Genomic DNA, 42,483 nt, shown 5'->3' on the forward strand with positions numbered 1-42,483 from the left:
CTTTACATCTTACGAATTCTTTACCTTCTTCTGATATGTATTTGTCTTGATGTTCATCATAGTTTAAGCTTTCCTTAAATGCTTGTTCTTTTTTATATTTCCGTGTTTTGGATTTTTCATAGTTTGATGGTTTTATGTAGGATGTTAGATTGTTCTCTGCTAGATATACATAGTTTTCTTCACTTTCATATCCTGCATCTGCTACTATTTTGTCTAGTTTGTTTGGATAGTTTTCTTGTAGTTTTTTTAAGAATGGTTTTAGGGTGTACATATCGGATGGATGGTGTGATACATTTTCTCCTATGATGAAGCCTGATGCACTTGCTAGTCCTCCACGAGCCGGACGGGCTAATTTTTGTAGGCTGGTTTTAGTTGACCATTTCTCATGTGGTCTTCTTTCATTCTCATGAAGGTTGCATCATAGTCTGTTTTTGAGTAGGAGTTTCTGTAATCGCCCATTATTTCTAAATGTTTATTGTAAGTTTCTAGTTTGTTTTTCCAATCTTTTAATTGTTCATAGTCTCGTTGAAGTTGGTGTTTTCTTTTGCCTTGCCCATGTACAAAGTTTATCTTTTTTCTTTACATTCTTTACTTACTTGATTAAATACTATTTTTACTATTTCTAATACTTGGGATGGGGTTAATTCATTACTTAAATCGAAGTGCTTTATTATTCTTACTCTTAGTTTTTCTTGCCATTTTTCTATGCTTCCTCGCCATACAAAACTGTATCTGTTGGCGTAGGCTTCTATTTTTGTTCCGTCTATGTATATGCTTGATAGGTCTATTTGTTTTTCTTCTATTAGTATTTGGACCATTTGATTTAATAGATTGGGTGTTAGTTCTACTATTTTTTGTCTGAATCTGTTTATTGTACTATGATCTGGTGGATTTTCTCCATCTAGAAGATATTTTATTCTTAGATCATATTTGCATGATTTTTCTATTTCCCTTGATGAGAATATTCCTTCTGAATAGCAGAATATTATTATTTCCAGCATAGTTACTGGATTTACAGTAGGTTTTCTTCCAAATGATGAGTAGACTTTTTTTAATTCTGCTAGATCTATCCTTTCAATTATATTTTTTACAAGCCTTAGTTTAACATCATTTTGAATGTATATTTCTGTATTAAAGTTTAATTTTAATTGAATTGTATCATTAACTAGTGTAAAATTAGTTAGTGATGATGTATTTGTAACGGTTTTCATAAATACATTGTATCAGAAAAAGACGAGGATGTTTAGCTTCCTCGTCTTTTTTCTATGTTAGGACTTTTGCAACAGCCCCTTTTTTTTACGTTAAAGATTAATTTGCAAAAAATTTATGCATAATAGAGTATTTTATAAGTTTTTATCTACAATAATTATCGATAATGTGTTAAAATAAATAAGAGTATAAATTTAGCGAGGATATTATGGATAAACAATACAATGATAATCCTGTAGTATCTATGAGAAATATTACCAAACGTTTTGGAGACAATGAAGTTTTAACTGATATTAACTTTGATCTTCACAAATCTGAGGTTCACGCTCTTTTGGGAGAAAATGGGGCTGGTAAGACAACCCTGATGAATATTTTGTATGGAATGTTCCCTCCAACTAGTGGGACAATCTCTATAAATGGAGTAAGTATTCCAAATATGACTCCTAAAAAAGCCATAGATGCAGGAATTGGTATGGTTCACCAGCACTTTATGCTAATAGAACCCCTAAGTGTTACGGAAAATATTATTTTAGGTCATGAAGACGACGATGGTCTATTTCTGGATAGAAAAAAAGCCAAGGAAAGGATTCAAAAACTTTCTGATGATTATGGTCTAAAAATAAACCCAGATGCAAAAATTGAAGATATATCTGTTGGCCAACAACAAAGAGTAGAAATATTGAAGGCCCTATATAGGGGAGCTGATATATTGATATTTGACGAGCCTACAGCTGTATTAACTCCACAAGAAATTAACGAATTTATAGAAATTATTAACAAACTAACTAAGCTTGGGAAATCAATTATTATTATCACTCATAAGCTAGCAGAGATAAAGGCTATGGCTGACTATTGTACAATTATAAGACGTGGTAAGTATATAGATAAGCTAAAGGTTGCTGATATTGATGAAAATATTTTGGCTGAAAAAATGGTCGGCAGAAATGTAAGCTTCAAAGTAGATAAGGCAATTCAAGAACCAGGTGGAGTAGTTCTTAAGGTAGAAGACTTATGGGCCAAGGATAAGAGAGGCATAGATATACTAAAGGGTCTTGATCTAGAGATTAGAGCAGGAGAAATCTTAGGTATAGCTGGTGTTGATGGCAACGGCCAAAGTGAGCTTATTGACTGCTTAACCGGTATGGCAAAATCAAATCGTGGCACAATAACCCTAAATGGCGTTGATGTCACAAATAAAGATCCTAGGACTATTATAGATTCTGGCATGAACTCAATCCCAGAAGATAGGCAAAAAAGAGGCCTTATTTTGGAATATCCTATAAAGGATAATATGATTTTGGAAAATGTTAGCAAGGAACCTTTCTCAACAAAGGGCAAGCTTAATTTCAAAAATATAGACAATAATGCCAAAGACTTGGTAGAGAAATTTGATGTTAGACCGAATAACATCAACGAAAAAGTTATGAGTTTGTCTGGTGGTAACCAACAAAAGGTAATAATTGCCAGAGAGATTGCAAATAACCCTGATGTACTAATAGCATCTCAACCAACTCGTGGACTAGACGTTGGAGCTATAGAATTTATTCACAAGTATCTTGTGGATTTGAGAAATAATAACAAGGCAGTATTACTCATTAGTTTTGAGCTAGATGAAGTAATGGACTTATCAGATAGGATTCTGGTAATCTATGATGGTAAGATCGTAGGAGAAAAAATTCCTAGTGAGACTGATGAGTTTGAAATAGGAAGATTAATGGCAGGTGGAAAATGACAGATACACAAATAAAAGCAAAAAGAAAACTTGCCTTAAATAATTCAAAAATTTTGTTTACTCTAGTTTCCATATTTATGGGACTTTTGATAGGAGCAATAGTAATAGGCGTATCTGGTTATAACCCACTTGAAGCCTATGGCGCCCTTGTTTCTGGTGTTATAAAGACACCTAGAAATATTGGCTGGGCGGTAGTATATTCTACACCAATCATCCTAACAGGTCTTGGTGTATGCTTTGCCTTTAAGACAGGGCTTTTCAATATGGGGGCTGAGGGTCAATATATTGTAGGAACAATTGTAGGATTTATGGTTGCTTACGCTTTGCCACTACCTCCAATCATCCACCCAATAGTAGCTATTATTTTAGCAATGGCTGCAGGTGCTTTATATGGAGCTATAGCTGGCTTTATAAAGGCAAAATTTGGAATCCATGAAGTAATTTCAACAATAATGTTAAACTGGATAGCATTTTATTTCCAAAACTTTATAGCCTATAAATACCAAAAGCCAAATGCTTTTTCTACATTTGATATCTTAGATAGTGCAAAGGTTACATTGTTTAAGGATTCATACAAAAACTTTGGACCATTTTTCAGCAAATTTTTTAAGGCACCAGTGCATCTTGGAACAATACTTGGCATCCTTGCGGTAATTGCTGTGTGGTATATCTTAAACAAAACTGTATTAGGTTATGAACTAAAGGCTGTTGGACTAAACAGGGAAGCAAGTGAATATGGTGGAATAAACTCTGGCAATAAAATTATCCAATCCATGGCTATATCTGGGGCTATATGTGCTCTTGCTGGTGTTTGTCAAGTACTAGGATACACATACTGCCTATCAGTTTTATCTGCTATGGATAACTACGGTTTTGATGGACTTGCTGTAGCGCTTCTAGCAAGCAACAATCCAATTGCTGTAATATTCTCAGGTCTATTTTTTGGATCTTTAAAATATGCAGGTAGCAACTTGCAGAGAGTTCTTGGCGTTCCATCAGAATTAATTAATATTATCATAGGTACAATTATCCTATTTACAGCTGTTCCACTTATCTTTAGAATTATAAAAGCTAGAAGAAAAATGAAAAAAGCAGAAAAAAATGCTAAGCTTGAAAGTGACAAATTTGTTAGTGAGAAATCAAATAAAGAAAGTCAAGAAGAAAAAATTCTAGTTAAAGAAGATGAGACGGATAAAATTGACGTAAAAGATCCTAATGAGGATTTTGATAACAAGGAAAGTAATAATAATCCAAATATTATAAATGAAACTGGCGAAGAGATTAAGGTTAGAAAAGTAGAAAGTGAGGAGGAGTAGATGAATTTAGTAATGTTAGCACTCATATTGGGAAATACATTTTCAAATGCTGCTCCTGTGCTTTTGACAGGCCTTGGTGGCATGATGAGTGAAAAATCTGGTGTTGTAAACATCGGTCTTGAAGGAATGATGACAATAGGAGCCCTTGTCGGGGCAACTGTAGGCTTTAAAGTGGGTAATCCATGGATTGCCTTTATAGCAGGCGGCCTTGCTGGCGCTGTATTTGGTCTAATTCATGCTATTATTTCGGTTAGTTTTGCAGGAGACCAAACTATATCAGGTATAGCTATCAATACCCTAGGACCTGGTTTGGCCCTATTTTTGGCTAGGTTATTTTTTGATGGTGCTACACAAACACCTTCAATCCCACTAGAAAATAAGATTCCTAGATTATTTAGATCTATAAGTAAAAATCAAATTTTCTTAAATATTTTCGGACAGTATGCAACTGTTTATATAGCTATCTTTATGGTTGTGGTTCTATACCTATTTTTGTACAAGACAAAATGGGGGATTAGACTTATAGCTGTTGGTGAACATCCAAAGGCAGCAGAAACTTTAAATATTCCTGTAAAGAAAACTAGATATTTAGCAGTAATATTTTCAGGATTTATGGCTGGCTTGGGTGGTGCAAGTATGTCACTTGCAGTAGTAAGTTCTTTCTCACCAACGCTAATCGCAGGTCAAGGTTATATTGCCCTTGTAACAGTTATATTTGGTAACTGGAAGCCACAAGGTGTCCTAGTTGGTTCACTATTTTTTGGTCTAGCAGAATCAATAGCAACATATCTTGGTGGATCAAACCTAAGCGTTCCAATAGAATTTATTTCTATGATTCCATATATTGCAACATTATTGATACTAATTATCTTCCAAAGGAAGTCAAAAGCTCCAAAAGCTTCTGGTAAACCATATCTAAATCTTGATAATATTTAGAATTTAAAAATATAAACTCTGCAAAGGGTTTATATTTTTTTATTAATGATGTATATTATAATATATATACCTTTATTGAGGAGAATCAATGTTTTGTTCTAATTGTGGGGCAAAGGTTGATGATAATGCTAGATTTTGCCCTGTTTGTGGCAATAAACTTGATAAAAATCCTATAGAAAAAGATATTGAAACAAGTGAAGAAGACAATCTAATAGGCAGATCAACCTACCAATCCCTAAATACTAATGAAAATTTAATAAAAAATCAAGAAGACAGTAATAAAGATAATAGCGAAGTTAAATCTAATAAGTTTAAAGAAATGTTCTCTGTCTTTAAAAGTAAAAACAAGACCGCAGAGGAAGAAACTGTTCAAAATGAAAAAGCTTTTGAAGAAACTTCCATTGATTCTGAATCTGATCAATCAGAATTTAGAAATAATACTCCAGAAGAATCCTTGGAGCAAAGAGTGGAATTTGAAGAAGAAATCCCTCCAGCTTACTATGGATATAATCCTACTGATGATAGAAAAAGCAAGGATAAGAGAAGAAAGAATACAGGAGAAGTAAATAGCTTTGAATCTAGAGAAGTTCTAAGCCAAAGAAGCTTTGAAAGTTCAAAGGAAGCAGTTTCTTCAAATAATCAAAGTTTAGCAAATTCTCATAATATTCATGATAATTCTAGTGTAAAAAATTCACCTACTATTGACGACATACCAAGTGAATATGTTGAAGCTAGGATTGCTAATCTCCTAAAGAAAAGCTCTGAAGATTCTGACAAAAAAGCGGCTAGCTCTGGTAACCTTGCAGCCTTGATTAGAAGTAATCAAAGTCAAAACGATGCTTATCAAAAGACTTACGCTCAAAATAATACTTATCAAGAGACTTATAATCAAAACAACATTCAAAGTATACCAGAAAACAAAGCTTATGAACCGAGCATAAAAGAAAGCCAAGAAGTCAAAAGTGATAAAGAAGAGATAGATAATAAGCAAGGATTTAAATTCAAGCCAATTTATCTATTGCCAATCTTATTATTAGCTCTTGCTATTGTTATTGGTTATTTCTTTATGAATAGAAAACCAAAAGATGTTGAGATAGATTTAAGCAATTATATTGATGTAACTTACACAGGTGACAATGCTAGTGCATCGCCAAATGCATCTCTTGACACTACGAAACTTCTAAATGATTTTGCTAGCCAAATTCAATATATAAACAAGGATAGGAAGAATGATCAATACGGATCAGCTGCCAACCAATTTGTAGAAGAATTAGCTAGTGCAACGACCTTCCAATTCTCAAAAGATTCTAATCTTTCAAACGGTGAAGAGATAACGGTTGTGGCTAATGTGTCAGACCCAAGCCTTGCAGATGATTACAACGTATTATTTGCAAGCACAATGAAATCTGTAATCGTAGATGGACTAAATGTAGAAGAATATATCGATCCATTTAACTATATTGATATAAACTTCCAAGGAGATGATCCAAACATAAGTCTAACAACAAATCTAACAGAAGACGCACCAGAATATATGAGTCAGCTAGAAATTATGCCAAGCAAAACTAGCGAATTAAAAGCTGGTGAAGAAGTAAATATTACAATAAACTTAAATGAAGAAGAAATATTTAATAACTACAAAGTAAGGCTAAGTCCACTTGATAAAACCATCACTGTTCCAGGAGAGTCAAGTGACCAAAAGGATGAAGAAGAGGACAAAGAGTCTAGCGAATCTAGCGACGGTTATATAGCCAGTGTAGACAATCTAAGTGAAGACTTACTAAATATATTAAAAACAAATTCTGGAACCTTGATAAAAGAAACATTCAACGAAAGAACATTCACACAAATTGAATCAATGAACTATCTTGGCGCAATCACAGGAACAGATTCAAATAGTGAAGATTTAAAAAATAGAGTTATGTTAGTATATGAAATCAAGGCAAATGAAGATTATGAAGGACTCTACAAAAATCAATACACCTACTATTCATTTGTAGAATACCAAAATGTTAAAGGTGAGAAAGACCAAGACGGTAAATTCTATAGCCAAGGTCCACTAACAACAGATAATGAAATCTTCCACAAATTCTTTGTGGCTGATGACTATACCTACTATGAAATCCCATACTATGGTTTTGGATTCCTAGAAGAGGTCATAGCTAGAATAAACAACTCATTATCAGGGCTAACAATAGATGATTCCATTGCTGTTGACCAATCAAACTACTTCACAAAGACAGATGGAGTAGCAAATGAATATCAAGGCAATGACACTAGACTAAGCCTAAGAGAAGATGGAACTTTGAAATATCAAAAAGATAACAGAGTCCATCAAGGAAGCTGGCAAGAAAATGGAAACGAAATAAGCCTAACAATACAAGGAGTAAACGTAGACACTCCAATAAATGCGACATTTGAAAATGGAACATTAAACGTAAGTGAACAAGGCGAAATGAGTGGCCAAACATTTAACAAAATGCAAGCATTTTAGAAAAAAACCTGCAATCATAAGTGATTGTAGGTTTTTTTATTACAAAGAAAGTTAAAAACTAGAAAAATACATTATAATAAGACGCAAAATAATCAAAAGTACTATTGCTATGGAGATATTTCAAATTCGCTCAATATGACAGTAGAGTATTGTTGTATTAATAATGGAAACTAAACATTCCTGTCATCCTTGAGCGACCAAAGGGAGCGAAGGACCTCCCAAAGCACCATTACCTAGGAGATATTTCGCTTGTGCTCAACATGACAGTGGTACTTGTATAAAATTATAAATAAAAAAATCAGACAAAAGTCTGATTACTAATAATATGGTCGGGGTGAAAGGATTCGAACATTCGAGCCTCACTTTCTCAAAACCTAGAGTTATCAAAAAGTCTTAGTAAATAAAACTATAAACAAAAAAATCAGACAAAAGTCTGATTACTAATAATATGGTCGGGGTGAAAGGATTCGAACCTTCGACCTCATGTTCCCAAAACACGCGCGCTACCAAGCTGCGCCACACCCCGTTATTAACGATTACTCATTTAGTATACGATAAATAAATTATCTTGTCAAGCTTTTATTATAAATTTCTTGAAAATTTTTAAAACTATGAAATTTAGAGCTTTTTTCCAAAGTCTGTTATAATAATACCATAAGTAAGTAAAAAGTAAAATAGAGGAATATTATGATTAGATTTGATGCCAATGATTTTAAAGATAGAGAAACTTTTTACAAATTATTAAATGAAAAATGTATTTTTGATTATTATGTAGAAAATCTCGATGCCCTTTACGATGAATTAGTTGTCAAGGACAATCAGATTGAGATAATAAATTTTCATATGATATTTGAAAATTTGGGCGAATATGGCCAAAGGGTCGTCCAAGTTTTTGTTGATGCTGTAAAAGATTATGATAGTAAGGTAAGTTTGATTAATTGATATGACATATACTAGCAAAGTAGACCAAATCAGAGATTATATAATTATTGATATATTAAGCGGAAAGATAAAAAGTGGCGAAAGATTGAAGGATAGAAAGTTTTTTACCAGTAAGTTTAAAATAAATCCAAATTATTATTTGGACTTAGTAGAAATTTTAAAGAATGAAAATATTATCGAAGAAAAATCTGATGGATATTATTATATTTTTGACAATCAAAAAATTGGTTTGTTAAAAAATCAATATCTAAACCGATATATAAATGATTTCTCAACTAATCTCAATAAAATCGGCTTAAGTCTCGATGATGTTATAGAGATTTTGAAACTTAGGAGTCTTGCAAATGGATAAGGCTATTGAAGTTAATAATATAAGTAAAAAATATAATAATAACCCAGCCCTTGATGACATATCTTTTGACATTGAAAGAGGAAGGGTGGTTGGCTTGCTTGGCCCAAGTGGATCTGGCAAATCTACACTTATTAAGATTTTGACTGGTCTTGTTAAGGCGGATTCTGGATCTTTTAATATCTTGGGTGAAAAGCTTAGCCCTGATATAAAGAGAAATATTATTTATAAGGCTGATGACTTAATTATTGAGGAAAAGCTTAGGATAATCGATTTAATCAGTTTATATGAACACTTTTATCCTGATTTTTCAGCAGATGAGTCAAAAGAAATCCTAGAATTTCTTGGACTTGATGAAAAAAGAATGGCTATGGGCTTATCAAAGGGCCAAAGACAGAAGTTAAATCTTGCCCTGGCTCTTGCTAGCAATGCAGATATTTTCCTTTTGGATGAAGTTTTTGATGGCTTAGACCCAATATCTACTAGTAAGGCTATGGATCTTTTGATTGATAGAATTGATGGAAATAAAACCTTCTTTATTGCCTCTCAGCAACTAGAATTAGTGGAAAATCTCCTCGATGAAGTGATTTTCCTTGAAAATGGAAAGATTCACTATAGAGATACAGCTATAAATATTGGCAAAAAAGAAGAAGTTGGCATAAGTGAATTTTATGACAATATTTATTTAGGTTAATATTATGAATTTTTTGAAATTTGATTTTATAAGAAATAAAAGATATTTTAGGAATATAAGTATTCTCTTTGCTTTACTTATAGTCCTGGGCCTGGCCTTAGAATTTGCACCAATTAATTTTCTATCCCTTGATAGCATCCTATCCTATAAGATGGTCTTCAATGTGATATTAATAATATTTGCCTTTGCTATAGTAAGTTTTGCAATAGGCCTTATAAGAAAAGACTTGTTTACAAGCTCATCAACTATTGTTTTTTCTTTGCCTATGGGAAGATCTAAGTATTTTACAAGCAAATTATTATTGCTAGTCTTAGTTTATATTTACAATTTGATATTTACTTTGATTTTATTGAAACTATTGAATTATCAAATCACAAGTGATTTACTATACTACTTTTTCCTAGGGCTTATTTGGTTTTTGATATTTTTTGCCATAAGTTTTTATGGCCAGGCAACAAATAGATTTACTAAGAAAGATTATGGCAATGCGCTAATAATACTTATTATAGGCCTTGTCCTTATATTAGGATTTTTCCTTTGCAAGCACTATTCTTTAGTTTTAGTAGGATCTGGTATCCAGCACGCCTTGCCTATGAATTATGCCTTCATATATCCTTTTGCCATAGGGAATTTGGGCATATATAAGAACATAACGACGCTAATATATTATATAATAGTTTTGATAGGAATGTGGACTTTGAATACTGGTAATCTAGAGGAGAACTTAGATTTATAGATTGGAGTTATTATGGAAAATTTTGATAAGGTAAAACAAATAATCAGAGATTCTAATAATATTGTATTTTTTGGCGGGGCAGGAGTTTCAACTGCATCAGGTCTGCCTGATTTTAGGTCTGCTACAGGCCTTTATAACAAAGAAAACAATTCAAATTATTCGCCAGAATATATGCTAAGCCATGAGTTTTTCATAAATCATCCAGATGAATTTATGACCTATTGTAGAGAAAATCTAATGATAGAGGGGATAAAACCAAATGCCTGCCATTATGCTTTAACCAAGCTTGAAAAAATGGGCAAGCTTAAGGGCATTATTACCCAAAATATAGATGGCCTTCACCAGGATGCGGGAAGCAAAAATGTCATAGAACTTCACGGCAACCTAGTTGATTTTTATTGTACCAAGTGTGGCAAGAATTTTGACCTTGCCTATACAAAAAAATTTGATGGCCTAGTGAAATGCGAAGCTTGTGGTGGTATTGTAAGGCCAGACATAGTTTTATATGGCGAAGGTCTTGACCAGAATAATATTTCCTATGCCATAAATCTTATAAGCAATGCTGATGTACTAATAATCGGTGGTACATCTCTTGCCGTATATCCTGCAGCGGGTCTTATAGATTTTTATAGGGGAAATAAACTAGTATTAATAAACATGGACCCTACAGGTAGGGATTCCAGGGCTGATTATCTCATCCAAGGAGATATCAGCAAAATTTTAGAAGAATTAGTTGAGGGGATTGATGAATAATAAAATAAATACAGACGAATTTGGAATATTTTTACTATGGGCCGGGATAATCACATCCCTAATCTCATATTTTGCCAAATCATCTTTTTTGTATACTTTGGGATTTGTGTTTTTTGCCTATGCTATTTTTAGAGCCTTTTCTAAAAATATTGAAAAGAGAAGGCTTGAGAATAATTACTTTAAGGATAAGTTCCTAAATCCGATTAAAAAATCCTTTGGAGGATTTAAAGGAGATATAAAAACAAAAAGAAATGACAAAAATCACAAGTACATTACTTGTCCAATTTGCGGGCAAAAACTTAGAATTCCAAAGAAAAAAGGCAAGATAAAAGTAAAATGTCCAAAATGTGGATCAAAATTTGATGCTAGAAGTTAATTTTAGCATCTTTTATATTGGAAATATGAAAGTATAATTTTTTAGAAAGGGGATTATAATGAAAAGATATATAGGAACAAGAACTTTTGGACTTCGTGCACCAATTATAGAAAAAGGTGATGATTTAGTAGAAATCGTCTCTAAAAGCGTAAAAGATGCAAGCGAGAGCCACAATATAGAAATTAACGACAAGGACGTTGTATGCGTCACAGAATCTTTAGTAGCAAGAGCTCAAGGCAACTACGCTTCTATAGATCAAATAGCTAAGGACATCAACAATAAATTTGATGGTGATGAATTGGTAGTTTTATTTCCGATTCTTTCAAGAAATAGATTTTCAATTCTACTAAAGGCTATAGCAAAATCAGGCAAGAAACTACATATTTGTCTATCTTATCCACAAGATGAGGTAGGAAATTACCTAATGGATGAGATGGACCTATTTAATAGTGACATCAATCCTTACAAAGACGTACTTGACCTAGATGAATTTAGAAAAGTTGCGGGAGAGTACAAACACACATTTACTGGTATTGACTATCCATCACTTTACACTGATATGGCAGAGAATTCTGAGATTCACTTTTTGAACAATCCAGTTGATTCACTTAAGTTTTCAAAGAATGTACTAGTTTGCTCAATCCACACAAGAAATATTGTAAAAAGACAACTAAAAGAAGCTGGCGGAGAAAGCATACTATCCTTAGACGATATTATGACAGAAGCTATAGATGGTTCAGGCTACAACAGCCAATATGGTCTATTGGGTTCAAACCTATCTACAGAAAATATGGTAAAACTCTTCCCAAGGGATGGAGAAGTATTTGTAAGTAAGCTTCAAGAAAAATTAATAAAAGAATTTGGCAAAGAAATCGAAGTTATGATCTATGGTGATGGAGCATTCAAAGATCCAGTAGGCAAAATTTGGGAGCTAGCAGATCCTGTTGTATCTCCTGCCTTTACAAAGGGTCTTATGGGTACTCCAAGCGAGATCAAAATCAAATATATAGCAGATAACGAATTTGCTGATTTGTCCATAGAAGATAGGACAAATGCTATGGTTGATAGGATTTCAAAAAAAGAAAAAGAACTAGTAGGCAAAAACGAAACCCTAGGTACTACACCTAGACAAATCACTGATTTGCTAGGATCTCTAGCTGACCTAACATCAGGTTCTGGAGATAAGGGAACACCAATTGTTTTAGTCCAAGGCTATTTTGATAATTATTCAGACAACTAATTAAGGAGATAATGGTGGCTAAAGAATGTTCCGATGAGAAAAGGAATAATGAAATTTTTGGAAGACATTTTATAAATAATTACTTGGAAAGAAGGGCTATGGCCAAATACAATCACGATCCTATGGATGAGTTGACTAGGTATTTGCTCATGGCTTTTGCCGCAATACTTATGGCTTGTGGTACACATTTTTTTAAGTATCCAAATTCCTTTGTAATTGGTGGGGTTGAGGGAATGAGTATCATTGCATCAACCTTCGTTCCTCTTACACGACCTCAATTAACCCTAATTATAAACATAGCTTTGCTAGTAATAGCTTTCTTTATCCTCGGCAAGCACTTCACCCTAAGGACAGGATATGTTGCTATACTAAACTCACTAACAGCACTTGCCCTAGATTACATTTGTCCAATCGAAGGATCGCTTACAGGCAACAAAATGCTAGAGTTAGTGTACACACTATTGATATCAGCCTTTGGCTCTGCAATACTTTTTAACCTTGCAGCAAGTTCTGGGGGAACTGATATAATTGCTATGATTTTGAAGAAATTCTCATCACTTGAAGTAGGCAAGGCTCTTTTAGCGGTAGATGGTATCTTTACTATTGCTTCTATTTGGATTTTTGACGTTGAAATTGGTTTACTCTCTGTTTTAGGTCTTTTGTTAAAAGGGATTTTCGTAGATGTAATCATACAATCCTTTAATACAGATAAATTTTTCATAATAATTACTACAAAGCCTAAGGAGATTGGTAGTTTCATCAGAGATGATTTGAACCGTTCAGCCACTGTCCTTGATGGGATGGGTTTATACAAGGGGGTCAAAAGATCTATATTCTTCTTGGTCTTATCACCAAAGGAAGCTCCTAGGACAAGAGCTTTTCTAAAAAATATAGATCCATATGCCTTCATAACTATATTAAATACATCAAAAATCATTGGTAAAGGATTTTACCTAACTAGCGATTCGGAATAGGGGAGATTTAATTGAATATATTAGTAAGTTGTGATCAAAACTATCTTAAGCCACTAAAGACGATGCTATATTCACTTTTTTTAACTAATAAGAGTGACATTAACATCTACCTCATGCACAAGTCTATTGACGATAGAAGTATTGAGGATTTAAGAGAGTTTTTAAAAGAAAAATCAAATAATAAAGCAAGTTTGAACAATGTTAGGGTAGATGATGAATTTTCGTCTGCCCTAACTACTTTTTATTACACAAGTGAAATGTACTATAGGTTAGTTGCCTACAAGTACCTTCCAGAAGATATGGATAGGATTTTATATCTAGACCCAGATATTTTAATTTTAAATTCACTAGAAGACTTATATAATGAGGATTTTAAAGACAATCTTTTTATGGCGGCCATCCATACCATCCCTACGGTTCAAACTGCCAATAAGGCTAGACTTATGATAACAAGTGAAAAGACTGATATTACTAGATATTACAATTCTGGCATACTTATGATAAATCTACAAAAGGCCAGAGGTGATATCTACCAGCAAAAAATTCTGGACTATGCCAACAACACCAGAAAGGCAGGGCTTATGATGCCCGACCAAGACCTTTTAAATGTTGTTTTTAGAAATGAAATTATGGAGATTCCAGAGCTAAAATACAATTACGATGCCAGAAGATTTACTACGTACAAGCTAATGTATGATTATAATCTGGACGATATCATGGAAAATACTGCTATCCTACATTTTTGTGGCAAGAGAAAACCATGGCTAAAAAATTATATAGGAAAATTTGATAGTTTGTACAAATTTTTCTGGCATCAAGCTATAGAAAAATAAAGATTTGCTTTGAATTGTGTAGGAAATAAGTGTAAAATATAAGTAGAGACCAAGTTAAGGAGGATATATGAAGTCAATTAGTAAATTAAGTCTAATTTTCCTTTCCATGGCTTTGTGTTTTTCTCCTAAATCTTATGCAAACGAAGCAGAAGAGGTCAATGGCAAGACGGCTAGTTCAGATCTTAAAACGGGAGAAAATATAATTTTAACAGAGCCCGATACTGACGTAGATAAAGTAATCAAAGATCTAAACGAAAGTACTGAAGAAATTAAAGATAGAGTAGAAACACAAGAAAAACCTTCTAGTGAAAGTAAGGATAATCCTGAAAAAAAGGAAGGTAAAAATACTACAAATAGTGTAACGACATCAAAGCCTTTAAAAAATCCAAATACTACAGAAAACTCCAAGGAATCGAAAGAAAACAGTTCATCATCTACTCTTGATATTAGCCCAGCTCCCAATAACATTAGTAAGCAAACATCATCAAGCAAGGATGTAGATGAGTTGATGGCAGAAATCAAAACATTTTTGAAAAAAAATAAAGAAAGGGAGCAAAACAGAAAAGCTGACAGTTATAAAAAAGATGATGATATAACAAAGACTGTTGAAAAAGTAAGCGATGTAGTAGTTTCTAAAAAGATAAGCAAGGAAGAATCAGAAAAAATTGCCAAGACTACAAAATATATAGTCAAAGAATATAACAAAAAAATTGAAGCGGCCAAATCTGATGCAAGAAAACAAGAGCTTGCCCAAGAAGCTATAGATAAGATTAATAAAAATGTGAAAATGGCATCAAAAGAAGCCTATGATTATATCAATAAAGAAGATGATGAAGTGACCTTGTTTGATCAAAAAAATGAAACTCTAGTTTTAGAAATTGATGCACCAGGCTCTGATGAAGATGACAATAATTCAAATGATGAAGCCAAAGATTTAGATGAAAAAGATTTGATAAAAAGCGAGTCTTCATCTCTATCAAGATCTCCCAAATTAAGCAATAAGAAAGATAGTAAAAAATCATCTCTACCAATTATCTTAGGGATTATACTAGTAATTGGCATATCAGTTGCTCTAAGCTTAGCTCTAAAGGTTAGAGAAAATAAAAAGATTAGATCCAAAAATTAGGTGACTTACTTAGCTTTTGGATTTTTTTAAAAGAAAAAGAGGCCAAAGGCCTCTTCTAATTGTTTAATTATTCTTGTGGTTCAAACATATCTTTGCCTACTCCACAAACTGGGCAAACCCAATCTTCTGGAAGTTGGTCAAATTCTGTTCCAGCTTCGATTCCGTTATCAACATCGCCTTCAGCTGGATCATAAATGTATCCACATGCTGTACATACGTATTTCATACCAATGTCTCCTTTCATTGTTATTACATATATATTATACCACACATTTTGTTTTTCTATCATATTTTGACAGAAAATTATTAAATTATTGAATTTGTCAATGTTATTTAGAATTCTTTGGGTATAAAGTTAATAAGTTAAGAGGAGCTAATTATGGAGATTATTAGAAATTTGCTTCACTCCGATCTTTTACTTATCAAAGAATTTAGAGATGATACAACTGCATTTCTCGAAAATCTAAATCTTGATGAAGATATGATTTTTAAACTTAGGCTTATTCTAGATGAGCTTATAGTGAATTCTTATAAACATGGCAATGCAAAAGATTTTGATAAGATTATAGAAGTCATAATCCTAATTGATAAAGATTATTGTATGATAAAGGTTAAAGATGAAGGTGAAGGTATAAATTATGGCAAGGATAGAAACTTACTATCTCATCACGGCAGGGGAATACAGATAGTAAATACTTTATCTGATAATTTGATAGTCAAAGATAATATGGTAGTAGCTTTTGTTCGTCTCTAAAGCATGCTATAAATACACCTAGCGATTTTAATTCTAGGTGATTTTTTATGTGTTTAATTGATAATGATATAGTCTAAGATATAATATATTGATAGAATTTATAAGTTTGAAAGAAGGAATTATGAGAAGAGAAGATGTAAGAAATGTTGCAATTATAGCCCACGTTGACCACGGCAAAACTACCCTTGTTGATGGACTTTTAAGAACTGCAGGAACATTTCGTGAAAATCAAGCGGTAAATGAAAGAGTAATGGATTCAAATTCTATAGAAAAAGAAAGAGGGATTACTATCCTTTCTAAGAATACTGCAATCCATTATGAAGATAAGAAAATAAACATAATCGATACCCCAGGACACGCTGACTTTGGTGGTGAGGTAGAGCGTGTTCTAAATATGGCTGAATCCGTTGTCCTAGTTGTAGATAGCCACGAAGGACCTATGCCACAAACTAAGTTTGTCCTTAGAAAAGCTATAGAATTGGGACTTCCAGCAATTATTTGTATAAATAAGGTTGACAGGCCTGATCAAAGAATTGATGAAGTAGAGGATGAAATCCTAGACTTATTTATATCACTTGATGCGGATGAATCATACTTAGAAAGTCCATTTGTATATGCGTCAGCAAAAAATGGTTGGGCAAGCCTAGACAAGGGTCAAGTAAAGAACGATATGTCAGACCTTTTGGATACAATAATAGATTACACACCTGCCTTTGAAGCAGAGGAAGATGCACCATTTAAAGTTCTTGTATCAACTACAGACTACAATGACTACCTTGGATCAATTGCCATAGGCAAGGTTGAACAAGGGGTTATCAAGAAAAATGCAGATGCAATAATCACAAACTACAACGAAGAAGATAGGAAAATGAAATCAAAAATCGTAACTATCTATGAATTTGATGGCTTAAATAGAGTGGAAGTCGTGGAAGCTAAATTTGGATCAATAGTGGCTCTTTCTGGTATGGAAGATATCTCAATTGGAGATACTATTGGAACAGAAGCGGACCATGAACCAATTGAGTTTACCAAAATATCCGAACCAACACTTTCTATGACTTTCTCAGTAAATGATTCACCATTTGCTGGTCGTGATGGAAAATATGTTACAAGTAGACATATAAGGGATAGGTTATTTAAAGAAAAAGAAACAGATGTTTCACTAAAAGTAGAAAACACAGATTCTACAGAAAGCTTTAAGGTTTCAGGTCGTGGAGAGCTTCACCTTTCAGTTCTAATCGAAAATTTAAGACGTGAAGGTTATGAATTCCAAGTTTCTAAACCAGAAGTAATGTATAAAGAAATAGATGGTAAGAAAAATGAACCTATAGAAATCGCCACAATAGATGTAGATCAAGAATACACAGGTTCTGTCATAGAAAAATTGGGACGCAGAAAAGGCGAGCTAATTGACATGACTCCAACATCTTCTGGCTATACCAGAATGATTTTTAGAATACCTGCAAGGGGTCTAATAGGCTATAGAACAGAATTTCTAACTGATACTAAGGGTACAGGTATCCTAAACTCAGAATTTGAAGGATATGCTCCATATAAGGGAGAGATTGAAACTCGTCAAGATGGATCTCTTATAGCTAGTGAGCAAGGTATAGCTCGCGCCTACGGCCTAAACGCTGCCCAATCTAGGGGATTATTGTTCGTAGAAGCAGGAGATGAGGTTTACGAAGGTCTTGTAGTTGGTATGAACCCAAAGGGCCTAGATATAGATGTCAATGTATGTAAGCAGAAGAAACTAACAAATACCCGTGCGAGCGGTTCTGACGATGCCATCATGCTAACGCCAGCCAAAAAAATGAGTGTGGAAGAAATGATGGAATTTGTTGAAGATGACGAGCTAATTGAAATAACACCAAATAATCTAAGAATTAGAAAGAGAATACTAGATTCAAACCTAAGATACAAATCAAAGAAAAATAAGTAGGTGAAATATGAACAAAAGATTTGAAAAAGTCCTAAGTCAAACAATAAGCATTATAATCCTAATAATATTTGTGACTACAATAATCTCTATGAGATCTCCAATTTGGCTTGTCACATATATTTGGGCCTTTGCTTTTTTACTTGCCTGGATTTTGATGCTAGTTTTTGCCCTACACATACTTTTACAAAAAGATGCCTTTGGATTTTCTATACTAACGGCTATACTTACTGCCTTAGCCTTTGGACTACTTAGCATACCAGCTATACTTGTCCTATCAAGGTTTGTACCACAGATACCAGCAACTATAAGCTTTGCTAATCAGTTGCTAAACAAAAATAGTCAAATGATTTTATACACAAGTCTTATAGTCTTGTATGTTTTTCACCTAATAAACTCACTAAAACTTAAAAGAGCTATGACCAATAGTCAAGATTTATCAGAAGAAAGTCTAGCTTATGATCATGAGGATACATCTGATAATAATTTATTTGATGATAATCTTAAGGATGAAAATGAAGAAATTACCAAAGAAAATAATAATATTTCTAGTGAAGACCTAAAAATTGGTGAAAAAATTGTCTTTGAATCTAACAATGATGAAAAAATAGAGTATAATACTGAAAAAGTGATTTTTGTAGAAGATTTAACAGATGAAGATTTAATCAATGAAGAAGGCGAGGGAAATAATGGTTAAAGACAATGGAGTATCTCTATCAGTAATTAAAAGATTACCAAAGTACTACAGATATTTAGAAAGTATCAATGATAAGGGGATTGTAAGAGTATCATCAAAAGAACTTTCTGAGATCACTGGCCTTACGGCCAGCCAAATCAGACAAGACCTAAACCACTATGGCTGCTTTGGTCAACAAGGATATGGCTACAATGTAAGAGATCTTATGGATGAATTATCAAAGATAATCGGCGTTGATAAAGAATACAAAATGGTACTAATTGGCTATGGTAATATTGGCCATGCCCTTTATCAATACGAATCTTTCAAAACCTTAGGCTACAAATTTAGTGCAGTTTTTGATAAAGAGCCTAATAAAAATGCACCTTCTGACTTAAAAATAGAAGATGTTGACAATCTTGCGACTTATCTTAAAAACAACAAGGTAGATATAGGAATAATTGCAACTCCAAAAGAAGCAAGCCAAGAGATTTGCGATGTACTTTGTGATGGCAATGTAAAGGGTATATGGAATTTTTCTCCAGTAGATTTAAAAACTAAAAATGGAGTAGTGTTAGAAAACGTACACTTAGATGAATCATTGTTTACACTTACATATTTCATCAATTCTCCACAGGACTATAATTTTTAATGAATATATTATCGGCAAGCAATTTAAGTAAGTCTTATCCTACTAGGGATATATTTACTGATATTAGCTTTATAATAGAAAAGGGTGATAAGGTTGGTCTTATTGGCAACAATGGGGCTGGCAAATCCACCCTTTTTAAAATTTTAGTAGGAGAACTATCTAAGGATAGTGGAGAAATCTATATACCAAATGGCCTAAAAATCGGCTATCTAAAACAACAACTATCTACTGACACCGACCAAAGTATCTATGATCATTGTATGGGAGTTTTTTCAAATCTTATCGGCATAGAAAAAGAGCTGAGGTCAATTGAAAAGGAACTTACAAGAACTGACCTTTCTGAAGAAGAAATGAATAAGCTCTTGGAAGATCACAATAGATTATTTGAAAAGTTTGAAAAAAACAACGGCTACTCTATAAAGTCTGAACTTGAGGGAACCTTAAAAGCCATGGGCTTTGAGAGCGAGGACTTTGATAAGAGCATAAGCACTCTATCAGGTGGACAAAAGGCAAGGGTAGAGCTTGCCTATCTCTTGTTAGAAAAACCAGATTTGATTTTACTAGATGAACCTACCAACCACTTGGATATCAACGCCATCAGATTTTTGGAGAATTTTATTAAAAACTATGATGGATCCGTTGTGGTAATTTCCCACGATAGGTACTTTTTGGATGCGACTGTAAATAAAGTTTTTCTTATGGAAAATGGGTCGCTTAATATTTATGCGGGCAACTACACTAGCTTTATGCAAAAAAGAAAGAAAGATTTAGAAGTAAGGCTACACCAATACAAGAGCCAGCAAAAGGAAATCGCTAGGCAAGAAGAAATTATTGATAGACTAAAAAACCAAGGCGGTTCCAAAAGAAAAAGAGGAATATCTCAATCAAGATCTAGGCAAAAACTTCTTGACAAGATGGAAAGAATTGAAGCACCAGATCAAATAGCCAATGCAATGAAGCTAAAATTCACCCCTAGAATTCAAAGTGGAGAAGATGTTCTTAAGGTGGCTAAACTGGCAAAAACTTATGATGACAAAGAAATTTTCAAAAATATTAGCTTTGATATTTTTAGAAATGAGAGAACAGCTATTATTGGCGAAAATGGAGTTGGGAAAACAAGTCTATTTAAAATCATTTTGGCTGAAGAAACTCCTTCCTCAGGCAAAATAAAAATTGGTCAAAGTGTAAATATCGGATATTTTGACCAGGAACAAAAATCTTTGAATTTGTCTAATACTATATTTGAAGAGATATCAGATACTTATCCAATGCTAACTAACTTTGAAATCAGATCATATTTGGCCAAGTTTATGTTCTATAATGAAGATGTGGATAGAGAAATATCTGAACTTTCCGGTGGTGAGCGTGCTAGAATATCGCTTTTAAAACTAATGATATCTGACACCAATTTTATCCTAATGGATGAGCCAACCAACCACCTAGACATTGATTCAAAGGAAATCTTAGAAGATGCCATACTTGACTATGAAGGAACTATTTTAATTATAAGCCACGACAGGTATTTCTTAAACAAAATTGCAGTCAAAATCCTTGAAATGAAAGATGATGGCATGAGCGAATACCTTGGTAATTATGACTATTATGTTGAAAAGCAGAAAGAAATGATGGCTAAGGATAAGGAAAGTCAAACTATTTCAAAAACTCAGCTAAACAAAGAGAAAAAGAAGCAAAATCTTAAACGCAACGAGATAAAAAAATAAAAAATGATATTAAAAAAATCGAACAGAAGATGGATGAAGTTGAAGAGAGGTTAGAAGAACTAAACAATCTCACTATATCAGCTGATTTTTATCAAGACCAAGACTTGGTAAAAGATACCTTTGCACAGATTAAATCTTTGGAAGAAGAAAAAGAAAACTTGGACGAAACTTGGTTTGAACTTAACTTATCCTTGGAAGGATAGATTGTAAATAATAGGAAGGAAAATAATGAAGATTACCAACAACTTGGATAGAAAATCCAAAAATAATTTGAGAGTTGGTCTTATCTTGTTACTGGTTTTTTTCACCCTATGGTATGTAAAGCCAGTTAGCTCTTTTTTGGTGAGCATTTATGCTGTCATAAGACCAATTTTGTTGGGCTTTGCTATGGCTTTTGTCATAAACTTACCTATGAACTTTTTTCAAGATAAAGTTTTTGGCAGACTATTTGACCCCAAAAAGCATAGAAAACTTATACTAATCTTATCTTTGATTTTTAGCTGGCTCATATTCTTTGGGGCAGTCACTTTGATTTTGTTAGTAATAATACCAGAGACCATAAATGCATCTCAGACTGCTATAAAAAATATTCCAGCCTTTGCTGATGCACTTATAAAATATACAGAAAAAATACCAGCTTTGAATAAAGCTATAGTTGATATTAGGGATCAAATTGGAAACTTTGATCTAAACAACATATCCGACAAGATAACTAGCTACATAAGTGGTGAGAAATCAAATGTCCTAAATCGTGCTCAAAGTATTTTATCATCAGTAAGTTCGACCCTGATTGCTATAGCAATGGGTTTCATATTTTCTATTTATGTCAGCATCAATAAGAAGAGCTTGAAAATAAACTCCAATAAGTTCTTATATGCTAATTTTGATGAAAGTAGAGCGGATACTATAAATTATCTGTGCAAATTGACCTATGATGCCTTTGCCAAATTTTTAGACACGAGGTTTTTGTCATGTTTTGCTCTAGGAGTTTTTAACTACATAGGTATGAAAATCTTGCAATTGCCATATGCTGGTATGATTTCAATCTTGGTTGGAGCCCTTGATATTATCCCATACTTTGGTCCAATTATAGCGGCTGCCTTTGGAATGCTTATGATATTTATCCAATCACCATTTCAATCATTAGTATTTATAATATTTTTGGTAATACTCCAACAAGTCCAAGAAAATATTTTTTATCCATTAGTTATTGGCAAACACTCTGGACTACCAGCTATATGGATTTTTGTGTCTGTATTTTTGGGTGGAAGATTATTCGGCATCATGGGCATGATTTTATTTATGCCTCTTGCAACAGTCTTTTATACCTTAAAAGAAGATAGAACTATAAAAAAACTAAAAGAAAAAGAAATTGATGAACAAAGTCTAGGAGAAAAAGCCAACAAAAACTTTGAGCAAATGCGCAAAGAAAGACTAGAAGAAGATTTTACTAAAGAAGAAGTAGAGCAAATAATGTAATTTGCCCTACTTTTTTTCAAATATAATTAGAATATAGCCATCTTTTATTTTTATAGTAAAATCTCTGCCATAAGTTTCATTTGAAACTCCTAGACTATCGGATATCTCCATATCATAATTATCCAGTTCATAGTAAAGTCCCTTTATAGTAAGGCCCTTTGCAACTTCAGATAGGGCAAATATTGACACATAATAATCATCTTCAAATTTTTGGGAAAGCTCATCTCCTATAATTATTAGTTCCTTATTCTTTGATTTAAGCCTTACATCTATGCCCATCTTTTTAAATTCGAGAGCATTTCTAATATTTGATATAGTATGGGACTCACGGCCTCCTAAGCCTCCATAAATTATTATTTCCTTATAGCCCTTTTCTTGGGCAATTTTCATGGCTGACTTTGTGTCGGTATCATCTTTAATGGGACTTAGTTTTATAACATTTCCACTTTTAGGTAGGCTAGTTGAATCAAAGTCTCCCACAATAAAGTCAGCTTTTAGGCCCTCCTTTTTTACATATTCATAGCCTTTATCAGCAGCAATTACTAGGTCATCATCTTGGATTTGGTCATAAAAACCATCAAATTCGCCACCAGCGATTATATAACATTTACTCAAAATTTCCTCCTTAGGATTTCTTATATAGATTATATACCAAATTTTATTTTAGAGAAAAAATTGGGTAAAATTATTGTGACTTACTAGGAGAAAACAAATGAACAAATTAGATGAAAGATCAAAAAACATACTCAAAATAATACTTATAGGACTTGGGGTATTTTTTATCTTCTGGTATCTTAGGGAAATTTTGGATTTTGTAGGCAAATTTATAAGGATTATCCAACCCTTCATCATAGGATTTATGTTAGCCTACATCATAAATATACCTATGAACTTTTTCTATAGGTTGATTAGAGAAAATTACAAGGATCCAAAGCAAGAGAAGGCAATTCGTGGCGTATCTTTAGTTTTATCCTGGATATGCGTCTTGCTATTTTTAACCTTGCTATTAAATATCTTCATTCCACAAATTATCAAATCTGCCCTAACCTTAATCCGCAAATGGCCAGTTTTTGTAGATGAGACCTATAAAATTTTGAAGAATAATCCCCTAACAAAAAACTATGCTAATGATTTTAGGGAAATAACCGAGGATGTAAATTGGCTAAGTGTGAATGGACCTATTTTTAAATATATAAATACCAACAGCAAATCATTGCTTACTATGACTTCAAGTATAATAAATTCAATTGGTTCAAGTGCCATTACTATATTTACTGTGGTTGTCTTTTCAATCTTTGTACTTATTTATAAAGATATGCTAAAATTAAATGGAAATAAGTTGCTCTATGCTTTTCTAGATGAAAAAGATGCGGACTATGTAAATAAAGTTTTTTCTTTATCCTACCACACCTTTAAAGACTATATTTATTCTAGGATGATATCAGTGGCCTTGCTTATTGTCCTAACTTATATTGGCATGATAATTTTTGCCATACCAAATGCTCCTATGATTTCAATATTGGTGGGTCTGTCTGATTTGATTCCAATCTTTGGTCCTATAGCTGGAGCTGGAATATCTGCAGTAATTATATTTATTGAATCCCGATCAAGGCCCTTATATTTTTGATATACGATGTGATTATGCAACAAGTTCAAGAAAATGTAATCTATCCTGCCATTGCCAATGCCCAAGTAGGCCTTCCTGCCGTTTGGGTCTTGGCTTCAGTAACTATAGGTGGTTCACTTTTTGGTATTGTGGGTATGCTTGTTAGTATCCCAGTTGCTTCTGTTTTATACGCTCTAGCCCATGAGAAGGTTGAACAAAGACTTATGAAGAAAGGTTTCAATCAAAAAGATATTATGGATAAGCAAAAGAAGAATTTTATTGAAGGATACAAAGATGAAACTAAAAAATAGTCAAGTAGGTAAGTTTGTGCCAATAAATGTCCCTCAGGGTATTTACTACGGTGGTTTTCAAAATTCTCTCATGCACATGGGGGTAAACAAATTTTATAGAGACAGGTCTTGTGTGGTGACAGCCTTTACCAACACCTATCTTTATCTCTACCACAGAGATGAAATCTTTACCCTTGAAGAATACAATGCCTATCATTATGAATTTTTTAAAAAACTCAGACCCCATGCAAATGGAGTGCCCACAGCCCTTGCCCTTGATAGAAGGAGCAAGAGAATAATAACTGATAGGAATCTTAAACTTAATAGTCATGTTATGGAAGACTTTATATTTAAGAAGAAAAGCAAAAATCAAAAGATTGATTTTATCAATGAAGCTTTGTATAGGGACCTACCTGTAATTTTTATAAATTGGTCAAGCCCTGATGTAAAAGTTATGAGCCATCATGGGGTGACTATTACCGAATGTAATGATATGGGAGATCACCACGAGCTTCTTATATCAAGCTGGGGCAGACCATACAGAGTCGATTTTGATCAATTTGAAAGGCAAAGTAGAACTTATAGTGGACTTATATATTTTGAAAGGAAAGATTATGGCATATCTTAAATGTGAGATTTATATACCTGATGAAGATAAGTGGAATTTAATAGATGCACTAAATAAAGATGGATTTTTATATGATGACGGATATGATTCAGTCTTTGCAGAAAGTTCTGTGCTAGGTCATTTCACTCCTCTTTCTGGATCAAATCCCGACATAGGGAAGATAGGAGAGCACACATGCGTTAAAGAAGCAAAGTTAGAATTTAGGATAAAAGAAGTCGATAAGGACAGAGTTTTAATGATAATAAAAGAAAACCATCCTTATGAAGTTCCTGTTATTAATTTTATGAAACTAGTCTAAGGAGATTTGATGAAGAAAGTACAAGACAGATTACAAAGAGGAAATGGCCTTATAATGCCTATATTTTCTATACCATCATCTTATGGAATAGGAACATTTGGCAAAGAAGCTTATAATATTGTGGATTTTATATCTGATGCTTCTATTAGATATTGGCAAATTTTGCCATTGGGACAAACTTCCTATGGCGATAGTCCCTACCAATCATTCTCATCTTTTGCTGGCAATCCATACTTTGTAGACTTGGATATGCTAATAGAAGATGGTCTCTTGGAAAAAGATGATTTGGAGTCGCTAAATTTTGGTGATAACGATAGATATGTTGACTATGCTATCCAATACAATCTAAGATATAGGATATTAGAAAAAGCCTATGAAAACTCCAAGGGAAAACTCGATAAAGAGATTAAAGCTTTTAGAAAAGAAGAAGCATTTTGGATAGAAGATTATGCCCTGTTTATGGCTATAAAACGTGACTCTCTTGACATTAGTTGGATTGAATGGGATGAGAAATTACGTGATAGGGACAAAACTGCTCTAAAAGAATTTAAAGAAAAACACCAAGAAGATATTGATTTTTATATTTTTATCCAATATGAATTTTTTAAACAATGGAATGAACTAAAAAAATACGCCAACAGGAGAAATATTCAAATCATCGGAGACTTACCAATATATGTGGCCTATGATTCTTGCGATGCTTGGGTCAATTATGATATATTGAAGTTAGATCCAGAAAGCAAAGAAGCTATCACAGTTGGAGGAGCTCCACCAGATGCCTATTCTGAAGATGGCCAGCTGTGGGGCAACCCTGTATACGATTGGGATAAGATGAAAAAAGACTCTTATAGCTTTTGGGAAAAAAGAATAGAGATGGCCTTTAGAACCTATGATCTTCTAAGACTCGATCATTTTAGGGGATTTGAAAAGTTCTATGCCATACCTGCAAGCGATGAAAATGCCAAATTTGGTGATTGGATAGAAGGCGGAGGCTATGACTTTTTTGATCATATAAAAAAGAAATTCCCAGACAAACAATTTATTGCAGAAGATTTGGGTTATATAACTAAAGAGGTCGATGACCTAAAAGATACTTATGGTTTTCCAGGGATGAATGTGATTCAATTTGCCTTTGGTGAGAACTTTGATAGCAATTACTTGCCTCACAATTACTTGAGAAACTCTGTAGTTTACTCATCAACCCACGACTCATCAACTCTAAAGGGTTGGCTTGAAACTATGGATGAGGAAGACTTAGAATTAGTAGAAAGATACTTTGGTCTTGAGGAAGGTGATGACTACCAATGGAGGATCATCAGAAATCTTATGGCCTCAGTTTCTGATTTGGCTATGTTTGAAATCCAAGATTTCTTGGAATTGGACAACACTTCACAAATCAATAGTCCGGGAACTTTGGGTGACAATTGGAAGTGGAGAGCGAAAAAAGAAGATTTTACTGACAGTCTGGCACTAAAAATCAAAGAAATGTCCAGATTATATGGGAGATACAATGGATAAAATAGAAAAAAATAAATTTATAGAAAATTATGTAGAAAACCTACAGAGGATTACTCTGAAAAGTTTTGATGAAACAAGTGAAAAAGATAAATACGATGCCCTTTGCGACACAATAATGGAACGTATAAACCAAAGTTGGAGGCAAAGTAAGGCAAATGCTCGCCATGAGAAAAGTGCTTATTATTTTTCTGCAGAGTTTTTGATAGGTAAGTCCCTAGGAAATAACCTCATAAACCTAGGTATTTATGATGAAGTAAAAGAATTATTAGACGAGATTGACGTTGATTTTGAAGCCATAGAGGATTATGAAGACGATGCTGCTTTGGGTAATGGTGGCCTAGGCAGACTTGCGGCTTGTTTTATGGATTCTGCAGCAACCCAAGATATCAATATGTACGGCTATGGAGTTCGCTACCGTGAGGGGATTTTCAAACAAACATTTGAAAATGGATTTCAAAAAGAACACGGTGATAGCTGGATAAAAGATGGAGATGGCTGGTCCATTAGAGTTGATTCAGACTCAAGAATTGTCAATTTTAGGGACCAACAGGTAAAGGCTGTTCCATTTGATATGCCAGTTGTTGGATATAAAAATGGCAAGGTAAATACCCTAAGACTATGGCAGGCAGAACCATTTGAAGAATTTGAATTCGATAAGTTTAACAATTTTGAGTACGATGCGGCAGTTGCCAAAAAGAACAGGGCAGAGGATATAACAAGGGTTTTATATCCAAACGACATGCAAAGAGCTGGTAAAGTTCTAAGACTTAAGCAACAATATTTCTTTGTATCTGCTTCAATCCAAGACTTGGTAGAAAAATATAAGAGATATTTCTCAGATGACATGCGCTTTAAAAACTTCCACAAATACCATGTCATCCAACTAAACGACACTCATCCAAACATAGCAATTGCTGAACTAATTAGAGTTTTGGTTGATGAAAATGGTCTAAGTTTTGATCAGGCACTTGAAATATGTAAAAAAGTATTTGCCTTTACTAACCACACAGTCCTCCAAGAAGCTATAGAAAAATGGCCAATTGACATAGTTGAGGAAGTATCCCCAAGATGTCTAGAAATTATCTATCAAATCAATGATGCTTTAGTAAAACACTTTAAAGACGAGGGCTTATCTGATTTTGACATTGACCCATATAGGATTGTTATAAATGACCAAGTTCATATGGCAAATCTTGCTATATATGTTGGATTTTCTGTAAACGGAGTTGCAGCACTTCACACAGAAATACTAAAGGCTGATACATTCAAGCATTGGTATAAGATATTCCCAGATAAATTTAATAATAAGACAAATGGTATAACACCAAGAAGATGGTTAGTGTATTCCAACCGTCTATTATCAAGCTTTATTACAGAAAAACTTGGCAATGACAATTGGATCTATAATCTAGACGAACTTAAGGGCTTAGAAAAATTTGCTGATGATGAGGCGACATTAAAAGAGCTATGGGATATTAAACAAAAAAATAAAAAACGCCTAGCTTCTTATATTCTTGAACACGAAGGAATCAAGATTGACCCAGAATCAATCTTTGATATTCAAGTAAAGAGAATCCACGAATACAAACGCCAACACTTAAATATACTACACATAATATATTTGTATCATCAGCTTAAGAAAAATCCTGACATGGACTTTTACCCAACAACATTCATATTTGGTGGAAAGGCAGCTCCAGGATATTTCAGAGCCAAGGGGATAATAAAGCTTGCCAATGAAGTAGCAAGGGTTGTAAATAATGACCCAGATGTAAATGACAAGATGAAGGTTGTCTTTGTAGAAAACTTTAGAGTTTCTTATGGAGAAAAGATATACCCAGCAGCAGATGTAAGTGAGCAAATATCAACAGCTGGTAAGGAAGCATCTGGTACTGGCAATATGAAATTTATGCTAAACGGGGCTCCAACTCTTGGAACTTTTGACGGGGCAAATATTGAAATATTTGAAGCGGCTGGAGAAGAAAATAACTACAGGTTTGGCGCAAGTGTAGAAGAGCTAATGGAAATTGAAGACACTTACAATCCTAGAAAGCTTTACCAAACAGATATGGATATTAAGGATGCTGTTGATGCCCTAGTAAATGGTGAGCTTGATGACAATAACTCCTACATGTTCCTTGATATTTACAATGAATTGATCAATCCGCAAGATGGATCACGTGGAGATAGATATTTCATCCTAGAGGACTTTGAAGCTTACAAAAAAGCACATGAGCAAATAAATATTGATTACAGAGACAAATTAGCATGGTCAAGAAAATGTCTGATAAATATAGCTAATGCTGGATACTTCTCATCAGACAGGACTATTATCGACTATGCAGATGATATTTGGAAGATAGATTCTCCAAATTATTAGGAAGTAGCTTATGAATTCACAAGTATTTTGGGGCTTAATGATTCCCTTAATTGGCACATCCTTGGGTTCAGCCCTGGTATTTGTCATGAGGGACCAGATTAATCCAAAAGTTCAAAAGGGCCTATCAGGTTTTGCAGCAGGCGTTATGGTTGCTGCAAGTATCTGGTCGCTTTTGATACCGGCCATGGATATGGTTGATGTCAAAATGGACAAATTTAGCTGGATACCAGCTACTGTTGGTTTTTTGATTGGAATATTCTTCTTGTTATTTTTGGATAATTCCATACCCCACCAACACATTGATTCAGACCAACCTGAAGGACCAAAAAACAATTTAAGATCAACGACAATGATGGTATTAGCTGTAGTAATCCACAACATTCCTGAAGGAATGGCAGTTGGTGTTACCTATGCTGGTGCAATATATGGCAAGGGTTCTGTAAGCCTCGCCCAAGCCTTGGCCTTATCACTTGGTATAGCCATACAAAACTTCCCAGAGGGAGCGATTATATCAATGCCACTAAGGTCAGCTGGCTTAGATAAGAAAAAATCTTTCTTAGCTGGAGTAGGATCAGGCGTGGTTGAACCTATTGCAGCTCTTGTTACCATCTTGTTATCACAAATAATGATTCCAATACTACCATATCTATTGTCATTTGCTGCAGGAGCTATGTTCTATGTAGTAGTAGAAGAGCTAATCCCTGAAGCAACAGGCGAAGGAGAGACCCATACTAACATAGGAACTCTTGGTTTTGCTGCAGGATTTGCAATAATGATGATACTAGATGTTATGCTTGGCTAACCCCTTAGTCCCTAGAGGATTTCGGGGTCTTTTTTATCGGCCAATTACTACCCTTTATAAGCAAATAATAGTAACATATTAATAGAAGAACAAAGAGGGGAATTATGAACTATCTTACAAATTTTATTAATTCTATACTTTTAATTAGAATTACAGATATTATAGACATTGCAATCATAGCATTTGCTGTCTATAAGCTATTTTCATTGCTAAGAAATACCAGGGCAGAGCAAGTTTTAAATGGACTTGTTATTGTGCTGATTATAGCTTCATTAGCAGATATTTTAAACCTAAATACAGTAAGCTGGGTTATGAACCAATTTTTGACCGTGGCTTTAGTATTCATTATAGTGGTCTTCCAACCAGAGCTAAGATCAGCCCTTGAGAGGATCGGCCGTGGTAGAACAATCCTAACCCGCGATAGGGTAAAAAGAAACGAAAAAACGATAGATGAACTAGTTAGAGCAGCAAGCTCTCTATCTCGCCAAAAGATTGGCGCCCTTGTTGTGATCCAAAGAGAGGTTGGCCTAAATGATATAGTAGAAAGCGGAACAGAGCTTCATGCCGATGTATCAAGCGAACTACTGATTAATATATTTATTCCAAATACTCCCCTTCACGATGGTGCGGTAATAATAAATGAGAATGAAATAATAGCAGCAGCTTGTTATTTGCCTTTGTCCAATTCAAATACAATTTCTAAGGAACTAGGTACCAGGCATAGGGCGGCCATTGGTATATCGGAAAGATCTGATTGTATAGTCCTTGTAGTATCTGAGGAGACAGGAAATATTTCTGTTGTAGAAGGTGGTAGGATAGATAGGTATTTTGATGATGATTCACTTAATATCAGACTAAAAAAAGACTTATTTTACCAACCAACTGACCAAGAAAAAAAGGATGATAATGATGAAAACGACTGATAACAAATTAAAAATCCTTTCAGTTCTACTAGCTATTTTTATGTGGACCTATGTAACCAATTCGACAAATCCCAATGTAAATAAAGTTTACAGGGGCGTGCCAGTTGTCATAAAAAATCAAGATGATCTTGAAAGAAATGGCTACACCATAATAGGAAATAATGACAACATCACAACTACATTAAAACTTAAGGGAAGCAGAGAAAAGCTTATAGACTTAAGGCCTGAAAATATTTATGCATCAGTAGACATATCTGACCTGAAAGAAGGAGTCCAATCCTTAAATATAAAGGTGGATATACCATCTGGCATAAATGTGGAAGATGCCGACCCCAGTCAGATTACCTTAAATATACAAAAAGTAATAGAAAAAAGATTACCTGTAAATTATGTTATATCTGATCAAATAAAAGATGGAAAAATAGTAGAACTTAACGAAATAAACCCCAAAGAAATAACGGTAAAAGGTCCTGCCAGCCTTATAAACAAGGTTGACAGAGCAGAAGTAAAGATTGACGATCCAAGCCTTATAGATGGCCAAGTCCACAATGTCAATATAAATGTCTTAGATCGTTCTGGCAAAAAGCTTGCTAATCTAGATATTTCTGACGAGGATGCCAACATATCCTTTAGGGTTTTTGAAACAAAAAGAGTGCCAATAAAGATTGATGCCAATGGCTCTATAAACCCATCTTATGAGATGACAGAGGCATACACTGCTCCAGATTCTATAGTAATCAAAGGACCAGAATCAATAATCAAAGAAATAGACGAAGTTTTAACTGAACCTATTAATCTATTTAACCTAAAGACATCTAAGAGCGGAGAAGTAAAACTAAAACTACCAGAATCTGTTGAAGTATACGATGGAGATGATGTAGTAACTTACAAGATAGATGTTCAAAGAAAAGCAAGAGCTGGTATAGATATAAAGACTGAAGACGAAGATGACAAATGAAATCGTAGAAAAGCTTGAAGATGCAGGATTTGAAACCTATCTTGTCGGTGGATGTGTCAGAGATGAACTTCTATATCGAGATAATTTTGACATAGACATCACAAGCCAAGCTAGGCCTGATGAAATTCTTGAAGTTTTCAAAGACTATAAGACTATCGATATAGGTAAAAAATTTGGAACCATAAAAGTTATTCTAGACTCAAGTGAATATGAAATCACTACTATGAGAACAGAAAATGCCTACGTTGACAAGAGACATCCTAGTCTTGTTTATTATACTGACGATATCTATGAAGATTTGAAAAGACGTGATTTTACCATAAATGCTATGGCAAAGAGAAAGGAAATCATCATAGATCCCTTTAATGGTAAAGATGACCTAGAGAAGAAAATCATAAGGGCAGTGGGCAATCCTTATGATAGGATAAGTGAGGATATGTTAAGATCTCTGAGGGCTGTGCGATTTGCAACAGTCCTTGGTTTTGATATAGATAAAAACTTAAAAGAAGCCATAAGAAGTCAAAGTAAATATATTAATGATATATCAAAAGAACGCATCCAAGATGAGGTAAACAAGATTTTGTTGGCAACAAAGCCATCAAGGGGCATAAGGATTTTGGATGAATTGAATTTGTTAGAATCTATATTTCCAGAAGTAAAAAAAACTATAGGTTTTGACCAACATTCAAGCCACCATGCCGATGACGTATTTAAGCACACCCTAAAGGTCCTAGATAAGACTCCACCAATCTTAGAAGTAAGGATGGCAGCTCTTTACCATGATGTGGGCAAAATCGATACATTTTTTATAGATGAAAATGGTGAAGGCAGATTTTTTGGTCACCAGAATCTTTCGGAAGAACTTTTGATAAAGCGTCTTAAAGAATTGAAGTATTCTAAAAAATTTATAGAAGATGCATCTATCTTGGTAAAAAGACACATGGATAATACCAATACCTACAGCAAAAAATCTATTAGAAAGCTTCTTAGAAACATTGGAGAAGAAAATCTAATAAATTTATTTGCTCTCCAAAGGGCGGACGTCCTATCAACCAAACATGCTGATGATTCTAATATTGACTTGGGACTTAGCCTACTAGCTGAGGTAAAAGATGACGATATACCCAAGAATCGCAATGAAATTGAAATCAATGGCAATGACCTAAAAGACTTGGGTTTTAAAGAAGGCAAAGAATTAGGAAATACCCTAAGAGAAATAGAAAACTTAATTTATGAAGAGAAACTAATCAACAATAAAAAAGATATTATAAATTACCTTAAAGAAAGACTTGATATTGTTGATTGATAGCTAAATTGAAGTATATTAACAAAATGAGTAGCTATCAAGCAGGAGGAATAAATGACAGAATTAAAATCTCATGAAAATAATATTGCAAAATTTGAATTTGATGTAAAATATGACGACTTTGAAAAAGCTATAAACAAGGTTTATAACAGAAATAAGAAAAGATATAGACTAGATGGCTTTAGAGCTGGTCACGTACCTAGAAGAGTTCTAGAAAAAATGTACGGCCCAGAAATCTTCTACGATGAAGCTATCCAACTAGTATTCCCAGAACCTTATGAAAAAGCAATCGAAGAACTTGAACTTGAACCAATTGATCAACCAAATGTTGACCTTGACGATATCGAAAAAGGCAAAGACATCACTTTCAAAGTTGATGTTGAAACGAAACCACATCCAGTATTAGGCAGCTATGACAATCTAATCATAGAAGAAGTTGAAGCTGAAGTTACTGATGCTGATATCGAAAACGAATTAAAGAAACAACAAGAAGAAAATGCTAGACTAATCCCAGTAGAAGATAGAGAAGCTAAAGAAGGAGATACAGTAAATATCGACTTTGACGGCTACCTAGATGGGGAAAGATTTGAAGGCGGCAAAGCTGAAGACTACGACCTAGTACTAGGTTCAAAGACATTCATCGAAGGTTTTGAAGACCAAGTTCAAGGTCACAAAGTTGGCGACAAATTTGATGTAAATGTAACATTCCCAGAAGATTACCAAGCAAAAGAATTCCAAGGGAAAGATGCCAAATTTGAGGTAGAAATCAACTCTATTACAGAAAAAGAACTACCAGAAATTGACGATGAATTTGCTATGGACATCTCAGAATTTGAAACTCTAGATGAATTAAAAGCGGACATTAAAGAAAAATTAAAAGAAGAAAAAGAAAACTATAGAACAAATATGATGCAAAACCAAGCTATCGATGCCCTAGTAAGAGCAAGCGAAGTAAGTGCACCAGAATCTATGGTAAATAGTGAAATTGATATCGAGATGCAAAATCTTGACCAAAGATTACAACAAATGGGTATTTCTCTAGCTCAATATGTTGAAATGACACAAATGGATATCAATGAAATCAGAAACCAATACAAAGAACAAGCTGAAGCTAGAGTAAAAGCTAACCTTGTAATTGACGAAGTTGCTCTAAAAGAAGGCTTTGAAGTAAGTGATGAAGAAATCGAAGCTGAAATCAACGAATCAGCTAAGATGTATGGGGTTGATGATATCGAAAAATTCAAAGAAATCTTTAGCAAAAATGTATCTGATGATACAGTAAAAGAAAATATAAGAAGACGTAAGGCTGTTGAATTCTTAGTAGAAAAAGCAAAAGCTCTACCTCACGAAGAATACCACAAAGCAGTAGGTGAAGACCACGACCACAGCCACGAAGAAGATTCTAAAGAAGGCGAAGATAAATAAGATATCGCAAACCCTTAATATATAAGGAGATTTGTAATGAATACTAAAAATTACCTAGTTCCAACGGTAGTAGAACAAACAAACAAAGGCGAAAGAGCCTATGATATATACTCAAGACTTCTAAAAGATAGGATTATTTTCCTATCTGGCGAAGTCAACGATCAAATGAGCGATATCATCATCGCCCAACTCTTATTTTTGGAAAGCGAAGACCCAGATAAGGACATCCAATTTTATATCAACTCCCCAGGTGGAGTTGTTACAAGTGGTCTTGCTATATACGATACAATGAATTATATCAAACCTGATGTTTCAACTATCTGTATAGGCCAAGCTGCTTCAATGGGTGCAGTACTCTTATCATCTGGAGCAAAGGGCAAGAGATACTCTCTACCAAATTCAAATATAATGATCCACCAACCATCTGGTGGTGCCCAAGGTCAAGCTTCAGACATAGTGATCCAAGCTGAACAAATCATCAAAATCAAAGAAAGATTAAACAAGATTTTGGCTGATAACACTGGTCAAAAACTAGAAAAAATAGTAAAAGATACCGACAGGGACTTTGCAATGACAGCTCAGGAAGCCCTAGAATACGGACTAATTGACCAAGTAATTGAAAGTAAGTTAGATTAATGGCAAATATTGAAAACGACGATATAAGATGTTCATTTTGTGGCAAGGATTCTAGCCAAGTAAAAAGAATAATAGCTGGACCAAATGCATACATTTGTAATGAATGTATAGACCTTTGTTCTGAAATCATTAACAATGAAGTTGGATTTACTGAAGATGATGGCGAGGACTATCAACTTGAACTATCCACACCTGCAGAAATCGATGAATTTTTAAATGATTATGTTATTGGTCAAGATAAGGCAAAAAAGACCTTGGCAGTAGCTGTCTATAACCACTACAAACGCATTAGTTCCAATAATATAGACGATGAGGTCGAGCTTAACAAGTCAAATATTTTGATGCTAGGACCTACTGGTTCTGGTAAGACTCTCCTTGCTCAAACCCTTGCCAGAAAGCTCAATGTTCCATTTGCTATAGCAGATGCGACAAGTCTTACAGAAGCAGGTTATGTTGGCGAGGATGTCGAAAACATAATATTAAAGCTAATTCAAGCAGCAGACTATGATATAGAAAAAGCTGAACATGGGATTATCTATGTAGATGAGATTGACAAGATCACTCGTAAGAGCGAAAATCCATCCATAACTCGTGATGTCTCAGGTGAGGGAGTCCAACAAGCCTTGCTAAAACTAATAGAAGGTACTGTTGCTAACGTTCCACCACAAGGTGGCAGAAAGCACCCAAGCCAAGAGTATATCCAGGTAGATACTTCAAATATTTTGTTTATACTTGGTGGAGCCTTTGATGGTATTGAAGATATCATCAATCGCAGAGAAGCTCAAAAAACTATAGGTTTTGGTGCAGAGATCAAGTCAGTAGACCACAAGGCAAATCTAGCTGATGTGAATACAGAAGACTTATTAAAATTTGGTTTGATACCTGAATTTATTGGCAGGGTTCCAATAATAGTAACACTTGATAGCCTAGATTGTGATGCCCTAGTGAGAATATTAAAAGAACCAAAAAATTCGCTAATCAAGCAATACCAAAAAATGTTTGAATTAGATAATGTCAAATTGACTTTCAAGGATGATGCTGTTATTGAGATAGCTAACAAGGCTATAGCCCAAAAGACTGGAGCTCGTGGTCTTAGAACTATCCTTGAAGATTTGCTTTTAGATGTTATGTATGAAATACCATCAAAAACTGACATTAAAGAAGTAATTGTTACAAAAGAATCTATTGACGATAAGTCAAAACTAAAATACAAGAAAAGATAAGAGAGATTTGAAAAGGGGGATGGCTTACCATTCCCTTTTTTGAGAGGAAAATATATATGAGCGATGTTTATAAAATAAGCACAAATGAATATCCTCTTGTTCCACTAAGGGGACTATGGGCATATCCAAATACCATACTTAATTTTGATTGTGCAAGGCCTATATCCAAAAAAGCCATAGAAGATGCGAACATTAGAAACACAGATGTGTTTTTAGTAAATCAAAAAAATGTATTTGAGGAAAACCCAAAGGCGGATGGACTCTATGATTTTGGTATGGTTGTAAGTATCAAGGAATCATTTAACTTGCCAAATGGAGATATTAGAGTCTATGTCCAAGCAAAGGCGATTGCAAAGATTGAAGAAGTAAAAATTGGCGAGGGATTCTACAGGGCAAGCGTCACTGAATATGAATATATAGAAGAAAATGAAAAAGACACTAAGAAAAAGCAAGCTCTTAGAAAACTACTTATAGAAGATTTCAAAACATATGTAGAGCTAGATGGCAATACTTTTGACGATTCAGTATTTTCCATAAGCGAAGTTACCAATCTTCATAGGTTGGCTGATATCATAATATACCACCTAGACTTAAGGGCAGATGAATATTATGAGCTTTTAGCAGAGCTTGATTGCGAAAAAAGACTAACCCTCCTTCACCAAATTCTTATGAAAGAAATAGACTTAAAGAATCTTTCTAATGAAATTGACCAAGAAGTTCAAGAAAATATCAACCAATCCCAAAAAGAATACTATCTTAGAGAAAAAATTGACGTCATAAAAAAAGAACTAAACGAGACGACAGGGGAATTTGACAACGAGACTGATCAATTGAGGGAAAAAATAAAAAAACTCAAAATTGATAAGGACAGCAAAGAATCCTTGCTAAAAGATCTATCACGTTTGGAAACAATACCAGAAATGAGCCCTGATTATGGAGTGATTAGTTCATATCTCGACTTTACAGTAAACTTACCCTGGTCAAAAAAGACCAAAGATCTTTTAGACATTAAGAGAGCAGAAAAGGTCCTAAACGAAGATCACTATGGCCTAGATGAAGTAAAAGAGAGAATATTAGAATCGATTGCTGTAAGAATTAAGAACAAAAACAACCAAGGGTCTGTGATATGTTTAGTTGGACCCCCAGGAGTGGGAAAGACTTCTATAGCCAAATCTATAGCAAGAGCCCTTGACCGCAAATTTGTTTCTATGAGGCTTGGTGGTGTAACTGACGAAAGTGAGATCAGAGGCCACAGGAGAACCTATGTTGGAGCAATGGCTGGAAGACTTATGAACAATATCAACAGGTGTGGGGTCAAAAACCCAGTGTTTTTGCTAGATGAGATTGATAAATTGGGTTCTGATTTTAGGGGAGATCCATCATCTGCCCTCCTAGAAGTTCTAGATTCTGAACAAAATGATAAATTTATCGATAGATACCTAGATATACCCTTTGACCTATCAGATGTGTTTTTCATAACAACTGCCAATGACCCAAATGAAATTCCTGATCCCCTATACGATAGATTAGAGATAATAGAGATCTCTGGCTATACAATGAACGAAAAATTAAATATAGGAAAAAAATATCTAATCAAAAAAGAATTGGAGAAAAATGGCCTCAAGGAAGACGAACTTACAATTTCTGATGCTGTGATAGAACATATAATCAAAAACTACACTAGAGAAGCTGGTGTTCGTGAACTAGAGCGACTTATTGATAAGATTTGTAGAAGAGCTGTAAAGGAAATCTTAGAAGGCAAAGATAAGGTTAGAGTTACAATGACAAACTACAATAAGTACCTAGGAAGAGAAAGATTCTTAGACGATCATATCTCTCGTGAGGATAAGGTTGGCGTTGTTAATGGCCTTGCTTGGACATCTGTAGGTGGAACCATGCTAACCATTGAAGCAAATGTAATGGATGGCAAGGGTAGTGTAGAATTCACTGGATCTCTTGGGGATGTTATGAAAGAATCTGGTCAAGCAGCTATGACCTATATTAGGTCAAATGCCAAAGAACTAGGAATTCGTGGCAAATTCTATGACAACAAGGACATACACGTCCATATACCAGAGGGAGCAACTCCAAAGGACGGCCCATCTGCAGGTATAACTATGACAACAGCTATGGTATCTTCACTTACTGGCAAAAAGGTGAGAAACAACATAGCTATGACTGGTGAAGTAACTATAACAGGAACTGTTCTTCCAATAGGAGGACTAAAGGAAAAAGCCCTTGCAGCCTATTCATATGGAATAAGGGATGTAATAATTCCAGAGAAAAATAAGAAAGATACTGAAGATATACCAAAGGAAATCAGAGATAAGATTAACTTTATTGAAGTTTCCAATGTTTCTGAAGTATTAGATAGGGCCTTGATATGAAATTTAAAAGTATTGAATTAGAACAAGTAGCTGGATTTAAGTCCCAATGGCCAAGTGAAAATATCGAAGAAATTGCCTTTGTGGGCAGATCTAATGTTGGTAAATCCTCATTTATAAATGCTTTCTTGGGTAGAAAGTCTTTGGCTAAGACTTCGTCAATACCAGGCAAAACTAGGACTATCAATTTTTATAACATAGATAATAAATTTAGACTAGTAGATCTACCTGGTTACGGATATGCCAAGGTGAGCAAAAAAGAAAAGGAAAAGTGGGATAAATTAATAAACGAATATCTACATGATAGGGAAAACTTAAAGGAAGTCTTTCTCCTTGTAGATATTCGCCACGAACCAACTGACCTAGACCTGCAAATATATGATTGGATCATAGATTCAGGCTTTACTGGCTTTATCATAGCCACAAAATACGACAAAATTTCAAAAAATCAACTACAAAAACACATAAGTGCTATTATGAAGAAATTAGACGTTGAAGATGAAGGGCTGATATTTGCCTATTCATCTGAAAACAAGCACAATTTGGGCGTGATACACGAACAAATTGAAGTAATAATAAATAACTAGTAGTATATCTAATCAATAAATTGCTCAAAAGTTTAGAATTTTGCTTTTAATATTTATATTAGGGTGTAATATTCCTTTGAGCAATACTATATTGTGCTTATATACCTAGCAAAACAAGGACATTGCAAAATAATGTTAAAGTTTCAAGTCTTGTTATTTAGAAGCCTTGTATATATTTGAAATCTTTGTTAGTATATAAGCACTATAATACATAACTTCAGGAGGGATTATGAAGTACAAAAAAATATTACCATACATATTATCATTCTCTATGCTTTTAACAGCATGTGGAGGAAATGGAGCTGACAATAAGCCAGCAGAAGAAAAGACAGAGACAGAACAAACAGAGCAAACAGAAGTAGAAGAAAAAGAAACTACTGAGACTGAAAGCTCTAAAGAAGATGCAACAGGGGAAACATTTGAAGGTAAGGCAAAAGGCTTTAAGGGAGATGTTATAGCTAAAGTTACCTTTGATGGAGACAAAATAGCATCTATTGAAACAGAAAATGAAGAAACAGAAGGTCTTGGCGCTGCTGCTATCGAAAAACTTATTCCAGAAATGGTAGATAACCAAACAGTTAATATAGATACAGTATCTGGAGCTACATTCTCATCAACAGCCCTAATTGAAGCTGTAAGCGCAGCAATTACTGAAAGTGGCAGAGATGTTGCTGACTTTCAAAATGAAGTTGCTGGCGACAAAGAAAAGACAGAATCAAGTAAAGACGTTGACGTTGTTGTAGTTGGTGGTGGTGGAGCAGGATTTGCAGCTGCAGTAACCGCTAAAGAAAACGGCGCAGATGTAGTATTACTAGAAAAAATGCCACAAGTTGGTGGTAACACATTAATCTCTGGTGGAGAATACGCTGCTCCAGAAAACGACCTTCAAAAAGAAGAAGGAATCGAAGATAGCAAAGAACAATTCGCGAACGATGTAAAAGAAGCTGGCGGAGATCCAGAACTAATAGATGTCCTTGCTGATCATGCAACAGAAGATGCTTATTGGCTACGTGACGATATCGGAGTTGAATGGTTAGACAGCCTAATGTTCTTTGGTGGACACTCTGTAAAAAGATCACTAATACCAGCAGCTCACTCAGGTAACGAACTAATTAAAAATTACCTTAAAAAATGTGAAGAACTTGGCATTGAAGTAATCACAGAAGCAGATGTCAAAGAGATTCTTACAGAAGATAACAAAATCACTGGAGTAAAAGCTGAAACTGATGATGGAGAATTGACAGTTAATGCTAAATCAGTTGTTCTTGCAACAGGTGGTTTTGGTTCAAACGATGAAATGACATATGAAAACGACCATGAAATAGACGAATACGTAAAATCAACCAACTCACCAGGAGCTACAGGTGATGGTATCATCATGGCAGAAGCTCTAAATGCTGATACTGTTGATATGGATAAAATCCAACTTTATCCAGTATGTGACCCAGAAACAGGTAGACTACTATATGTAGGAGATACAAGACTTGTTGGTGGTGCTCTACTAGTAAACAAAGAAGGTAAGAGATTTGTTGAAGAGCTAGGAACAAGACGTGAAATTTCTATGGCTATCAAAGCTCAAACAGACCACGTTGGATACCTACTTTGGGATGAAAAATCAAACGAAGTGACAGGAACAATGGCATCAAACCCAGAAGAAGCTGAAGAACAATTCGAAAAAGGAAACCTTGTTAAGGCAGACACAATCGAAGAATTAGCTGAACACTTTGACCTTGATAAAGACCAATTATTAGAAACAGTTAAGACATTTAACGAAAACTCTAAAAAAGAAGAAGACCCAGAATTCAACCTAAGAATGCTAGGTTGGACAATCGAAGAAGGTCCATACTACATGCTAAAAGCAGCTCCAGCAGTTCACCACACAATGGGAGGACTAAAGATCAATACAGATGCTCAAGTAATAGACAAAGATGGCAACCCAATCGAAGGTCTATACGCAGCAGGTGAAGTAACTGGTGGAATCCACGGATCAAACAGACTTGGATCAGCAGCTATAGCAGATATCACAGTATACGGTAGAATAGCTGGTGAGAACGCAGCAAACTTTGCAAAATAGAAGAAATTATAGAAGGGGGCTGTTGCAAAAGTCCTAACATAGAAAAAAGACGAGGAAGCTAAACATCCTCGTCTTTTTCTGATACAATGTATTTATGAAAACCGTTACAAATACATCATCACTAACTAATTTTACACTAGTTAATGATACAATTCAATTAAAATTAAACTTTAATACAGAAATATACATTCAAAATGATGTTAAACTAAGGCTTGTAAAAAATATAATTGAAAGGATAGATCTAGCAGAATTAAAAAAAGTCTACTCATCATTTGGAAGAAAACCTACTGTAAATCCAGTAACTATGCTGGAAATAATAATATTCTGCTATTCAGAAGGAATATTCTCATCAAGGGAAATAGAAAAATCATGCAAATATGATCTAAGAATAAAATATTTACTAGATGGACAAAACCCACCAGATCATTCTACCATAAACAGATTCAGACAAAAAATAGTAGAACTAACACCCAATCTATTAAATCAAATGGTCCAAATACTAATAGAAGAAAAA

The 42,483-nt window shown here is 34.2% G+C and carries 41 protein-coding genes, 1 tRNA gene and 1 pseudogene; 38 read left to right on the forward strand and 5 right to left on the reverse strand.

The features are described 5' to 3' along the window. Positions 1–271 (reverse strand): transposase (locus tag BN38_RS11455; RefSeq protein ID WP_230197778.1); only part of this gene is annotated, 271 nt, incomplete at its 3' end. A 295-nt stretch (positions 272–566) separates the two neighbouring features. After that, on the reverse strand, positions 567–1,211 hold the full coding sequence (locus BN38_RS11460; RefSeq protein WP_230197779.1) for a transposase: 645 nt from the start codon (positions 1,209–1,211) through the stop codon (positions 567–569). Positions 1,212–1,417: 206 nt separating this feature from the next. Here BN38_RS11460 and BN38_RS09615 point away from each other — a divergent pair, with 206 nt between their 5' ends. The 4 genes and pseudogenes from BN38_RS09615 to BN38_RS09630 all read left to right on the forward strand — a co-directional run bounded on the left by BN38_RS09615 (position 1,418) and on the right by BN38_RS09630 (position 7,687). Further along, positions 1,418–2,941 (forward strand): ABC transporter ATP-binding protein, encoded by a 1,524-nt coding sequence (locus BN38_RS09615; protein ID WP_044567337.1) that lies wholly within the window; start codon positions 1,418–1,420, stop codon positions 2,939–2,941. Further along, positions 2,938–4,047 (forward strand): annotated as a pseudogene (locus BN38_RS09620) (ABC transporter permease); the annotation flags it as partial. The gene BN38_RS09615 and the pseudogene BN38_RS09620, both read left to right, overlap by 4 nt. 210 nt (positions 4,048–4,257) lie before the next feature. Next, positions 4,258–5,193 carry an ABC transporter permease gene (locus BN38_RS09625; protein WP_044567339.1) on the forward strand — a complete coding sequence of 312 codons (936 nt, stop codon included), beginning with the start codon at positions 4,258–4,260 and terminating at the stop codon, positions 5,191–5,193. Positions 5,194–5,281: 88 nt separating this feature from the next. Next, positions 5,282–7,687, forward strand: a complete 2,406-nt coding sequence (locus tag BN38_RS09630; RefSeq protein WP_044567342.1) for a zinc ribbon domain-containing protein — start codon at positions 5,282–5,284, stop codon at positions 7,685–7,687. Positions 7,688–8,136: 449 nt separating this feature from the next. Here BN38_RS09630 and BN38_RS09635 read toward each other — a convergent pair. Further along, positions 8,137–8,213 (reverse strand) — tRNA-Pro (locus tag BN38_RS09635). A gap of 161 nt (positions 8,214–8,374) precedes the next feature. On the opposite strand from BN38_RS09635, the gene BN38_RS09640 reads away from it, so the two are divergent. From BN38_RS09640 to BN38_RS09685, 10 genes are all read left to right on the forward strand, one after another. Then, on the forward strand, positions 8,375–8,629 hold the full coding sequence (locus BN38_RS09640) for a barstar family protein (protein ID WP_044567344.1): 255 nt from the start codon (positions 8,375–8,377) through the stop codon (positions 8,627–8,629). A gap of 1 nt (position 8,630) precedes the next feature. Beyond that, positions 8,631–8,981: a GntR family transcriptional regulator gene (locus BN38_RS09645; RefSeq protein WP_044567346.1), complete on the forward strand. Its 351-nt coding sequence runs from the start codon at positions 8,631–8,633 to the stop codon at positions 8,979–8,981. Continuing rightward, positions 8,974–9,672, forward strand: a complete 699-nt coding sequence (locus BN38_RS09650) for an ABC transporter ATP-binding protein (RefSeq protein WP_044567348.1) — start codon at positions 8,974–8,976, stop codon at positions 9,670–9,672. The genes BN38_RS09645 and BN38_RS09650 overlap by 8 nt, the downstream gene beginning before the upstream one ends. Before the next feature lie 4 nt (positions 9,673–9,676). After that, the gene (locus tag BN38_RS09655) at positions 9,677–10,408 is read left to right on the forward strand and encodes a hypothetical protein (protein ID WP_044567350.1); all 732 of its coding nucleotides are present in this window, start codon (positions 9,677–9,679) and stop codon (positions 10,406–10,408) included. A 12-nt stretch (positions 10,409–10,420) separates the two neighbouring features. Then, the gene (locus BN38_RS09660) at positions 10,421–11,161 is read left to right on the forward strand and encodes an NAD-dependent protein deacylase (protein ID WP_044567352.1); all 741 of its coding nucleotides are present in this window, start codon (positions 10,421–10,423) and stop codon (positions 11,159–11,161) included. Further along, on the forward strand, positions 11,154–11,537 hold the full coding sequence (locus BN38_RS09665; RefSeq protein ID WP_044567354.1) for a hypothetical protein: 384 nt from the start codon (positions 11,154–11,156) through the stop codon (positions 11,535–11,537). Before BN38_RS09660 ends, BN38_RS09665 begins: the two co-directional genes overlap by 8 nt. Before the next feature lie 58 nt (positions 11,538–11,595). Continuing rightward, positions 11,596–12,777: a coenzyme F420-0:L-glutamate ligase gene (locus BN38_RS09670; RefSeq protein ID WP_044567356.1), complete on the forward strand. Its 1,182-nt coding sequence runs from the start codon at positions 11,596–11,598 to the stop codon at positions 12,775–12,777. A gap of 11 nt (positions 12,778–12,788) precedes the next feature. Then, positions 12,789–13,751 (forward strand): YitT family protein, encoded by a 963-nt coding sequence (locus BN38_RS09675; protein ID WP_044567357.1) that lies wholly within the window; start codon positions 12,789–12,791, stop codon positions 13,749–13,751. Between the two features lie 11 nt (positions 13,752–13,762). After that, positions 13,763–14,584, forward strand: a complete 822-nt coding sequence (locus BN38_RS09680) for a glycosyltransferase family 8 protein (RefSeq protein ID WP_044567359.1) — start codon at positions 13,763–13,765, stop codon at positions 14,582–14,584. Positions 14,585–14,651: 67 nt separating this feature from the next. Further along, positions 14,652–15,710, forward strand: coding sequence for a hypothetical protein (locus tag BN38_RS09685; RefSeq protein WP_044567360.1), 1,059 nt, complete (start codon positions 14,652–14,654; stop codon positions 15,708–15,710). A 67-nt stretch (positions 15,711–15,777) separates the two neighbouring features. Here the strand turns inward: BN38_RS09685 and rd are convergent, their stop codons facing one another. Then, positions 15,778–15,936 carry a rubredoxin gene (gene rd, locus BN38_RS09690; RefSeq protein WP_019190929.1) on the reverse strand — a complete coding sequence of 53 codons (159 nt, stop codon included), beginning with the start codon at positions 15,934–15,936 and terminating at the stop codon, positions 15,778–15,780. Between the two features lie 153 nt (positions 15,937–16,089). On the opposite strand from rd, the gene BN38_RS09695 reads away from it, so the two are divergent. The 7 genes from BN38_RS09695 to BN38_RS09720 all read left to right on the forward strand — a co-directional run bounded on the left by BN38_RS09695 (position 16,090) and on the right by BN38_RS09720 (position 22,931). Further along, a complete protein-coding gene (locus tag BN38_RS09695) occupies positions 16,090–16,464 on the forward strand; it encodes an ATP-binding protein (protein WP_044567365.1) in 375 nt (124 codons plus the stop codon). A 121-nt stretch (positions 16,465–16,585) separates the two neighbouring features. Then, a complete protein-coding gene (gene typA, locus BN38_RS09700) occupies positions 16,586–18,406 on the forward strand; it encodes a translational GTPase TypA (protein WP_044567367.1) in 1,821 nt (606 codons plus the stop codon). A gap of 7 nt (positions 18,407–18,413) precedes the next feature. Then, on the forward strand, positions 18,414–19,100 hold the full coding sequence (locus BN38_RS09705; RefSeq protein ID WP_044567368.1) for a DUF3488 domain-containing protein: 687 nt from the start codon (positions 18,414–18,416) through the stop codon (positions 19,098–19,100). Continuing rightward, positions 19,093–19,731 (forward strand): redox-sensing transcriptional repressor Rex, encoded by a 639-nt coding sequence (locus BN38_RS09710; protein WP_044567371.1) that lies wholly within the window; start codon positions 19,093–19,095, stop codon positions 19,729–19,731. The genes BN38_RS09705 and BN38_RS09710 overlap by 8 nt, the downstream gene beginning before the upstream one ends. Continuing rightward, complete coding sequence (gene abc-f, locus BN38_RS09715) at positions 19,731–21,452, forward strand: ribosomal protection-like ABC-F family protein (protein WP_044567374.1); 1,722 nt, start codon at positions 19,731–19,733, stop codon at positions 21,450–21,452. The genes BN38_RS09710 and abc-f overlap by 1 nt, the downstream gene beginning before the upstream one ends. Before the next feature lie 29 nt (positions 21,453–21,481). Continuing rightward, positions 21,482–21,655 carry a hypothetical protein gene (locus BN38_RS11465; protein ID WP_230197781.1) on the forward strand — a complete coding sequence of 58 codons (174 nt, stop codon included), beginning with the start codon at positions 21,482–21,484 and terminating at the stop codon, positions 21,653–21,655. A 25-nt stretch (positions 21,656–21,680) separates the two neighbouring features. Then, a complete protein-coding gene (locus BN38_RS09720) occupies positions 21,681–22,931 on the forward strand; it encodes an AI-2E family transporter (protein WP_044567376.1) in 1,251 nt (416 codons plus the stop codon). A 6-nt stretch (positions 22,932–22,937) separates the two neighbouring features. On the opposite strand, the gene BN38_RS09725 is transcribed toward BN38_RS09720, so the two are convergent. Continuing rightward, positions 22,938–23,546 (reverse strand): thiamine diphosphokinase, encoded by a 609-nt coding sequence (locus BN38_RS09725; protein ID WP_044567378.1) that lies wholly within the window; start codon positions 23,544–23,546, stop codon positions 22,938–22,940. A 97-nt stretch (positions 23,547–23,643) separates the two neighbouring features. On the opposite strand from BN38_RS09725, the gene BN38_RS09730 reads away from it, so the two are divergent. The 17 genes from BN38_RS09730 to BN38_RS09805 form a co-directional block, all read left to right on the forward strand. Further along, on the forward strand, positions 23,644–24,558 hold the full coding sequence (locus BN38_RS09730; protein ID WP_094777104.1) for an AI-2E family transporter: 915 nt from the start codon (positions 23,644–23,646) through the stop codon (positions 24,556–24,558). A 14-nt stretch (positions 24,559–24,572) separates the two neighbouring features. Then, positions 24,573–24,848 (forward strand): AI-2E family transporter, encoded by a 276-nt coding sequence (locus tag BN38_RS11555; protein ID WP_094777105.1) that lies wholly within the window; start codon positions 24,573–24,575, stop codon positions 24,846–24,848. After that, the gene (locus BN38_RS09735; protein ID WP_044567381.1) at positions 24,832–25,455 is read left to right on the forward strand and encodes a hypothetical protein; all 624 of its coding nucleotides are present in this window, start codon (positions 24,832–24,834) and stop codon (positions 25,453–25,455) included. The genes BN38_RS11555 and BN38_RS09735 overlap by 17 nt, the downstream gene beginning before the upstream one ends. Then, positions 25,442–25,753: a hypothetical protein gene (locus tag BN38_RS09740; RefSeq protein ID WP_044567383.1), complete on the forward strand. Its 312-nt coding sequence runs from the start codon at positions 25,442–25,444 to the stop codon at positions 25,751–25,753. The genes BN38_RS09735 and BN38_RS09740 overlap by 14 nt, the downstream gene beginning before the upstream one ends. Positions 25,754–25,762: 9 nt before the next feature. After that, positions 25,763–27,271: a 4-alpha-glucanotransferase gene (gene malQ / locus BN38_RS09745; protein WP_044567386.1), complete on the forward strand. Its 1,509-nt coding sequence runs from the start codon at positions 25,763–25,765 to the stop codon at positions 27,269–27,271. Further along, positions 27,264–29,651 (forward strand): glycogen/starch/alpha-glucan phosphorylase, encoded by a 2,388-nt coding sequence (locus BN38_RS09750; protein WP_195890901.1) that lies wholly within the window; start codon positions 27,264–27,266, stop codon positions 29,649–29,651. The genes malQ and BN38_RS09750 overlap by 8 nt, the downstream gene beginning before the upstream one ends. A 10-nt stretch (positions 29,652–29,661) precedes the next feature. Next, complete coding sequence (locus tag BN38_RS09755) at positions 29,662–30,453, forward strand: ZIP family metal transporter (protein ID WP_044567387.1); 792 nt, start codon at positions 29,662–29,664, stop codon at positions 30,451–30,453. A 104-nt stretch (positions 30,454–30,557) separates the two neighbouring features. Continuing rightward, positions 30,558–31,376: a diadenylate cyclase CdaA gene (gene cdaA, locus BN38_RS09760; RefSeq protein WP_044567390.1), complete on the forward strand. Its 819-nt coding sequence runs from the start codon at positions 30,558–30,560 to the stop codon at positions 31,374–31,376. Further along, positions 31,363–32,334 (forward strand): CdaR family protein, encoded by a 972-nt coding sequence (locus BN38_RS09765; protein ID WP_230197782.1) that lies wholly within the window; start codon positions 31,363–31,365, stop codon positions 32,332–32,334. The genes cdaA and BN38_RS09765 overlap by 14 nt, the downstream gene beginning before the upstream one ends. Next, positions 32,324–33,640 carry a CCA tRNA nucleotidyltransferase gene (locus tag BN38_RS09770; RefSeq protein ID WP_044567395.1) on the forward strand — a complete coding sequence of 439 codons (1,317 nt, stop codon included), beginning with the start codon at positions 32,324–32,326 and terminating at the stop codon, positions 33,638–33,640. Before BN38_RS09765 ends, BN38_RS09770 begins: the two co-directional genes overlap by 11 nt. A 54-nt stretch (positions 33,641–33,694) precedes the next feature. Beyond that, positions 33,695–35,065, forward strand: coding sequence for a trigger factor (tig, locus tag BN38_RS09775; RefSeq protein WP_044567397.1), 1,371 nt, complete (start codon positions 33,695–33,697; stop codon positions 35,063–35,065). Positions 35,066–35,101: 36 nt separating this feature from the next. Continuing rightward, positions 35,102–35,701 (forward strand): ATP-dependent Clp endopeptidase proteolytic subunit ClpP, encoded by a 600-nt coding sequence (gene clpP / locus BN38_RS09780; protein WP_044567399.1) that lies wholly within the window; start codon positions 35,102–35,104, stop codon positions 35,699–35,701. Further along, positions 35,701–36,924, forward strand: a complete 1,224-nt coding sequence (clpX, locus tag BN38_RS09785; RefSeq protein ID WP_044567401.1) for an ATP-dependent Clp protease ATP-binding subunit ClpX — start codon at positions 35,701–35,703, stop codon at positions 36,922–36,924. Before clpP ends, clpX begins: the two co-directional genes overlap by 1 nt. 56 nt (positions 36,925–36,980) lie before the next feature. After that, positions 36,981–39,311 (forward strand): endopeptidase La, encoded by a 2,331-nt coding sequence (lon, locus tag BN38_RS09790; RefSeq protein WP_044567403.1) that lies wholly within the window; start codon positions 36,981–36,983, stop codon positions 39,309–39,311. After that, positions 39,308–39,895: a ribosome biogenesis GTP-binding protein YihA/YsxC gene (yihA, locus tag BN38_RS09795; protein ID WP_044567405.1), complete on the forward strand. Its 588-nt coding sequence runs from the start codon at positions 39,308–39,310 to the stop codon at positions 39,893–39,895. Before lon ends, yihA begins: the two co-directional genes overlap by 4 nt. A 229-nt stretch (positions 39,896–40,124) precedes the next feature. Then, on the forward strand, positions 40,125–41,969 hold the full coding sequence (locus BN38_RS09800) for a flavocytochrome c (RefSeq protein ID WP_044567407.1): 1,845 nt from the start codon (positions 40,125–40,127) through the stop codon (positions 41,967–41,969). 94 nt (positions 41,970–42,063) lie between these two features. Next, positions 42,064–42,483, forward strand: a 420-nt coding sequence (locus tag BN38_RS09805) for a transposase (RefSeq protein WP_044567553.1), incomplete at its 3' end; no start/stop codon positions are given.

The sequence above is a fragment of the Anaerococcus provencensis genome (assembly GCF_000312365.2).
In the GTDB taxonomy this organism is placed as follows: domain Bacteria; phylum Bacillota; class Clostridia; order Tissierellales; family Peptoniphilaceae; genus Anaerococcus; species Anaerococcus provencensis.

Excerpts from the sequence above, each read along its gene's own strand:
- BN38_RS11460 (WP_230197779.1), bottom strand. The coding sequence starts at position 1,211 with ATGAAAACCGTTACAAATACATCATCACTAACTAATTTTACACTAGTT.
- BN38_RS09615 (WP_044567337.1), top strand. The coding sequence starts at position 1,418 with ATGGATAAACAATACAATGATAATCCTGTAGTATCTATGAGAAATATT.
- BN38_RS09625 (WP_044567339.1), top strand. The coding sequence starts at position 4,258 with ATGAATTTAGTAATGTTAGCACTCATATTGGGAAATACATTTTCAAAT.
- BN38_RS09630 (WP_044567342.1), top strand. The coding sequence starts at position 5,282 with ATGTTTTGTTCTAATTGTGGGGCAAAGGTTGATGATAATGCTAGATTT.
- BN38_RS09640 (WP_044567344.1), top strand. The coding sequence starts at position 8,375 with ATGATTAGATTTGATGCCAATGATTTTAAAGATAGAGAAACTTTTTAC.
- BN38_RS09645 (WP_044567346.1), top strand. The coding sequence starts at position 8,631 with ATGACATATACTAGCAAAGTAGACCAAATCAGAGATTATATAATTATT.
- BN38_RS09650 (WP_044567348.1), top strand. The coding sequence starts at position 8,974 with ATGGATAAGGCTATTGAAGTTAATAATATAAGTAAAAAATATAATAAT.
- BN38_RS09655 (WP_044567350.1), top strand. The coding sequence starts at position 9,677 with ATGAATTTTTTGAAATTTGATTTTATAAGAAATAAAAGATATTTTAGG.
- BN38_RS09660 (WP_044567352.1), top strand. The coding sequence starts at position 10,421 with ATGGAAAATTTTGATAAGGTAAAACAAATAATCAGAGATTCTAATAAT.
- BN38_RS09665 (WP_044567354.1), top strand. The coding sequence starts at position 11,154 with ATGAATAATAAAATAAATACAGACGAATTTGGAATATTTTTACTATGG.
- BN38_RS09670 (WP_044567356.1), top strand. The coding sequence starts at position 11,596 with ATGAAAAGATATATAGGAACAAGAACTTTTGGACTTCGTGCACCAATT.
- BN38_RS09675 (WP_044567357.1), top strand. The coding sequence starts at position 12,789 with ATGGTGGCTAAAGAATGTTCCGATGAGAAAAGGAATAATGAAATTTTT.
- BN38_RS09685 (WP_044567360.1), top strand. The coding sequence starts at position 14,652 with ATGAAGTCAATTAGTAAATTAAGTCTAATTTTCCTTTCCATGGCTTTG.
- rd (WP_019190929.1), bottom strand. The coding sequence starts at position 15,936 with ATGAAATACGTATGTACAGCATGTGGATACATTTATGATCCAGCTGAA.
- BN38_RS09695 (WP_044567365.1), top strand. The coding sequence starts at position 16,090 with ATGGAGATTATTAGAAATTTGCTTCACTCCGATCTTTTACTTATCAAA.
- typA (WP_044567367.1), top strand. The coding sequence starts at position 16,586 with ATGAGAAGAGAAGATGTAAGAAATGTTGCAATTATAGCCCACGTTGAC.
- BN38_RS09705 (WP_044567368.1), top strand. The coding sequence starts at position 18,414 with ATGAACAAAAGATTTGAAAAAGTCCTAAGTCAAACAATAAGCATTATA.
- BN38_RS09710 (WP_044567371.1), top strand. The coding sequence starts at position 19,093 with ATGGTTAAAGACAATGGAGTATCTCTATCAGTAATTAAAAGATTACCA.
- abc-f (WP_044567374.1), top strand. The coding sequence starts at position 19,731 with ATGAATATATTATCGGCAAGCAATTTAAGTAAGTCTTATCCTACTAGG.
- BN38_RS11465 (WP_230197781.1), top strand. The coding sequence starts at position 21,482 with ATGGATGAAGTTGAAGAGAGGTTAGAAGAACTAAACAATCTCACTATA.
- BN38_RS09720 (WP_044567376.1), top strand. The coding sequence starts at position 21,681 with ATGAAGATTACCAACAACTTGGATAGAAAATCCAAAAATAATTTGAGA.
- BN38_RS09730 (WP_094777104.1), top strand. The coding sequence starts at position 23,644 with ATGAACAAATTAGATGAAAGATCAAAAAACATACTCAAAATAATACTT.
- BN38_RS11555 (WP_094777105.1), top strand. The coding sequence starts at position 24,573 with ATGCAACAAGTTCAAGAAAATGTAATCTATCCTGCCATTGCCAATGCC.
- BN38_RS09735 (WP_044567381.1), top strand. The coding sequence starts at position 24,832 with ATGAAACTAAAAAATAGTCAAGTAGGTAAGTTTGTGCCAATAAATGTC.
- BN38_RS09740 (WP_044567383.1), top strand. The coding sequence starts at position 25,442 with ATGGCATATCTTAAATGTGAGATTTATATACCTGATGAAGATAAGTGG.
- malQ (WP_044567386.1), top strand. The coding sequence starts at position 25,763 with ATGAAGAAAGTACAAGACAGATTACAAAGAGGAAATGGCCTTATAATG.
- BN38_RS09750 (WP_195890901.1), top strand. The coding sequence starts at position 27,264 with ATGGATAAAATAGAAAAAAATAAATTTATAGAAAATTATGTAGAAAAC.
- BN38_RS09755 (WP_044567387.1), top strand. The coding sequence starts at position 29,662 with ATGAATTCACAAGTATTTTGGGGCTTAATGATTCCCTTAATTGGCACA.
- cdaA (WP_044567390.1), top strand. The coding sequence starts at position 30,558 with ATGAACTATCTTACAAATTTTATTAATTCTATACTTTTAATTAGAATT.
- BN38_RS09765 (WP_230197782.1), top strand. The coding sequence starts at position 31,363 with ATGAAAACGACTGATAACAAATTAAAAATCCTTTCAGTTCTACTAGCT.
- BN38_RS09770 (WP_044567395.1), top strand. The coding sequence starts at position 32,324 with ATGACAAATGAAATCGTAGAAAAGCTTGAAGATGCAGGATTTGAAACC.
- tig (WP_044567397.1), top strand. The coding sequence starts at position 33,695 with ATGACAGAATTAAAATCTCATGAAAATAATATTGCAAAATTTGAATTT.
- clpP (WP_044567399.1), top strand. The coding sequence starts at position 35,102 with ATGAATACTAAAAATTACCTAGTTCCAACGGTAGTAGAACAAACAAAC.
- clpX (WP_044567401.1), top strand. The coding sequence starts at position 35,701 with ATGGCAAATATTGAAAACGACGATATAAGATGTTCATTTTGTGGCAAG.
- lon (WP_044567403.1), top strand. The coding sequence starts at position 36,981 with ATGAGCGATGTTTATAAAATAAGCACAAATGAATATCCTCTTGTTCCA.
- yihA (WP_044567405.1), top strand. The coding sequence starts at position 39,308 with ATGAAATTTAAAAGTATTGAATTAGAACAAGTAGCTGGATTTAAGTCC.
- BN38_RS09800 (WP_044567407.1), top strand. The coding sequence starts at position 40,125 with ATGAAGTACAAAAAAATATTACCATACATATTATCATTCTCTATGCTT.